At 53.0% G+C, this 57,671-nt stretch carries 56 protein-coding genes and 2 tRNA genes (2 of these 58 running past the window's edge); 43 read left to right on the top strand and 15 right to left on the bottom strand.

Annotated elements, in window-relative coordinates; all coding sequences use genetic code 11:
• The 3 genes from recG to ALIPUT_RS03575 all read left to right on the top strand — a co-directional run.
• Positions 1 to 763 carry the end of an ATP-dependent DNA helicase RecG gene (gene recG, locus ALIPUT_RS03585; RefSeq protein WP_004328342.1) on the top strand. 1,349 nt of this gene lie to the left of the window's left edge, so 763 of the gene's 2,112 nt are visible here — the last part of the coding sequence; its start codon lies beyond the left edge, outside the window; its stop codon occupies positions 761 to 763.
• A 260-nt stretch (positions 764 to 1,023) separates the two neighbouring features.
• Positions 1,024 to 1,827: a DUF3108 domain-containing protein gene (locus tag ALIPUT_RS03580; RefSeq protein ID WP_004328340.1), complete on the top strand. Its 804-nt coding sequence runs from the start codon at positions 1,024 to 1,026 to the stop codon at positions 1,825 to 1,827.
• Between the two features lie 106 nt (positions 1,828 to 1,933).
• Positions 1,934 to 2,863, top strand: a complete 930-nt coding sequence (locus ALIPUT_RS03575) for a hypothetical protein (protein ID WP_004328339.1) — start codon at positions 1,934 to 1,936, stop codon at positions 2,861 to 2,863.
• Positions 2,864 to 2,984: 121 nt separating this feature from the next.
• Here the strand turns inward: ALIPUT_RS03575 and ALIPUT_RS03570 are convergent, their stop codons facing one another.
• Positions 2,985 to 3,980, bottom strand: a complete 996-nt coding sequence (locus tag ALIPUT_RS03570) for an ROK family protein (protein WP_004328338.1) — start codon at positions 3,978 to 3,980, stop codon at positions 2,985 to 2,987.
• Between the two features lie 183 nt (positions 3,981 to 4,163).
• On the opposite strand from ALIPUT_RS03570, the gene ALIPUT_RS03565 reads away from it, so the two are divergent.
• Positions 4,164 to 5,135: a polyprenyl synthetase family protein gene (locus ALIPUT_RS03565; RefSeq protein ID WP_040293411.1), complete on the top strand. Its 972-nt coding sequence runs from the start codon at positions 4,164 to 4,166 to the stop codon at positions 5,133 to 5,135.
• A gap of 12 nt (positions 5,136 to 5,147) precedes the next feature.
• Positions 5,148 to 6,395, top strand: coding sequence for a peptidase U32 family protein (locus tag ALIPUT_RS03560; RefSeq protein WP_004328335.1), 1,248 nt, complete (start codon positions 5,148 to 5,150; stop codon positions 6,393 to 6,395).
• Between the two features lie 288 nt (positions 6,396 to 6,683).
• Here the strand turns inward: ALIPUT_RS03560 and ALIPUT_RS03555 are convergent, their stop codons facing one another.
• Complete coding sequence (locus ALIPUT_RS03555; protein ID WP_004328333.1) at positions 6,684 to 7,373, bottom strand: hypothetical protein; 690 nt, start codon at positions 7,371 to 7,373, stop codon at positions 6,684 to 6,686.
• Positions 7,374 to 7,606: 233 nt separating this feature from the next.
• On the opposite strand from ALIPUT_RS03555, the gene ALIPUT_RS03550 reads away from it, so the two are divergent.
• Both ALIPUT_RS03550 and ALIPUT_RS03545 read left to right on the top strand, forming a co-directional pair.
• Positions 7,607 to 7,678 (top strand) — tRNA-Thr (locus tag ALIPUT_RS03550).
• Positions 7,679 to 7,834: 156 nt separating this feature from the next.
• Positions 7,835 to 9,046, top strand: coding sequence for a site-specific integrase (locus ALIPUT_RS03545; RefSeq protein WP_004328332.1), 1,212 nt, complete (start codon positions 7,835 to 7,837; stop codon positions 9,044 to 9,046).
• Positions 9,047 to 9,110: 64 nt separating this feature from the next.
• Here ALIPUT_RS03545 and ALIPUT_RS03540 read toward each other — a convergent pair whose 3' ends face one another.
• Together ALIPUT_RS03540 and ALIPUT_RS03535 are read right to left on the bottom strand one after the other, a co-directional pair.
• Entirely contained in the window at positions 9,111 to 9,644 is a 534-nt protein-coding gene (locus ALIPUT_RS03540; protein WP_231290535.1) for a hypothetical protein, read from the bottom strand.
• Positions 9,645 to 9,809: 165 nt separating this feature from the next.
• Positions 9,810 to 10,649, bottom strand: a complete 840-nt coding sequence (locus ALIPUT_RS03535; protein WP_004328092.1) for a hypothetical protein — start codon at positions 10,647 to 10,649, stop codon at positions 9,810 to 9,812.
• 590 nt (positions 10,650 to 11,239) lie between these two features.
• Between ALIPUT_RS03535 and ALIPUT_RS12980 the strand changes: the two genes are divergently transcribed.
• The 12 genes from ALIPUT_RS12980 (at position 11,240) to ALIPUT_RS12970 (ending at position 20,201) form a co-directional block, all read left to right on the top strand.
• Complete coding sequence (locus ALIPUT_RS12980; protein WP_004328330.1) at positions 11,240 to 11,515, top strand: hypothetical protein; 276 nt, start codon at positions 11,240 to 11,242, stop codon at positions 11,513 to 11,515.
• 6 nt (positions 11,516 to 11,521) lie between these two features.
• Positions 11,522 to 11,770: a hypothetical protein gene (locus ALIPUT_RS12975; protein WP_004328329.1), complete on the top strand. Its 249-nt coding sequence runs from the start codon at positions 11,522 to 11,524 to the stop codon at positions 11,768 to 11,770.
• Between the two features lie 48 nt (positions 11,771 to 11,818).
• Positions 11,819 to 12,319 (top strand): hypothetical protein, encoded by a 501-nt coding sequence (locus ALIPUT_RS12050; RefSeq protein WP_147554514.1) that lies wholly within the window; start codon positions 11,819 to 11,821, stop codon positions 12,317 to 12,319.
• A gap of 69 nt (positions 12,320 to 12,388) precedes the next feature.
• The gene (locus ALIPUT_RS12045; RefSeq protein ID WP_004328327.1) at positions 12,389 to 12,925 is read left to right on the top strand and encodes a hypothetical protein; all 537 of its coding nucleotides are present in this window, start codon (positions 12,389 to 12,391) and stop codon (positions 12,923 to 12,925) included.
• A gap of 422 nt (positions 12,926 to 13,347) precedes the next feature.
• Positions 13,348 to 13,749: a DUF6908 domain-containing protein gene (locus tag ALIPUT_RS03515; RefSeq protein WP_004328326.1), complete on the top strand. Its 402-nt coding sequence runs from the start codon at positions 13,348 to 13,350 to the stop codon at positions 13,747 to 13,749.
• A complete protein-coding gene (locus ALIPUT_RS03510; RefSeq protein WP_004328325.1) occupies positions 13,731 to 14,009 on the top strand; it encodes a hypothetical protein in 279 nt (92 codons plus the stop codon). The genes ALIPUT_RS03515 and ALIPUT_RS03510 overlap by 19 nt, the downstream gene beginning before the upstream one ends.
• 426 nt (positions 14,010 to 14,435) lie before the next feature.
• Positions 14,436 to 14,852 carry a hypothetical protein gene (locus ALIPUT_RS03505; RefSeq protein ID WP_004328324.1) on the top strand — a complete coding sequence of 139 codons (417 nt, stop codon included), beginning with the start codon at positions 14,436 to 14,438 and terminating at the stop codon, positions 14,850 to 14,852.
• A gap of 13 nt (positions 14,853 to 14,865) precedes the next feature.
• Positions 14,866 to 17,559: a leucine-rich repeat protein gene (locus ALIPUT_RS12040; protein WP_004328323.1), complete on the top strand. Its 2,694-nt coding sequence runs from the start codon at positions 14,866 to 14,868 to the stop codon at positions 17,557 to 17,559.
• Positions 17,560 to 17,574: 15 nt separating this feature from the next.
• A complete protein-coding gene (locus ALIPUT_RS03495; protein ID WP_004328322.1) occupies positions 17,575 to 18,066 on the top strand; it encodes a hypothetical protein in 492 nt (163 codons plus the stop codon).
• 874 nt (positions 18,067 to 18,940) lie between these two features.
• Positions 18,941 to 19,012: transfer RNA gene (locus ALIPUT_RS03490), tRNA-Thr, on the top strand.
• Between the two features lie 462 nt (positions 19,013 to 19,474).
• The gene (locus ALIPUT_RS03485; protein WP_004328319.1) at positions 19,475 to 20,056 is read left to right on the top strand and encodes an ATPase; all 582 of its coding nucleotides are present in this window, start codon (positions 19,475 to 19,477) and stop codon (positions 20,054 to 20,056) included.
• A complete protein-coding gene (locus ALIPUT_RS12970) occupies positions 20,043 to 20,201 on the top strand; it encodes a hypothetical protein (protein ID WP_004328318.1) in 159 nt (52 codons plus the stop codon). The genes ALIPUT_RS03485 and ALIPUT_RS12970 overlap by 14 nt, the downstream gene beginning before the upstream one ends.
• A 141-nt stretch (positions 20,202 to 20,342) precedes the next feature.
• Here the strand turns inward: ALIPUT_RS12970 and ALIPUT_RS03480 are convergent, their stop codons facing one another.
• From ALIPUT_RS03480 to ALIPUT_RS03465, 4 genes are all read right to left on the bottom strand, one after another.
• Positions 20,343 to 21,392, bottom strand: coding sequence for an Omp28-related outer membrane protein (locus tag ALIPUT_RS03480; RefSeq protein WP_004328317.1), 1,050 nt, complete (start codon positions 21,390 to 21,392; stop codon positions 20,343 to 20,345).
• A gap of 210 nt (positions 21,393 to 21,602) precedes the next feature.
• On the bottom strand, positions 21,603 to 22,547 hold the full coding sequence (locus tag ALIPUT_RS03475) for an Omp28-related outer membrane protein (protein WP_231290534.1): 945 nt from the start codon (positions 22,545 to 22,547) through the stop codon (positions 21,603 to 21,605).
• 194 nt (positions 22,548 to 22,741) lie between these two features.
• Positions 22,742 to 24,514 (bottom strand): DUF6029 family protein, encoded by a 1,773-nt coding sequence (locus ALIPUT_RS03470; protein WP_004328314.1) that lies wholly within the window; start codon positions 24,512 to 24,514, stop codon positions 22,742 to 22,744.
• Positions 24,515 to 24,540: 26 nt separating this feature from the next.
• Positions 24,541 to 25,035 (bottom strand): TlpA family protein disulfide reductase, encoded by a 495-nt coding sequence (locus tag ALIPUT_RS03465; protein ID WP_004328312.1) that lies wholly within the window; start codon positions 25,033 to 25,035, stop codon positions 24,541 to 24,543.
• Positions 25,036 to 25,450: 415 nt separating this feature from the next.
• Between ALIPUT_RS03465 and ALIPUT_RS03460 the strand changes: the two genes are divergently transcribed.
• The 5 genes from ALIPUT_RS03460 (at position 25,451) to ALIPUT_RS03440 (ending at position 30,755) form a co-directional block, all read left to right on the top strand.
• Positions 25,451 to 26,845: an aminopeptidase P family protein gene (locus ALIPUT_RS03460; RefSeq protein ID WP_004328309.1), complete on the top strand. Its 1,395-nt coding sequence runs from the start codon at positions 25,451 to 25,453 to the stop codon at positions 26,843 to 26,845.
• A 13-nt stretch (positions 26,846 to 26,858) separates the two neighbouring features.
• Positions 26,859 to 27,383 carry a phosphorylase family protein gene (locus tag ALIPUT_RS03455; protein ID WP_004328308.1) on the top strand — a complete coding sequence of 175 codons (525 nt, stop codon included), beginning with the start codon at positions 26,859 to 26,861 and terminating at the stop codon, positions 27,381 to 27,383.
• Positions 27,376 to 27,576 (top strand): hypothetical protein, encoded by a 201-nt coding sequence (locus tag ALIPUT_RS03450; RefSeq protein WP_004328307.1) that lies wholly within the window; start codon positions 27,376 to 27,378, stop codon positions 27,574 to 27,576. The genes ALIPUT_RS03455 and ALIPUT_RS03450 overlap by 8 nt, the downstream gene beginning before the upstream one ends.
• A gap of 13 nt (positions 27,577 to 27,589) precedes the next feature.
• Positions 27,590 to 28,375, top strand: coding sequence for a 1,4-dihydroxy-6-naphtoate synthase (locus tag ALIPUT_RS03445; RefSeq protein WP_227088833.1), 786 nt, complete (start codon positions 27,590 to 27,592; stop codon positions 28,373 to 28,375).
• 100 nt (positions 28,376 to 28,475) lie between these two features.
• Complete coding sequence (locus ALIPUT_RS03440) at positions 28,476 to 30,755, top strand: elongation factor G (RefSeq protein ID WP_004328305.1); 2,280 nt, start codon at positions 28,476 to 28,478, stop codon at positions 30,753 to 30,755.
• 357 nt (positions 30,756 to 31,112) lie between these two features.
• Here ALIPUT_RS03440 and ALIPUT_RS03435 read toward each other — a convergent pair whose 3' ends face one another.
• Positions 31,113 to 31,307: a hypothetical protein gene (locus tag ALIPUT_RS03435; protein ID WP_004328304.1), complete on the bottom strand. Its 195-nt coding sequence runs from the start codon at positions 31,305 to 31,307 to the stop codon at positions 31,113 to 31,115.
• Positions 31,308 to 31,398: 91 nt separating this feature from the next.
• On the opposite strand from ALIPUT_RS03435, the gene ALIPUT_RS03430 reads away from it, so the two are divergent.
• From ALIPUT_RS03430 to ALIPUT_RS03410, 5 genes are all read left to right on the top strand, one after another.
• Complete coding sequence (locus ALIPUT_RS03430; RefSeq protein WP_004328303.1) at positions 31,399 to 33,633, top strand: inorganic phosphate transporter; 2,235 nt, start codon at positions 31,399 to 31,401, stop codon at positions 33,631 to 33,633.
• Positions 33,634 to 33,669: 36 nt separating this feature from the next.
• On the top strand, positions 33,670 to 34,233 hold the full coding sequence (locus ALIPUT_RS03425; RefSeq protein WP_004328302.1) for a DUF4924 family protein: 564 nt from the start codon (positions 33,670 to 33,672) through the stop codon (positions 34,231 to 34,233).
• Between the two features lie 159 nt (positions 34,234 to 34,392).
• A complete protein-coding gene (rpmH, locus tag ALIPUT_RS03420; RefSeq protein WP_040293407.1) occupies positions 34,393 to 34,554 on the top strand; it encodes a 50S ribosomal protein L34 in 162 nt (53 codons plus the stop codon).
• 794 nt (positions 34,555 to 35,348) lie between these two features.
• On the top strand, positions 35,349 to 36,659 hold the full coding sequence (murA, locus tag ALIPUT_RS03415) for a UDP-N-acetylglucosamine 1-carboxyvinyltransferase (protein WP_004328297.1): 1,311 nt from the start codon (positions 35,349 to 35,351) through the stop codon (positions 36,657 to 36,659).
• A 48-nt stretch (positions 36,660 to 36,707) separates the two neighbouring features.
• Positions 36,708 to 37,283: a thymidine kinase gene (locus ALIPUT_RS03410; protein ID WP_004328296.1), complete on the top strand. Its 576-nt coding sequence runs from the start codon at positions 36,708 to 36,710 to the stop codon at positions 37,281 to 37,283.
• Positions 37,284 to 37,772: 489 nt separating this feature from the next.
• Here the strand turns inward: ALIPUT_RS03410 and ALIPUT_RS03405 are convergent, their stop codons facing one another.
• The gene (locus ALIPUT_RS03405; RefSeq protein ID WP_004328294.1) at positions 37,773 to 40,979 is read right to left on the bottom strand and encodes a hypothetical protein; all 3,207 of its coding nucleotides are present in this window, start codon (positions 40,977 to 40,979) and stop codon (positions 37,773 to 37,775) included.
• 48 nt (positions 40,980 to 41,027) lie between these two features.
• Between ALIPUT_RS03405 and ALIPUT_RS03400 the strand changes: the two genes are divergently transcribed.
• The 5 genes from ALIPUT_RS03400 to ALIPUT_RS03380 all read left to right on the top strand — a co-directional run bounded on the left by ALIPUT_RS03400 (position 41,028) and on the right by ALIPUT_RS03380 (position 45,182).
• Positions 41,028 to 41,348 carry a helix-turn-helix domain-containing protein gene (locus ALIPUT_RS03400; RefSeq protein WP_004328293.1) on the top strand — a complete coding sequence of 107 codons (321 nt, stop codon included), beginning with the start codon at positions 41,028 to 41,030 and terminating at the stop codon, positions 41,346 to 41,348.
• Positions 41,349 to 41,877: 529 nt separating this feature from the next.
• Positions 41,878 to 42,405: a CvpA family protein gene (locus ALIPUT_RS03395; RefSeq protein ID WP_004328291.1), complete on the top strand. Its 528-nt coding sequence runs from the start codon at positions 41,878 to 41,880 to the stop codon at positions 42,403 to 42,405.
• A complete protein-coding gene (rsgA, locus tag ALIPUT_RS03390) occupies positions 42,378 to 43,307 on the top strand; it encodes a ribosome small subunit-dependent GTPase A (protein WP_004328290.1) in 930 nt (309 codons plus the stop codon). The genes ALIPUT_RS03395 and rsgA overlap by 28 nt, the downstream gene beginning before the upstream one ends.
• A complete protein-coding gene (locus tag ALIPUT_RS03385) occupies positions 43,288 to 43,974 on the top strand; it encodes a TrmH family RNA methyltransferase (protein WP_004328289.1) in 687 nt (228 codons plus the stop codon). The genes rsgA and ALIPUT_RS03385 overlap by 20 nt, the downstream gene beginning before the upstream one ends.
• A gap of 8 nt (positions 43,975 to 43,982) precedes the next feature.
• Positions 43,983 to 45,182, top strand: coding sequence for an aspartate aminotransferase family protein (locus ALIPUT_RS03380; protein WP_004328288.1), 1,200 nt, complete (start codon positions 43,983 to 43,985; stop codon positions 45,180 to 45,182).
• 115 nt (positions 45,183 to 45,297) lie between these two features.
• Here the strand turns inward: ALIPUT_RS03380 and ALIPUT_RS03375 are convergent, their stop codons facing one another.
• Positions 45,298 to 45,762 carry a hypothetical protein gene (locus ALIPUT_RS03375; protein ID WP_004328287.1) on the bottom strand — a complete coding sequence of 155 codons (465 nt, stop codon included), beginning with the start codon at positions 45,760 to 45,762 and terminating at the stop codon, positions 45,298 to 45,300.
• Positions 45,763 to 46,169: 407 nt separating this feature from the next.
• Entirely contained in the window at positions 46,170 to 47,015 is an 846-nt protein-coding gene (nfo, locus tag ALIPUT_RS03365) for a deoxyribonuclease IV (RefSeq protein ID WP_004328285.1), read from the bottom strand.
• 94 nt (positions 47,016 to 47,109) lie between these two features.
• Between nfo and ALIPUT_RS03360 the strand changes: the two genes are divergently transcribed.
• From ALIPUT_RS03360 to ALIPUT_RS03350, 3 genes are read left to right on the top strand one after another with little or no spacing between them, the layout of a single operon-like run.
• Complete coding sequence (locus ALIPUT_RS03360; protein ID WP_004328284.1) at positions 47,110 to 48,279, top strand: DUF3078 domain-containing protein; 1,170 nt, start codon at positions 47,110 to 47,112, stop codon at positions 48,277 to 48,279.
• A gap of 46 nt (positions 48,280 to 48,325) precedes the next feature.
• Entirely contained in the window at positions 48,326 to 49,963 is a 1,638-nt protein-coding gene (locus ALIPUT_RS03355; RefSeq protein ID WP_004328283.1) for a S41 family peptidase, read from the top strand.
• Positions 49,956 to 50,195 (top strand): hypothetical protein, encoded by a 240-nt coding sequence (locus ALIPUT_RS03350; protein WP_004328282.1) that lies wholly within the window; start codon positions 49,956 to 49,958, stop codon positions 50,193 to 50,195. Before ALIPUT_RS03355 ends, ALIPUT_RS03350 begins: the two co-directional genes overlap by 8 nt.
• 192 nt (positions 50,196 to 50,387) lie before the next feature.
• Here ALIPUT_RS03350 and ALIPUT_RS03345 read toward each other — a convergent pair whose 3' ends face one another.
• Both ALIPUT_RS03345 and ALIPUT_RS12700 read right to left on the bottom strand, forming a co-directional pair.
• Positions 50,388 to 50,846, bottom strand: coding sequence for a hypothetical protein (locus ALIPUT_RS03345; protein ID WP_004328281.1), 459 nt, complete (start codon positions 50,844 to 50,846; stop codon positions 50,388 to 50,390).
• 25 nt (positions 50,847 to 50,871) lie between these two features.
• A complete protein-coding gene (locus ALIPUT_RS12700) occupies positions 50,872 to 51,366 on the bottom strand; it encodes a hypothetical protein (protein ID WP_004328280.1) in 495 nt (164 codons plus the stop codon).
• A gap of 64 nt (positions 51,367 to 51,430) precedes the next feature.
• On the opposite strand from ALIPUT_RS12700, the gene lnt reads away from it, so the two are divergent.
• The gene (gene lnt / locus ALIPUT_RS03335) at positions 51,431 to 52,996 is read left to right on the top strand and encodes an apolipoprotein N-acyltransferase (protein ID WP_040293156.1); all 1,566 of its coding nucleotides are present in this window, start codon (positions 51,431 to 51,433) and stop codon (positions 52,994 to 52,996) included.
• A gap of 66 nt (positions 52,997 to 53,062) precedes the next feature.
• Positions 53,063 to 54,355 carry a bifunctional folylpolyglutamate synthase/dihydrofolate synthase gene (locus ALIPUT_RS03330; RefSeq protein WP_004328277.1) on the top strand — a complete coding sequence of 431 codons (1,293 nt, stop codon included), beginning with the start codon at positions 53,063 to 53,065 and terminating at the stop codon, positions 54,353 to 54,355.
• A 220-nt stretch (positions 54,356 to 54,575) separates the two neighbouring features.
• Here ALIPUT_RS03330 and ALIPUT_RS03325 read toward each other — a convergent pair whose 3' ends face one another.
• Positions 54,576 to 54,893, bottom strand: a complete 318-nt coding sequence (locus ALIPUT_RS03325; RefSeq protein ID WP_004328276.1) for a DUF3467 domain-containing protein — start codon at positions 54,891 to 54,893, stop codon at positions 54,576 to 54,578.
• Between the two features lie 204 nt (positions 54,894 to 55,097).
• Here ALIPUT_RS03325 and ALIPUT_RS03320 point away from each other — a divergent pair, with 204 nt between their 5' ends.
• From ALIPUT_RS03320 to ALIPUT_RS03305, 4 genes are all read left to right on the top strand, one after another.
• Positions 55,098 to 55,775 (top strand): LysE family translocator, encoded by a 678-nt coding sequence (locus tag ALIPUT_RS03320; RefSeq protein ID WP_004328274.1) that lies wholly within the window; start codon positions 55,098 to 55,100, stop codon positions 55,773 to 55,775.
• Positions 55,756 to 56,463, top strand: a complete 708-nt coding sequence (cmk, locus tag ALIPUT_RS03315) for a (d)CMP kinase (RefSeq protein ID WP_004328273.1) — start codon at positions 55,756 to 55,758, stop codon at positions 56,461 to 56,463. Before ALIPUT_RS03320 ends, cmk begins: the two co-directional genes overlap by 20 nt.
• 38 nt (positions 56,464 to 56,501) lie before the next feature.
• Positions 56,502 to 57,365 (top strand): 4-hydroxy-3-methylbut-2-enyl diphosphate reductase, encoded by an 864-nt coding sequence (locus tag ALIPUT_RS03310; protein WP_004328272.1) that lies wholly within the window; start codon positions 56,502 to 56,504, stop codon positions 57,363 to 57,365.
• Positions 57,366 to 57,459: 94 nt separating this feature from the next.
• Positions 57,460 to 57,671, top strand: partial view of a hypothetical protein gene (locus ALIPUT_RS03305; protein ID WP_040293155.1) — the 5' portion only. 265 nt of this gene lie beyond the right edge of the window; only the first 212 of its 477 coding nucleotides appear in the window; its start codon is at positions 57,460 to 57,462; its stop codon lies off the right edge, out of view.

Here is a 57,671-nt window from a genome sequence, read left to right as displayed (position 1 = left end):
GCCGCCGGGACGTCAGCCGATCCGCACGGTGCACTACACCGACGCGGCCCGCCTGCGGCTCTTCGGTTTCATGCGGCAGGAGATCAAGAAGGGAAGACAGATTTATGTCGTCTATCCGCTTATCAAGGAGTCCGAAACGATGGACTACAAAGATTTGCAGGACGGCTACGAAGCCATCTCGCGCGACTTCCCGCTGCCGGAATACGTCACAACGATCTGCCACGGCAAGATGAAACCCGAAGACAAGGAGGAGTCGATGCGTCAGTTCAAGAGCGGCGAGGCGAATATCATGGTCGCCACTTCGGTCATCGAGGTCGGCGTCGATGTTCCCAATGCTACGGTCATGGTGATCGAGTCGGCCGAACGATTCGGCCTCTCGCAGCTTCACCAGTTGCGCGGCCGCGTTGGACGGGGCAGCCAGCAGTCCTATTGTATCCTCATGTCGGGCGAGAAGCTCTCGAAGGAGGCCCGCCTGCGGCTCGAAGCGATGTGCGAAACCAACGACGGATTCCGCCTGGCGGAGCTGGACCTCAAGCTGCGGGGTGCGGGCGACGTGAACGGTACGCTCCAGAGCGGCATGGCCTTCGACCTGAAGATCGCCAACCCGACGCTCGACAGCCAGATCCTGACCGTCACCCGGGAAGCGGCCGCCGAAGTGCTGACGGCCGACCCGACACTGACCCAAAACGGCCACGAGGGGCTTCGGGAACTCCGCAAGCGCTACTCCGGCCGTGAAGAGATCGATTTTTCCCAAATATCCTGATTCATTCACCTCGGCACGATGAAACACACCGCTTTCCTGCATTTTAACGATTCCGCAGCTTTTCGCACGGCAGGGTATTTGAACCACTCCGGAAGAAGTTCCGCACAAGGCAAACCTTATCCGCCCCGGAACGACGACCCGAACCGGCGGATTGTAAAGCCCGAATCGAAAACTTTCCGCAATTCATCCGCAAACACGTCGGCAGAAACAGATAAAACAGCCGTAAAAAACAGAGTAAATTACTTTTTTGCAACTTTTCAATGAAAAAACAGATTTTTTTCACCGTCCTGTTTTTCCTGGCAGCCCTGCCTGCTGGCGCCCAGCTCTACCAGCCGGGCGAAGTACTCGATTACCGGGCCAGCTACAAGGCCAAATTCTTTCCCAATACCGAAGTGGGAAGCGTACGCGTGACCACCGTCGAAGAAGAATATGAAGGAGAGCCGATGTACCGCATCGTGGCACACGGCAAAACGCTCCCCGCCTTCCGCTGGGTAATGAACGTGGACGACAAATATACGATTCTGGTCGATCGCGAGGAGTTGAAGACACGCCGTTTCGAAAGCGATATCCGCGAAGGCAACTACCGGTTCTGGAGCAACTACGTGTACGACTGGCCCGAAATGACGGTACACACCCGGTGGCAGGGACGCCGCATGGTGCGCGATACAACCAAAACGATGTCGCTCACCCCGCGCAGCATGGACCCCGTGTCGCTCTATTTCCACCTGCGGAGCATCGACCCGGCAACGCTCCAGGAAGGAAAAACGGAGGTGCTCGAAATGCTCCTCGAAGATACGATCCGCCATCTGCGGTACCGCTTTCTGGGGCGTGAAACCAAGAAAATCCGCAGTATGGGTACGTTCCGCACCCTGAAGTTCGCCTGTCAGATCGGCACCTCCGAAGGGTACTCGTTTACGGACGGAACGGAGTTCACGGTCTGGATTTCGGACGACAAAAACCTCATTCCTCTCTACATCGAATCGCCGGTCCGCATCGGCAGCGTTCAGGCCTATATTTCGGGATATCACGGACTGAAATATCCGTTGAGCAGTAAAATCAAATAAAAATCCATTATATTTGCAGAACATGGGGTGAGGTTCTGCGATTTTCGGACACAAACCGGCAGCGATTGCCCCGTCTTTTATTATATTTGTATAAAATATTCGCACCATGGAAGAGAACTATCAAGGTTACAACCAACCCGAATACGAAAACGACGATCCCCGCAAGGGCGCGAACAAGTCGATCCTCGGCTACCGCATCGTCATCATTATCCTGGCGGTGATCCTGGCTGCCATCACGGTCCTCTATTACAACATCCATCGCCAGCAGCAGGCCGATTACGACCTGTTGGTCATCGACCGCGATTCGATCCAGAACAACCTGAGCGACCTGATGCAGGATTTCGACGACCTGCAACTATCCAACGACACCCTTTCGCTCCAGATGGGCATCGAACGCCAGCGGGCCGACTCGCTGATGCAGCGGCTCAAACAGGAGCGTTCGTGGAGTCTGGCCAAAATCAAGCAATATGAAAAAGAGGTCGGCACGCTGCGTACCATCATGCGGGGTTATCTTCACCAGATCGACTCGCTCAACACGCTCAACAAAAAGCTGATCGACGAAAACGTATCCTACCGCAAGGAGATCACCACGGCCCAGATGCGTGCCGAGATGGCCGAAGAGAAGGCCCAGGAGCTCAACAACAAAGTACGCCAGGGATCGGTTATCAACGCCCGGGGTATCCGCATGGTAGCGCTCAACGCCCGCAGCAAGGAGGTGTCGCGCATCAAGAACGCCGAGCGTCTGCGCGTGGATTTCACCCTCACGGCCAACGCCCTGGCGACTCCGGGCGAAAAGACGATCTACGTCCGCATCCTGTCGCCCGACGGATACGTGCTGTCGAGCGAAAGCGTTCCGACGTTCGAATTCGAGGGCGAACGCCTCTCTTACTCCGCATCGCGTGACGTGGATTACCAGAACGAAGACCTCAACATCGGTATCTTCTACACCGGCAGCGGCTTCACCGCCGGTACCTACCAGGTACAGATCTATTGCGACGGGTTCCTGATCGGCTCGATCGAGCTGCCGATGCGATAAATAAGGCTTCGTCCGACCCAGACAACAGAAAGCGTCCGGCCTTGCAAGGCCGGACGCTTTCTGTCACAGAGTGGTTTGCGACGATATTTACACCTGGAATCCGCAACGATCCCTGCAAGAATCATTCGTTCCAGATCAGAGCGGAAGCGCCGAGGATCGCGGCATTTTGGGCCGGAATGCCGCTGGGCAGCACCTTCACGTTGCCCCGGTAAACGGGCAGCAAATTCTCCTCCAGGTAACGGCGCGTCGGTTCCAACAGGAGCTCCCCGGCTTGGGCCAGGCCGCCGAAGAAGAACACGGCTTCGGGCGAGGTGATCGCTACGGCATTCGCAAGGGCCCTTCCCAGCCTCTCCGCCGTACAGCGAAAAACCTCGAGCGCCAGCGAATCACCCTTTTGCGCCGCTTCGGTAATTATCCGGGCGTCGAACTTGTCGTAAGGTACATCGCGTAAAACGCTCGGCACCGTTTCCCGGGCCATCAACTCGAAAACCGTCCGCTTGATACCCGTCGCGGAAACATAGGTTTCCAGACAGCCACGGCGTCCGCAGCCGCATTGCCGTCCTCCGGGTTCGACGACGACATGCCCCAGCTCTCCGGCCATGCCATCGTGCCCGTAGATCATCCGACCGCCGGCAACGAATCCCGATCCCAACCCGGTTCCAAGCGTTACCATGATGAAATCCCGCATTCCCCCGGCATTGCCGTAAGCGATCTCCCCGAGAGCGGCGGCATTGGCGTCGTTGGTAATACGGACGGGAATCCCGGGAAAAGAGTTGCCGACCTCCTTGCAAAGCGAGAAAAACCGCCGCCCTTCCTCCGGATTCGGCTCTCCGGATCGAAACTTCCAGAGATTGACCGGACGCTCGATCCGGCCCGTATGATAGTTGGCATTCGGAGCACCGATCCCGATACCCGACAGTACAGCCCCGGCAGGCATCGCCGCACAAAGCTCCCGCAGCGTCCGTACGAGCATTTCGACATAAGCCGAATAGTCGTCGAAAAAAGGGTACTCCGCTGTACGAAAAGAAGATCGCGCATAGACTTCACCCGTGCGATCGACCAAACCGAGGACCGTATTGATCCCTCCGATATCGACGCCGATGACCAATTTTTTCATAAAAAGGATAAATTTTACAGGTTAATCCGGTCAAAGTTAGAAAATAATTGCACGCTATCGACTTTTTTTCCTACTTTTGGGGGAGTATTTCCACCAGGCACAGGCAAAACGAACTTGCCCGAATTATGCCGGACAGAGAAAATGACGACGAAGTTCAACGATTCTTACCCATCGGATTTCAGCATGCAAAACAACGACCAAATTCTGGAAGCCATCGAACATTATCTGGGACAAATCGGATATCCCGAAGAACCCGGCAGGTTGTACGCACCGATCAGCTATTCCCTCACGATGAGCGGGAAACGGTTGCGTCCCATGTTGCTGATGCTTACCTGCGGAATCTTCTCCGACCAGCCCCAGGCGGCCATGCCGGCAGCGGCAGCCGTCGAGGTTTTCCATAATTTCACGTTGCTGCACGACGACATCATGGACAACGCGGCGATGCGCCGGGGTAACCCTTCCGTCTTCGCCAAATGGGGACAGAACGTCGCCATCCTGTCGGGCGATGCGATGCTCATCAGCGCCTACCGCCTGTTGAGCGAATACCCGCCCCAAGTGCTGCCGCAGATTCTCGCCCGCTTCAATACGATGGCCATCGAAGTCTGCGAAGGCCAACAGTACGATATGGATTTCGAAACCCGGGAGTCGGTTTCGGTCGAAGAGTATCTCCACATGATCGAACTCAAAACTTCGGCCCTACTGTCGGGTGCGACCGTCATCGGAGCGATCATCGGCGGGGCGGGCGAAGAAGACTGTCAACGCCTCTATCGTTTCGCCACCGAACTGGGACTGGCGTTCCAGTTGCAGGATGACCTGCTGGACAGTTACGGCGACGAACGGCTGGGCAAGGCGATCGGAGGCGACATCCTCGAAGGCAAAAAGACCTACCTGATGGTCATGGCCCTCAGCAAGGCGTCGGCCGCCGAGCATCGAATCCTCGCTTCGACCTATTCCGATCCGACTCTTTCCGATCAGCAGAAGATCGCGCGCGTGCGGGAGGTTTTCGACAAACTGGGCGTCGCCCGTCTGACCGAACAGCAGATCAACCACCGCTTCGAACGGGCGTTGAACATTCTCGATACGTTATCCGTACAATCGGAAGGCACGGCCCGCCTGCGGGAGTACGCCGGCAGCCTGATCGGACGCAACAAATAAATCCTCGGCCCAATGAAACGCAGCGACATAGAGATCATGGCTCCTGCAGGAAGTTACGAATCCCTGCATGCAGCGATCGACGCCGGAGCCAACTCCGTTTATTTCGGAGTGGGAAGGCTCAATATGCGGGCCCAATCCGCCGCCAACTTCACCCTGGAAGATATGGGGCAGATCGTTTCGATCGCCCGTGAACACGGCGTGAAAAGCTATCTGACGGTCAATACGGTGATTTACGACGAAGAGATCGAAACCCTGCACGCGACCATCGACCGTGCCTGCGAGGTGGGCGTGGACGCCATCATCGCCACCGATATGGCCGCCATCCAATATGCCCGCAGCGTCGGCATGGCCGTACATATCTCCACGCAAAGCAACATCTCCAACATCGAAGCCGTCCGGTTCTTCGCCCAATGGGCGGACGTAGTGGTCCTGGCCCGGGAACTCGACCTGGTGCAGGTCGCCCGTATCAGCCGGGAAATCGAACGGCAGCGGATCACGGGCCCCGGCGGAGAGCTGGTACGGATCGAAATGTTCGCCCACGGCGCCCTCTGCATGGCCATATCGGGCAAATGCTACCTGTCGCTCCACACCAGCGACGGATTCTCGGCCAACCGGGGAGCCTGCCGGCAGATCTGCCGTCGCAAATATCTGGTTACGGACCCCGAAACGGGCGAAACACTCGACGTCGAGGGCAACTATATCCTCTCGCCCAAAGACCTCTGCACGATCGACTTTCTCGACTACTTCATCGAATCGGGCGTGCGGGTCCTCAAGATCGAAGGGCGTGCGCGGGGTGCGGAATACGTCAAACGCGTGGTCGAATGTTACGACCGGGCGCTCCGGGCCATGGAAGACGGCGACTACACGCCGGAACTGGCCGCCGCACTGAAAGAGCGGCTGGCAACGGTATTCAATCGCGGATTCTGGGAGGGATACTACGCAGGACGCCCGATCGTGGAGCACAGCCGCCACCACGGATCGGCCGCCACCAAACGCAAAGTCTATGTGGGCAAGGTGACCAACTTCTTCAAAAAAATATCGGTGGCCGAGGTGCTCGTCGAAGCGGCTCCCCTATACGAAGGGGACGAACTGCTCTGGGTGGGCGAAACGACCGGAGTGGTCGAACAGCACGGGGACGAAATCTTCGTGGACGAGCACCCCGTGCAAACAGTACTCCAGGGAACGACCTGCTCGGTCAAAACCGTCCAACTCATCCGCCGGGGCGACAAGCTCTACAAACTGGTCGATACGATCGGATAAGAAACAAGGCACCGGACTATGAAGTCCGGTGTTTCTTTTTTACAAATACACATTTTAATTACCCCGATATTCATCGGCTTCCGATCGGGCGAAAACTTCGATTCGATCTCTTGCAAAAAGATCCGGAAGGCTCGCACACACCGGACAAAGGAGTGACGAACTACGCCGGTCGGATTCGTAAAATCGGGGAAATCCCCTCGCAAATCGCCCTCCTCTCATAACAACTCGCACGATAGACGGCATATATGCCCTTGCCGGCAACTTCGCCCCGGAGAAAATCGGGAGGGGCTACCTTCGAAGCGCCGCAATAAAATCGGGAAAAAGCGTCCAGAGATTTTCAGTGCGGAGCCACAGCTCACGAGCCTGGGCCTGCACCGAAGGGCGCTCGCTCTCGATATCCTCCAGGTACTGCCCGTCGGCAGGATGTTCGTCGGCGGTAAATTCGGCAAAATAGGGTGCGAATCGGGTCCTGAAACGGATCGCATCGCCCTCGGGAATACGGCCGCTGCGCCGAAAAGCCGCCCACATGGTCAGCACCTCCTTGCAGGCGTATTTATCGGAAATATCGTTGCTCACCTCGTCGAAAAGTTCGTACTCCTCCATTGCCAGGTAATTGAACGCCAACAGGATAATTGCCTCCAGATGGTCTTCGGGATCCAGTTCGAGAAGCAATTCGAGCATGGCGGTAGACATTTCGAAATCGTTGATCAGGAAATGGTCGATCGCCGAAGCGTGAATCACCTCGAGCGCCGCACGCGTATTGGGATCCTCCCATTCGAGAATCACCTCCTCGTCTTCGGGCAATAATTCGGAAATGCGCTGAAAGGCGTGAAAGCGTTCGTTGCAGGCCTCTTCGACCCGCCCCTGGCGCTGCAACTGTTTGGAATGGGTCAGAACCCGTACAAAATCATACGCCCCCTGACCAACGATCTCGAATGTCTGATCCGGAGTAGGATTGAGCGTAGCCTTATCTTGCATGACGGTTTTGTTTATTAGCGGATTAACTCCTCGTAATTTTTTATCTTCCCGAGGATTCGGATTCCGGTCCGTACGACCTCCGAAACCATGGCGATACGAAATTTTCGGGGCGAAGATAGCAAGAATGAGAGAAAAAATCGCACTTTTTCCAAGAAATAGTCCTTACCATTTGATTTTATTCAAAAAATTTTCCGATATTTGCATCCCGAAAGGGTTTCACAAAACTCCCTATTGCCGAAATAGCTCAGCGGTAGAGCACTTCACTCGTAATGAAGGGGTCCCGAGTTCAAATCTCGGTTTCGGCTCTAACAATCAAGAGATTACAGTTTTTGTAATCTCTTTTTTTGTGCCGTTCGGCGAGGGAAAAGAGGGTTGAAAGAGCGATTCAGACAGGCAATGTTACACATAATGTTACACATAAAATTTAGACGCCCAGCGCTGTTTGCTTAATACGCAAACAGATGAAAATCAAAGCAATCTGCCGTCATGAAATCGTTTACAAAAACGGCAAATCCCCGTTGGCAATCCGCTTTACGCACCAACGCACCCACAAGACCGTTTCGCTCGGCATTTCGGTAGAGCCGCATTATTGGGACAAAACCGCCGAAATGATAACGGCAAACTGCCCCGAACGCGCTGCCCTGCAAAGTCAGATAGACAGCACGTTGGCAGGCTATCGTAAGAAGATTCAAAGGCTGGAAGCATTGGATATTCCCGTAACATTCGACACGCTTTTCGAAACCGACAAGAGCCGCCACGCAGGAATTACAATCGAGGACGGTTTCAACGCTGAAATCGAACGGCTGGAATCGCTCGGTAAAATCAACTCAGCCACCAAGCACAAATACGCCCTGCAAGTGCTGAACGGCTACAAATCGGTCAAAACCGCATTGGAGGCTATCGACCTCGACTATCTGAAAGGGTTGGAATTGCACCTGCGCCAACGAGGGAACAAGGACAACAGCATTGCTACACGGTTCGCTATCTTCAAAGCCATCTACAACAAGGCTGTCAAGGAGGGTAAAGTAGCGGTAAAGCAAAACCCGTTCAGCATCTACCAAGTGGGCAGTTTGTGGGCCAAAACCCGCAAACGGGCAATTGACAAGGATGACATCCAACGGTTAATCGACCTTGAAATTACAGAGGGACACACGACGGAATATCGACGCCTTGCCAAAGATTTATTTCTATTCTCCTATTTCACGGCAGGGATGAATTTCGGCGATATTGCACGGTTGCGTTATAAGGACATCGTTAAAGGCCGTGTAAACTATTCCCGTCACAAAACGCAGAAATTGCTGTCCTTTCAACTCGTCCCTATGGCGTTGCAGATTCTCGAAAAGTACGGTATGGCAGGACACGGAGAAGATTATATCTTCCCTATCCTCAATCGCCATGAACACACCACCCCACAGCAGATTTTCAATCGCCTGCATAAGGTTTTGCGAAAAGTCAATCGAGAATTAAAGACGCTGGGAGAGCAAATAGGATTGGAAATGCCATTGACTACCTATGTCGCTCGGCACACGTTTGCTACGGTCTTAAAACGGTCGGGAGTGAATATTGCTATCATTTCCGAATCGTTGGGACATTCCGATTTATCCACCACTCAAATCTATTTGGATTCGTTCGAAAATAGCCAAATCGACGCGGCCATGCAGAATCTATTGTGAACAAAAAAGGGCACTCCGACGAATATACGGAGTGTCCTTTTTTTTCAACGACGGCTGGCTGAAATTAGGCGACCGTCGTTTGTTCGGGAAGACGTTTTATATCTTCCGACAGAAACTTGTCCGCATCTTCGGGCGAGAAGCGTTTCCCGTAAAGTTGCACATCAGCCCCTAATGTGCGGGATACACCGTCTTTCAGCACCTTTTTCATCGTGGCACTACCGAGGAACACAATATGTTCCGCTACATATTCAGGCTTCAAGCCCAAGATTTCGCACTCGCGGCAATACCTGCGGCTGTCAAGCAGAATATTTACCTGCTCCATGAAATCAGCCCAGAATTTGTTCGCATCCGAGTAAGCCGCATTCATAAATTTGTTGATGCAGGCCAATTTTATTTCGTTATCCTTTTTCAGTTGGACATCGAAAACGGGCCGCGCCTGCGTCATTACCCGCCACATCGGGGGCGTAGTCGAACGGCGGCGGCGCGAGGTCTGCGCAGTCTGCTGTTCTTTCTGTTCGGCAACGGGAGCAGGCGTAGCGGTTGCGGCGTTTGCCGTGGTCTGCTCGTTTACGTTGTTTTTTCCAATAATAGTGTTCATAATCTTAAATACTCCTTTTACAGAGGGGCTTAAATTATGCTGCATCCCTTGCCCAAGCGTTTGCAGGTCGTCGGGTTTATCCCTTTCGACACTACAAAGATTTGACTTTTCGCACCCCAAACACGGGGAGTGAAATAAAGGGCGTTTTTACTCTCCCTCTGCAAATTACAGATAAACAGCGGAATAAGTTGCAGGCGTACGCCTTTTGTAGGACTTAATTATTCCTTTTATTGCTTCGTCGCCATATAAATAACTGTCATTACGGGTAAATTCATAGAGGTAACAGATACGCGAAATCAGCAACAGCCGATTCAATGAAACACTTTTATCGGGTTGCTTCGGGCGGTTGTCGCCCAATAAAGCGTTCAGCATATCCCGATACATCTCCACAGTCCGATAAATCCGAAACGACGTACTCGGATAGGTTTCGTCGAAATTACCCGTGTCAATCCCGTAATACTGAATCTTCCTGCCTTTGCATTCCCGTTCATAGGTTTCCCGCAACCAGTCCAAAATCCCACGCTTTATAACGGGCAGAACCTCGACTTTCTTTCTGTTCTTTTTAAGGGTTATTTCAATATCATCGTCCGTGAAATCCTCGCCTAACTCTTTGAACAGATTTTGCACCGCCTTATTCAAAGACGCGGGTTTCACAAGGCCGCAGTTCTTAAACGAGGTTTCGACATAATCGTAAATAAAGACCAGCGCAAACCAAAATTTCTCGACATCCAGCCCCAATCCCATAACCGTAGCGATTATATCGTCGTTAGCCAGATAATCCGACTTGGCAAAGGGCATCTTAATCTTCCCCGTACAGTAGCGATATTCAAACTGCGGTGTGCGGATTCCATACGTCTGTTCATCACATCCGCAGGCAATATCGACATACTCGCGCAACTCACGGCGCATCGGGTCGAAATCCCAATGCACAATCTTATCGTTTTCATCCATCAGTAAGGATTCATACATACTCTTACGGATGGCATCGGCTTCTTTCTCATTCATAAAATAGCGTTTTACACCCAAATTTACGGCTTTTTACGTGTACATCGCACTTATTTACCATGCAAAAACCGCTATTAGCACCTAAAACACGTGTTCGAAAGGAATTTCAGAACAGCCGAACTATGTACCGAACCGCTAATAGTACTGAATTGCATGACACGAAAGGTGTTTTAGAACAACAGACTATGTAAAATACCCGCTAATACTACATTTTGCACATTAATTTCCCCGTCGAACACACTCCGCCACCCCGTAAACAGCCCTATAAGGCCATCTAAGACATAGATAAAAATGTTCGGATTAATTGCTGTTCGACCTTTGTTGTCAATAAAAAAGGCGCTATCTTTATAATACGAGAGAGGAAAATCCGACAAGTAAGGGTAAGGTCATGTAAGGGACATTTTCGGTGTCCCTTGCTTTTGTGCCCTGCTCGCATATTTTTTGTGTCGGAAATCAATTCTCCTTATAAAGATACTTTCCACACCGAAAAAATGCGGCCGCATAAAAAGTGTGTCGGAAATTAAATTTACTAATAAAGATGTTACCCGCACAAAAAATATGCGGTGTAATTTTTTCCTTACTCTTTACTTATGAATTCAATCATTACAGCACCCTTGAACGCACTCCACGTCCAGCAAATCCCCGAACTCGACAACGAATTACCTGCAAACTGCATCTTTAATAAGGGCAAGACGGGATGCGGGGCAACGACACTTGCCATCGAGAACCGAGTGCCGACCTTAATTGCTGTTCCGACGGTGAACCTTATCAAGAACAAACTGCCCGAACACGCCGACCTGCTGGGGGTTTACGGCGGTGTCACCAACCAAGAGATAGCCGACTATCTAAAAGCGCACGACCGCTGAAAAATCATGGCCACCTATGATGCGATTCCGCGTGTCGCAGAGATTGCAGGAGCGGAGATATACGCCAAAGCCCTGCTGTTGGTAGACGAATATCACCGCCTGCTGTTCGACTATTCATTTCGACACCGAGCCATTACGGGATTGCTTGCCGAAATGCTCAAATTCAGCCGTGCGACTTATATGTCCGCGACACCCATCGAGCGGGAATTTCTGCTGGATGAATTGCAGACCTTGCCGACAACGCGGATTGTCTGACCCAGCGAACCGCCGATGCAGGTGCGGTTGTGGCATGAAAACAGCCCGTTGGCATCGGTCGTAAATCTTTGCCACAATGCCGTAACGCACAATATTCCCTGCAATCTGCATTTCTTTGTAAACAGCGTCGATTTTATCGGGCGGGTGTTACATCATGCCCGACTTTCGCCCGACGAGGTGAAAATCGTCTGTTCGACAAGCGGGACATCCGAGCAGATAAACCGCGAGAAATTAGGCGGAGATTATTCGATAGGGATTCCCGACAAAGCGGTGCGCAAAATCAATTTCTACACCTCGACAGCTTTCGAGGGGTGTGACATTTACGACAAGCAGGGCAAAATATACGTCGTGAGCGACGGCACGGCACGACATCACCTGCTGGACGTTTCCACGACGATACGGCAGATTGCAGGACGCATACGAGATACGCGTTACAAAGAGATAACGCACATCTTCTCGACGGTACGATACGCCGAGGGCATCACCTATCCGCAATTCAAAGCCGCAACGGAAAAAGAATTGGATAAGGCCGAACGCTTCGTGAAATGATATGCGACGGCGGATGAAGATTTACGCAATCTGATTTACACCAATAACAAATACATCAATACCGATACAATGACCATAGACCGCAACCGAATCAAATTGGAACTGCTGAATTTCCGCAACTATGCCGAGATTTATGCCGACAGCCGTAACCTTATTACGGAATACGAGCGTAACGACAACAAGATAACAGCCGCCGAACGGCATGACATCCGACTGACCAAGTTGGAAAAGAACGCCAAAGCCAAGATACCGTTTAAGGAGTTGTTCGACCGATACGCCGAACTCAAAGCGTCCGACACGAATCCTTTTTCGACGGACGTGTTCGCATTATCGCTTATCGAGCGGCGGAACCCGTTGGTAAAACAAGCCTTTGAGATATTGGGGACAGAGCGGGTGCGGGAACTCAAATACAATCAGACGCAGATACGGCGCGAACTGATTAAATGCTCGGCGGACGAACTCGCATATAAAATCGTCAAACGGATAAATGCCGATTTGCCCCACGGAAAGGCGATACCCTCTAAAATCATTAAAGAGAGATTGCAGACCATATACGACGATTTGGGGGTTGAGCGCAGAGCAAAAGCGACGGATATTGTCCAATGATTCGATACCGCGAAAGGTTATAAGAACATCGACGGCAAGAACACCGAGTGCTACACCATCATAAGGGATAAACTCGTTGCAAGGAAAAAGATTGCTGCGGAATAATATCGCAACTCCGATTGGCTGAAAAGTCGGTCGGAGTTTTTCGGTACATATACCCCGACCGAGCGGACAATCCCTATTTTTCACCCCTCCCCCTTTTCAGATGGAAAACCGAATTTTTATCCATTACATATAATAGGATTCCACATAAAACAGACCGCTCCCTATTTATGCCCGAAACCATATAACAGCATAGAATTATTTGCATTATATAGAATCGGAAAGCTATTCTTACATGGAGATATGCCGCCTTTTTAGTTGGTTATGAATGGAGTTATCTTTTTACAAGTAATGGGGAATAACTCTAAACTTTACAGACCATGAAAACATTAAATGAAAGGGCGACAGAAATTCTGAAAGCCTTGTTAGCCGTGCGGGCTAAAAAACTGAAAATCAAAAATGCAAGCCAGACAATCCATGTGAAACTGACTGACTGCATCGGAAAGTACAACCTTATTTCGCTGACACAGCACATCGAAATAAATGGCGTTCTTTTCCGTGACCCCGAAGTGATTTTTGCTTTCAACACCATTAAACGGCAGTTTATCCCTTACCACTACATCAACGATTTTTTTGAAATCGAGAAATGTTGCGCCACACCGACGGTAGAGGGATTAATACCTCGCAACGAAATAGACCAACACAATTTAGCATGTTTCGTAAACCGTTGGCTGTTGCAACTAACCTCAAAACTGGAAATCCAATGGATGCGCAACGAATAGTACAGAATTGTGTTTTGAAGAATCAAAGCACGGTTATCGAGGAAATGATACGGGCAAACCTTATTTCCGAAGAATATCTTTATCCGTTCGTGGATGATGTCATGGAATGGTGGCTAATTGATTCTTGGCTGGCTGAACGGCTGAAAGAGCAAGGCGAGGTTATCATCGAGGAATACGGTTGCTTCTGGTGGGGCAGACAATCCAGCGGGCAGGCGATTTACATGGACGGCGTAATACAAGAAATTTGCGGGAACGATTAACCCAACTTACAACTAACAAAGTTTCGATTCCATACTCCCGACTATTGGATAGAAACTTTGTTTTCAAGAACTTTGCACAATAAAAGCACAGCAAATTTCCATAGAGTGTTCTGTCTTTTAGAAACATTTTCTATCTTTGTGTCGTTACCGAACAGGTAGCAGACATATTAGTAACGTGAAAGTGTTTCGCGTTTACTCTCAAATAGAAATCTGACAGTTTCAAAATTAGCACGAGAGTAAGCAAGACAGACACTCTTCATTTGTGTAGCTATATATCATCCCGATATATACTGCCAAGTGTGGAGATTTGCTTATTTGTGCTAAGGTTTTGTCAGAACCTCTATTTGGATAAGCGAACAACTCCACACTTTCTTTTTGCCTATAACCCACCGCAGTAGGAGTTGATACGGATGTAATACTCATTTTATGGGTAAAACAATAAATATCAACAATCTATCCAAAGAGGAAATAAATTCCTTTTATGATTTTGTTTGCGATTATGAATTGAATATCAAAAATAAATACGGGAATTATAACCTCAATGATACTAAATTAATCGCCTTTTGTGCAACGAATCATATTGCACTTAAAAATAAGAGGTCAAAACTACCTTATCTCTTTTGGTTCTCAACACATCAAGATAAAAGAACAAAAATTAATGATAAGGCCCATCATTTAATGCGACATATTAGAAATGCTTTTGCGCATGGGCTTATTAAGAAAGAGGGCAAGAATTTCACGTTCCAAGACTATTCCACAATAGGAACTCAAACAATGGGAGGGCATATTCGTTGCGACTTATTTTGGGCAATGTTGGATTTATTGAAACACACTAAATTATAAATATCATCTACTTATGAAAAAACTATTATCCTTACTCATGTGTGGCTTATTGCTATTTGGTTGTGGCGATAAGTACGACGACAGCGCATTGCGCAATGATTTGAATGACCTCGAAAATCGTGTGGCCAAACTGGAGGAACTCTGCAAACAGATGAACACCAATATTTCATCGTTGCAGAAGATTGTAGAAGCATTGCAGGATAATTTGTCGATTTCCAAAGTTGAACAAATATCCGATGGTTACATTATCCACTTTTCAGATGGTTCTACTGCTACAATTAAAAACGGGAAAAATAGCGAGGACGCTCCTATTATTGGTGTGAAGAAAGACACGGACGGCATCTATTATTGGACACTTGATGGTGAATGGCTGACCGATGAAAAGGGAAATAAGGTAAAGGCACAAGGAACAGACGGCAAGGACGGAGTTGATGGCGAGGATGGAACCAATGGCAAAGATGGCATTACACCACAACTGAAAATAGAAAATGGTCGCTGGATGCTTTCAATGGATAATGGTAAAACTTGGACGGATATAGGGCAAGCAACGGGAGCAGACGGGACGGATGGAGAAGATGGTGTCGATGGCAAGGACGGAACGAATGGCATCTTCAAAAGTGTAACGGAAGATAATGATAATGTCTATTTCACATTGGAGGACGATTCTGTTATCACGATTCCTAAAAGCGATAATTCAAAGTTTGCAATTGCATTCGATACGACGGATATAGCCATTCTCAATGGAGGCGAGAGCAAAACGATTTCCTACACAATTACGGATGCAACCAAAAATACGGTTGTCAAAGCCATTGCACAGGATGGATGGAAAGTCAAGGTAGATGCGACCTCTACGGATAAGGGAACGATTACGATTACAGCCCCTAATCCAATTGTAGAAAGTGAAATCCTTGTGTTTGCTAATGACGGTTCCTATCGTACCGTTATGGTGTCGCTGAATTGCATGCAGGGGCAAATCAATATAGCAGATAACTCTATTAATGCTACTTCTGCTGGGGGTACACAGGAAATCAAATTGACAACGAATTTGGATTACACCATAGAGATTCCTGAAGATGCCCAGTCGTGGCTATCGCTGGCTCCCGAAACACGAGCCTTACGGGAAGATACGATTGTTTTTGAGGTAACTGCTAACGAGGGGATGCAACGCTATACGACGGTAGCATTGAAAGATGAACAAGGCAAGATATTGCAAACAATAATCTTTCGACAATTGGGAACGTGTACCGAGGTTCATGTCGAAACGAAAGGTGAACTGGAAAATGAATTGGCGGGTTATGATTATGCCAATATCGAATCGTTGAAGATTACAGGCGTGCTGAACGATGTTGATTTTCTGTTTATCTATCGCATGATGCCCAATCTGAAAAACCTCGATATTGCAGAGGTAAATATTACAGCATTACCAATACAAGCATTTTATAAGTCTACAAATGTTGAGAATCTGATTCTCCCAAATACATTAATAACGATTGGGGAAGAAATGTTTTATCAAAGTAAGTTGAAAACCGTTGTAATCCCTGCAAATGCAACAACTATCGGTAATTCTGCATTTGAACAGTGTGCATCTTTGATTTCGATAGATATTCCTGCCAACGTAGAAACAATTGGAACTGCTGTGTTTTGGGGCTGTTCCTCTCTGACAACTGTAACCTTTGAAAAAGGTTCTCAACTGAAAACTATCGGTGGTGGTTCTTCTTATTATGGCGCTTTCTCGTATTGTACTGCATTGACTTCTATTGAGATTCCTGCCAGTGTAGAAACGATTGGAGCATCGGCATTCAAGGGTTGTTCCAAACTGGCAACTGTAACCTTTGAAAAAGAGTCTCAACTGAAAACTATCGGTGGTGGCTATTCTGAACCTAATTATTATGGCGTTTTCTCGGATTGTACTGCATTAACCTCCATTGAGATTCCTGCCAGCGTAGAAACGATCGAAGCGGCAGCATTCAAGGGTTGTTCCTCTTTAGCAACAGTAACTTTTGAGAACGGTTCTCAGTTGAAAACTATCGGTGGTGGTTCTTATTCTTCTGGCGCTTTCTCGGATTGTACTGCATTAACCTCCATTGAGATTCCTGCCAGCGTAGAAACGATCGAAGCGGCAGCATTCAAAGACTGTTCTTCATTGACCTCCATTGAGATTCCTGCAAGTGTAGAGACGATCAAAGCGTCAGCATTCAAAGGCTGTTCTTCATTGGCTACAGTAACTTTTGAAAACGGTTCTCAGTTGAAAACTATCGAGGGAGGTTATCCTTCTTCTGGTACTTTCGCGGACTGCACGGCATTAACCTCCATTGAGATTCCTGCCAGCGTAGAAACGATCGAAGCGGCAGCGTTCAAGGGTTGTTCCTCTTTAGCAACAGTAACTTTTGAGAAAGGTTCTCAGTTGAAAACTATCGGGGGTGGTGGTTCTTCTTATTATGGCGCCTTTGGCCAATTAAAGAATCTAATGACCGTCGATATGTCTGCCTGTACGCAGGTTAAGACAATCGGAGAGAGTGCTTTTGATGGGGATTCTGAACTGCGATTATTCAAGATCGGCACAGAGACGCCGCCGACTTGCGGAAGAGATGCTTTTAGCGGCATAAATCCTTATTCGGTACTGAAAGTACCTTCGGGTTGTGCCGATGCCTATAAAGCAAAAAGTGGCTGGAACAACTTTGCAAGCATTACAGGATTAGATGAATAAAAGCGTTTCGGCATTATGGAAAATAAAAGTAAAAATACGTCTGAAATATCACAATGGATTGACAATTATTTGCACATTTCTCTCGATACAGAAGAATATGTGGAGGTGCGGAACTTTTTAATATTATGGAATTTATTTGAAGCGAAATGGTTTAAATGTAATTTTGGAAGAAATAAGCGCAATATTCAGAACATACATTTAACTTCCGATATTTTCAATCAAACACTACAATACTTACAAAGGAGATATATAACGAACGGTTCTACAAACGAGCGATTCATGAGATTGCGATTGAGAAATAATGATGATACGACCTCTATTCAGCGTGTTTTATTAGGGCTAACCAATAATTCATGTGATATTATTAAAGCCATCATCATGATTATTTACAGATACCGTAACAATCTATTTCATGGAGAAAAAGCCATCGCATCATTGCCGATGCAAAAGGATAACTTCATAAATGCGAATAAATTTCTGATTGCTTGCCTTGAAGCAACAAAATAACAAAGGTTTCTAAAAGTGACAGACTTTGTGAAAAGGTTAATTTATAAGACCCTTTTGCAGAGTTTGTCACTTTTTCGTTTTGTTTATTTCACTAATAATCTTATCTTTATAAAGATAAACAACAATTAAATTTTAGCTAAAATGAACAGATACAAACAACCGAAAACAGAATGAATGACCAAAACATGAGAGGATAAACAAGCTATTTGCAAGTTGGTCGAATGGAGCAAGACAGAGGGAATAGGCTTAATTGTCATAAAGCCCCAAAATGAGATTTATCCCGAAATGTTTTACTTTGTTTTCTCTCCCGAAACAGCGGACATAAATAAACCCGTCGAAATCGCACTTGTAAAGAACAAACAATGAATAATCGGGTGGAAAAGCGACCTTGAAGAGATAAACGATATAATAGGAATAATAATCGCCAACGAGATGAAGATGGAGGGCATGAGCGAAACGGTAAATTTATTCGACTGCCTTGTCAGAGCGAACACTATATTATTTCATTACACCACGCCCGACGGACGGGACGAGATGGTGAAATTCCCGTTAGCGGGATTCTGCGAAAACTATTTGATGCAATTTGCAAAATAATTCGGTGGAGTTGAATTGCATCGTATCTATAAAGGTTAAGGAGAGGGGTCGAAAAAATGCGGCGTTTTTCCTTTGACAATGACAAGTGACAGACTAAAAACGAGGGGCTATATAATTACCCTTTCGACATAGTTTGTCACTTTTTCTATTTATCAAATAATCAACTAATTCAATATTGTTTAACTGCAAACAACGCAGGCCGTCATGTTACACATAATGTTACACATTGCGCCCAAATCCACATTTTCAAACTTTATAACCGACTGACTTTCAGCGAAAGGCCGAAATAGCTCAGCGGTAGAGCACTTCACTCGTAATGAAGGGGTCCCGAGTTCAAATCTCGGTTTCGGCTCAGAAAGCCAGCGACTTACAGAAATGTAACTGCTGGCTTTTTTGTTTCTGCACAGCGAAAAAAGGGGTTGAAAAGCTGTTTGTGCTGTATTGTTGTACCCCGAATCTGCTACCCTCGATTGCTTGCACAACACGCAAGTAAATGAAAATCAAAGCCATTCAAAAAAGCTGACAGGACCTACAAAAATGGCCTGGATTCACAGATGAACCATACCTCAATCTTTTCGAAGCCCATATTAAAAGCGATACAGTTATATTCGGCGATACATCGTTAGAGGACAAGCAGAAAGAGTTTCGTTTCCCACCGGATGGCTCCAACGAGCAATATCCGAAACAATTCATAGAACGACCAACGAACAAACTTTGACAGAAGGCCTAAATTGACCTTTGGGGCTGATTCGTCTTATTTTATCACAGTAAAACAGCCTGTAATCGTAAAATTAGCTATCTTTGTCCATACGATATGCCAAAACTATATATCATAGCGGGCTGCAACGGTGCAGGAAAAACGACTGCGTCCTATACCGTACTACCCGAAATGCTCGGCTGCAAGGAGTTCGTCAATGCGGATGAAATAGCGAAAGGCCTGTCGCCGTTCAACCCGGAAAGCGTGGCGATCGAAGCAGGACGATTGATGCTTCAACGGATGGACGACCTGCTGTCCGAAGGGTCGGATTTTGCTTTTGAAACGACATTGTCCACGCGTTCTTATGTAAAGTTCATAGAACGGGCACAAGCAAAAGGTTACTTCGTGACGCTGCTCTATTTTTGGTTGCCGACCCCCGAACAGGCTATCGAACGCGTCGCGACCCGTGTGCGAGAGGGAGGCCACAATATTCCTTCGGATGTGATTCGTCGCCGCTATGCCAATGGGATAAAGAATTTGACCGCTCTTTATATTCCCCTTTGCAACTATTGGGCGATCTACGACAACAGTTCGGCTGACGAGCAGATCAGAATCATCGCATTGGGAGGAAAAGACATAACAACCCATATCGAAGATACGTTATCCTATAAAACGATTGCAGATTATGAGCGAAATTGAGATCAAGCAGATGCAGGAGAAAATCAACGCCGGAATTTTGCTTGCCCGTAAGCGTTTGATTGAAAAAGTCAAAAAAGAAGATGGCGAATTGGTCGTTGTCCGGGATGGAAAAATCGTCCGCCTCAAAGCCAAGGACCTCAAATAACACCGCTTACACTAAAGCAGCGATTATATCCTCGGCCATACGGTCGAGGATTTTTTACATGTATCCGGAATGCGAAAGAGCATCGCAACAGAAAAGCCGAGAATATCCCGGCTTTTCTGTTTTCTCTATATACAACCGCAACTATTCGACGGACTCATATTTATAATCGACTTTCCCGCCGACGGGACATACGGCCCCGTTATTGACAATAAAGGCAGCGTCCTCCTCTTCCTTGAACACGTAAATAACAAATTCGCAATTCTGAGAATCCCAGCCGTTATTCAGGGAGACCTCGAAATCGAAACTGCGCTCACCGGCTTCCGCAACGGCAGGAGCGATCGGATCACCTTCCATATTCGTAAGTGCCGCCCGCAGAACATGGTTGAAAACGGGTAGCGTTTCATTGTTAGTTTTCTGAATATCATTTTCGGTAAGCACACAGGCGATCTTATAATTACCGGCCTGTTGGAACCTTACCGTCGCCCGAATCTTTGCTGTCTGCCCGTCAAGTTCCGACTCGGCCTTCACACCGCAAACGGCCGGATACTCCTCCATAGCACTCTTGATCTGGTTACGGATCGACGTCGCCGTAATACCTCCCGTACCTACACTTTCAAAGACTGTTCTAAAATCATAATTCCAAGTCGGCACATACTGATACCCCAACTTCGCACCGAGTGCGCTCCCTACCGGGACAGTCAATCGGTCCCCTTGGTGTGCGGCGACAACCAGGAAACGTTCGGATTCTTCCGGTTTCAATTGCTCGAAATACCGTTGCGCCTGCGCACAAGGCCCGCACCATGTCGCCGTGAACTTCGTCAACAACACATGTCGGTAAAAAGCATCGGATTCCGAGTCAGATTCTACCTTCACCGAAACGACGTTCGACAACATGCCATCGTATGCGGCCTGGAACTCATAGGTACCTGCCACATTCGTCGTCCAAGTGGCATTCTGAACTTCAGAGCCAGAGGTTACATTCTTAATCACGGCCTCGGCGGTTACATCCCTGTCCTCAAAAGCCACCGTAAATGTCACGCTGCCTCCCCCCGCTAACGAAGAGGTACTCGCTGACAAGACAAGTTCCGGGCCGGATTCGGAATCGTCGTCGCTACAAGCCATAAAACCGGCAAGGGCAACAAAAGCCGCACACATGACAGCAAATCTAAAGAAATTAAAATGCCATTTCATAGTTATTATTGATTAAAGGTTAAAATTGGATGAAAAAATCAAAAGTAAAAATGTATAAGTTACTCATTATCTATTGAAAGATAATATTCTCTTACAATTCAACATTTTCAAAAAAAACTTCTAACAATAATTAAAGTTTTAACACATTGCAAGATATAAAAAAAATCCTTTACTGTTGCTAGCAAAGGATTTTTTTATACAAATTATATCCTACAACTCATATCTGTAATCCACAGAACCATCAACAGTACATTCAGCACCGTTATTGACAATATACTTGCCATTGGCCTCCTCTTTGAATACATAAACCACGAAGGCGCAGTTCTCGGCATTCCAGTCCTCCCCGATCGTCGCCTCGAAATTGAACGTACGCTCCTCCGGAGCAGTTACGGCCGGCGTAACGGCATCGCCCTCCATATCGGTCTGGGCCGCACGCAAAACATGGTTGAAAGTATTGTACGTCTCCTTGTTTTCAATATTATTCTCAACCAGCACGCAAGCGATCTTGTAATTACCGGCCTGCTGGAACTGAACGGTCGCCTCGATCTTAGCCGTCGAACCTTCGAGCGTGGAGGTCGCTTTCACACCGCAAACGGCCGGATAGGTTTTCTCCGCATGACTGATCTGCTGCCGGATCGAAGTTTTGGAAATGGCACCCGCTCCGATACCGACAACCAAATCCTCGAAATTATAAGACCAAGTAGAATACACACCTACTTTCATCTTACTCTTCAAACTAATCCCCTCCGAACACCAATAAGGATCCATTGGCATTCCTTCAGGCTGGTGGGCGGCAACGACCAGAAAATGGTCACGGTCCGCTTCATCCAGCGCATCGAAATATCCTTGTGCCGTAACACAATTCCCGCACGTCATATACGTAAACTTGAGCAGCAGTACGTAGCGATAGAACTCTTTGTCTTTGTTTTTGTCTATGGCGCTTACCGTAACGGGATCCGAAGTATAGCTGTCGTAAACAGCCTGGAACTTGTACTCGCCGATCTCTGTCGTGGTCCACGCAGCGTTTTCCACCGGTTCACCGGTCGTCACATTGGTAATCGCTGCTTGCGAGGTCACATCCTCCCCGTCATACGTCACCATGAAAGTCACGTTGCCTTCACCGGCGACAAAAGAAGAAGCGCTCGCCGTCAGCACCAATTTGCCGGACGGAGTCTCCGGATCATCGTCGCTGCACGCTGCGAAAGTCGCCAGAGAGAGCGTCGCAATGCAGGCGATGAAATAGTTGAAAATTTAGTTCGTCCTTTCATAATTTCAGTAATTTTGGTTGATTTTTCTCTTTCTTAGATTTTCAAACATACGGGAATTTTCGACGATCAGAATCTTCACGATCAGAAAGTCAGCGTCATCGCCAGATTACCGCCCGTATAAGCCGGCATCTCGCGGCAAACACCGCCCGAGCAGATATACCCTGCGCGGTTACGTCCGTAACTCAATGCGATGCGAATGAACGAGTGGGTGAAGCTGGCGCCCGCCGAGTAGTAGTTGATCTCCGAACCGCCGTGGTTGTACATATCCTGTACGAAGATACTCCACTTGGGGGCGAAGCTGGCTTCCAGCAATCCGGCCACCCAGTCACCATCCACCTCTTTGGAACCCTCCGCATGAGGCGCATAGAGATATTGAAGCTCGGCCCGCAACGAGAATTTCGGCGTAAACTTATAGGTCACGTCCGCAACGAAAACATTCTGGCGGATGACGTCTTCCCCACCGTGCATCGCATTCTTCTGCAACGACACGAAAAGAACCGTGCGCAGTTTGCTGTTCCAACTCTTATCGATGTCGAACGAGAAATCCCGGTAGTAGAAATTGGTTCCGGGTTTACTCATCGTCCCGTTGATGGAATAATAGCGGGCATAATTCGCATGGATCTTCAATCCGCGCTTGCCACCGATGGCCGTACCGCGCCTGAACGTGTAAAACGCGTCGATCTGACCGCCGATCTCTCCGTTTTGCTGGGGACTGTTAGGATCCAATCCGGCCAGCATATAGGTATGTTGCGGACTCAGGGCCGGAATGTAATTGATCGTATTGCCCGGCAGGAGGCCCAAACTGCCGCTTCCGCCGTCGGGCCGGTAAAGCTGGCTCTGCATGTAGTTCAGGCGGCGGAACTGCGCCATCACAGCATAATTGCTGCCGGTGTAACCGATTTCGAACAACTGTGCGTCACCGCGCTTGAACACCTCTTCACCGGTCATATTGTCCAGATAGACATCCTTGCTTTTGCCTACATACTCGAATTTGGCCGACAGTCCCCTGTACTCGTAATTGACACGCCCCGAATAACTGATTACGTTCTTCGAAAGGTCGAAATCATAATCGTCCCGATACTCGGTGTACCACGAAGGCAGGTTCTTGAAATGCCGGTTGACGATGCTGCCCTCGAGCGAAAGCCGGTGATCCAGCAAGCCGATGGCATTCGAAAGCGAGAATGAAAGGTCGCCACCGGCAATCTGGGTCGACAGGTATCCCAGGTTGAAACGCGGGAAGGCATACAGCACCTTACCTTCCACGATGTCCTTGATATTGAACGTGACCCGTGCACCGCCCAGCGAATTGTTGAAGCCCAAAGCCCGGTCTTCCCAAGCACGGAGGATCAACCCGCTGCCGAACTGTTCGTAAAAGTCGCCGACGGTCACCGAGTAGTTGCGGTCCGTCCACGAGATATACTTCTCAGTCAGGTTATTGATCGAGAAACCTTCCATCACATATTCATAACCCTGCATCGGAGTCCCGACCAGCGGATGGGGATAATACTCGAGCTGCACGCCGGCCGAAAAACGCCCCAACTGGTAGTCGAGCTTCAGGAAGTTGTTCGAACCGTAACTGTTGTGAGGAACGACCGCACCGGTCTTGCTGTCCTCCACATAGTAGATCGTATTGGTTTCGAAACTGCCGCTCAAATGACCCAAATTCCGCTTGCGTTTGGGCTCGTCGGATTTTTTATCCGATTTCGGGTCCTTCTTATCCGCCTCCGCTTCAACAGTTGCGGAAACCGTTTCTTTCTCTGCTGCGTCCATCGCCGGAGTTGCAGCATACCCCTTTTCGCCCCACCACAACAAGGTTACGGAGAACAGGACCGTGATTCGTAAAAGTCGCTTCATTCGTCGCTCAATTTGGAATTACAGGACTACTGCAGGGTCTTGATCTTCTGAATCAGCTCCATCTCACCGCCGGGCAGATAGCTCGTGTGCGAATACACCATCTTTCCGTCCTTGTCGAAGATGAACACGTGGGGAGTTACATTCACGTTCAATGCACGCTTGAAGTCCTGGTTCTTATCGTAGGCCACCATCAAATCGGTAGTCCAACCGCGGCTGGCCGCCAGAGCCTTGGCTCGGGAAATAGACCGGGAATCATCGACAGAAACAGCCACAACCCGGAAGTCTGCTTCGTCCAGCCAGTCGATCATCTGCTCGCTGATGGCGTCTAACTCCTTGATGCAGGGCTTGCAGGTGGTGGACCAGAAAGAGATGATGACCGGGGTCTTGCCGTCGATCAGGGTTTTGGTGTCGATCGTCTTGCCATCCTGGGTTTCGATCTGCACACTGGGAAACTGCTGTGCCGATGCAACGCCGAAAGTGCACAGGACAGCCAAAATCGTCAGACAAAAGATTTTTTTCATAGTTCAATAATTTTGAAATTTACATTAAAATGCCACGAACGGGTATTTTCTTCGTGACAACAGACCAATGGGACAAATATAGTATTTTTTTTAATAGGTCATCTAAAATCCGCTCCATTTTTACTGACGATCCGGCCGCAGAACCCGTTCCCTGCGTCCCGTCGCCCATTCGGTCCGGCGGAATCGGAAGCGATTTGCGAAAACCGGCATAGACTCCCGAAGCCGTTTCGACACACTATTTTTAATAAAACGTCACAAGGAGTCGTTTTATGACACGAATTACCGATTTTTTTCACTACCTTTACCAAAATTAGGTTCGGACGGCGTGCGCTCCGGCATCGCGGATGGACAGAAGCCGGGCCCGTCCTCTCGAAGAACGAACCGTTTCGCCGGAAAATTATAAAAATATACGACTATGTTTGCAAAAGAAATCTACATCCGACGCCGCAGCGCCTTGTGCGGCAAGATGGGCAGCGGCCTGATCCTCATTCCGGGCAATATGCTCACACCCAACAACTACCTCAACAACGCCTATTATTTCCGCCAGGACTCCTCGTTCCTCTATTATTTCGGACTCAACACCCCGGCACTGGTCGGCCTGATCGATGCCGACTCCGGAGAGGTTGCGCTGTACGGCGACGACTTCACGGTCGAAGACATCATCTGGACGGGGCCGCAGCCTTCGCTGCGCGAACAAGGGGCCGAAGCAGGCGTTTCGAACACCTTCCCGCTGGCCGACCTGAAAACGCACCTGACCAAAGCCATCGTCCAGGGACGCCGCATCCACTACCTGCCCCCTTACCGAGGCGAAACCAAGCTGCTGCTCGCCGACCTGCTGGGACTCAAACCGGCCGCACTGCACGATCACAAGTCGGTCGAGTTGATGATGGCCGTAGCCGAGATGCGGGAAAAGAAAGGTCCCGAGGAGATCGAGGAGCTCGAAAAATCGTTCCACATCGGCTACGCCATGCACACTACGGCAATGAAGATGTGCCGTCCCGGCATCGTCGAGCGCGAAATCGCCGGCACGATCGAAGGCATTTCCAAAGCATTCGGACGGGGCGTGTCGTTCCCGCCGATCGTGTCGCAGCACGGCGAAACGCTGCATAACCTGCACAGCGACGGCGTACTGCAAAACGGCCGCCTGCTGCTGTGCGACGCCGGAGCCGAGGGATTGAGCTACTACTGTTCCGACCACACCCGTACTTACCCCGTAAGCGGCAAGTTCACCCAGAAACAAAAAGACATTTACAACATCGTGCTGGCGGCGCACGACCGGGTGGCCGCCATGATCGCCCCTCACATGCCGTACATGGATATCCACAACGCCTCGTACCGCATCCTGGCCGAAGGCCTCATCTCGCTGGGCCTGATGCGCGGCACGGCGGAAGATGCCGTCGCTGCCGGCGCCATGACCCTCTTCATGCCTCACGGACTGGGACACGGCATGGGCCTGGACGTGCACGACTGCGAAGCCATCGGGGAACGTAGCTTCGATTTCTCCGAAATCGCGGAGCAGGCCGCCAAGTCGGGCACCTGCATCCAGCGTTCGACCTGGCGCATCGAGCCGGGCACGGTGATGACCGACGAGCCGGGCATCTACTTCATCCCGGCGCTGATCGACAAATGCAAAGCCGAGGGCAAATACAAGGGAATCGTCGATTACGACGCCCTCGACGCCTACCGCGACTTCGGCGGCATCCGCATCGAGGACGACATCATCGTCACCGAAACGGGCAGTCGCATGATCGGAGGCGACAAGCGCATCCCCATCACGGTCGATGAGCTGGAAGCCGTCGTCGGTCGCTAATCCTCCTAATAAAATGCGAACGCTGATCCTCATCCCGACCGAAACGGAGGCGGCCCCGCTGCGGGCCGCATGTCCCGATGCGCCGGTCCGCATCGCGGGAGTCGGCATGGCGGCCGCAGCCGCAGCGACGGCCCGGATCATCGCGGAGGAACACCCCGACCGACTGATCCTGGCCGGCATCGCCGGAGCTTCCGACCGTTCGGTAGCCGTATGCGAAGTCGTCGCGGTCGCAGGGGAGCGAATCGCCGAACTGCCCGGGAAATACGCCGTCCGCTATGCGGCCGACTTCATTCCGGCAGGATTGCGGACCGTCGAAAGCAATACGACCAACCGCACGGGAGTCGCAGCGTCCGGCACGCAAATTGAAAATATGGAAGGAGCCGCTTTCCTGGCCGTCTGCCGGGCATTCGGAGTGCCCGGCGCCGAGGTGCGGGCCGTGTCGAACTATACCGACGACCCGCGTTCGGCCTGGCGCATCGAGGAAAGTGCAGAAAAATTAGCAAAAACAATCATTCGAATACTTTCGGATTATGAATAAAAAGTGGATTATTTACATCGTTCTGATCGTCGTGGCCTTCGTGCTGATCGTCGTCTTCTCGAAAAACATCTATTTCTGGCTCTCGAACCAGCTGTGGAAGATTCTGCTCCTCGCGGCCGTTTTCGGCGGCGGCTGGCTGCTGGGACGCTTCGGAGGCAAGAAAAACGGGACACAGCAAGGCAACGGCAATTAATCGATTCGATGTTTTGAAACGCACGATCCGCCTACATATTTCTCCGTGCCCGAACGATACCTTCATGTTCGACGCACTCGTGAACGGACGCATCGACTGCGGGGAGCTAACCTTCGAAGTCGCCTACTACGACATCGAAGAACTGAACCGCCGTGCCGAAGCAGGCGAAACCGACGTAAGCAAAATCAGCTACGCCCTGCTGCCGGAAATCCAGTCCCGCTACACCCTGCTGGACAGCGGTTCGGCTTTGGGACGCGGCAACGGACCGGTTTTCGTCGCACGGCAGGGAACACCTCCCGATTCGATCCGCCGGGTCGCGGTACCCGGGATGCACACCACGGCCAACGCCCTGATGAGCCGCCTCTACCCGTCGATCACGCAAAAAAAGCCGGTGCTCTTCTCGGAAATCGCACCCGCCGTGGCACGCGGGGAGTACGACGCCGGGGTGTTGATCCACGAAGGCCGTTTCGTCTATCGGAAACTGGGCCTGGAGCTGGTCGCCGACTTGGGAGAGTTGTGGGAATCCCGCACCGGATTGCCGCTTCCGCTGGGAGCCATCGTCGCCCGACGGACACTGCCGGAAGAGCTTCGCTGCGAAATAGAACGGTTGCTCCGCACGAGCATCGAATATGCTTTCGCACACCGGGAGGAATCCCGCACCTATATTAAGGAGCACGCCCGGGAGCTCGACGACCGGGTGATCGACCACCACATCGACTTCTTCGTCAATTCGTATTCGCTCTCCCTGGGCGACGAGGGGCGCCGGGCCGTCCGCGAACTGACCGGCGTCGAAGTATGATCCGCCGCCGACCGGAACACCCGGACAAACGCCCGCCGGGGGATTCAGGTTCGACATTTTTGAAAAATTAAAAAAATCGCCCCTCTTCGGGCGATTTTTTATGCCCGGAAATTTGGCCGATCGATTTTTTTCGTATATTTATAAGGCGAAGTTTGAAAATCACCGGCGGATTTTCCGCCAGGACGAATCGGTATCGCAAAAACCTTATAAAAAGATAACGAATATGAAAAACTATTCAGCGAAAGAAATCAAGAACATCGTTCTTATCGGCGCTCCCGGCACGGGAAAAACTACCCTTGCCGAAGCGATGGCTTTTGAGGGTAAGGTCATCGACCGCAGGGGTAGCATAGAGGCGAACAACACGCTCTCGGACAACACGGATATCGAGCACGAGTACAAGCGCTCGATCTATTCGACCATCCTCTTCACCGAATTCATGGAGCGCAAGCTCAACATCATAGACTGTCCGGGATCGGACGATTTCTGCGGAAGCCTCTTCTCGGCCTTCAAGGTGGCGGACGTGGGCGTCATGGTCTTCAACGCCCAGAACGGCTGGGAAGTAGGCAGCGAGATCCAGGCCCGTTACGCCCGTGTGCTGAACAAGCCGCTCATCGCTTTCGTCAATCAGCTCGATTCGGACAAGGCGTCGTTCGACGCTACGCTCGAATCCATCCGTGCGGCCTCGCGCGTGAAGCCCGTCGTAGTCCAGTATCCGGTCAATCCGGGCCCGGGATTCGATGCTTTCATCGACGTGCTGCTGATGAAAATGTACCGCTTCAAGGATGAGAACGGCACCCGCGAAGAGCTCGACATCCCGGCCGAAGAAGCGGAGAAGGCCCAGGCTCTGAACAAGGAGCTGGTCGAGGCAGCCGCCGAATACGACGACGCCCTGATGGAACTCTATTTCGAGAAGGGCACACTGACGCAGGACGACATCCGTTCGGGCCTGAAAATCGGCGTATCCCGTCGGGCGGTCATGCCCGTATTCTGCGGCAGTGCCAAGCGCGACATCGGCACCAAGCGCCTGATGGAGTTCATCATCAACGTAGCGCCCGGCCCGCTGAAGGCCCCCGCCTTCCTCTCGACCGAAGGAGAGGAGATCCGGGCCGACGAAGCGGCTCCGGCCGTAGCGTTCATCTTCAAAAGCCAGATCGAACAGCACATCGGCGAAATATCCTACCTGCGCGTCATCCGGGGCAAAATCACCGAAGGCATGGAACTCCTGAATACCCGCACGGGCAACAAGGAGAAGCTCTCGCAGCTCTTCGCCGTCGCGGGCAAGAATCGCATCAAGGTCACCGAACTGGCCGCCGGCGACATCGGCTGCACGGTGAAGCTCAAGGGCACGCGCACCAACGACACGCTCTCGGCGCCCGGAACGCCCGTCACGATCGACCCGATCGTCTTCCCCGAACCCCGCTACCGTGCGGCGATCAAGACCAAGGACCAGGCCGACGACGAAAAACTGGGCAAGCTCCTGAACGACGCCAAATACGAAGATCCGACTATCCTGGTGGACTACTCCAAGGAGCTCAAACAGACCATCATCCAGGGCCAGGGCGAACATCACCTGAACATCCTGCGCTCGCGCATCGCCTCGGAGAACAAGCTCCAGTACGATTACATCGCACCGAAGATCCCCTACCGCGAAACCATCACCAAGGTAGCCCAGGCGGACTACCGCCACAAGAAACAGTCGGGAGGCGCGGGTCAGTTCGGCGAGGTGCACCTGTTGATCGAGCCTTACACCGAAGGCATGCCCGAACCCAAGAGCTACAAGATCCCCGGCAAGGGAGAACTGGCGGTAAACATCAAGGGCAAGGAAGAGTACGACCTGCCCTGGGGCGGCAAGCTGCAGTTCTATACGGCGATCGTCGGAGGCGCGATCGACGCCCGCTTCATGCCGGCCATCCTGAAAGGCATCATGGAGAAGATGGACGAAGGTCCGCTGACGGGTTCCTACGCCCGCGACATCCGCGTCATCGTCTATGACGGCAAGATGCACCCGGTCGATTCGAACGAGATCTCGTTCAAGCTGGCGGCCCGCAACGCTTTCAAAGAGGCGTTCCGCAACGCGGGACCGAAGATCATGGAGCCGATCTACGACGTCGAAGTCCTCACGCCGAGCGACTACATGGGCGCCGTCATGAGCGACCTGCAAAACCGCCGGGCGATGATTATGGGCATGGAGTCCGACAAGGGCTTCGACCGCCTGAACGCCCGCGTACCGCTGGCCGAACTGTACCGTTACTCGACGACGCTCTCTTCGCTCAGTTCGGGTGCCGCGACCTACACGATGAAATTCGCCTCCTACGAACAGGTTCCGGCGGACGTGCAGGACAAGCTGCTGAAGGCCTATACCGACACCGACGAGGAGTAAATCGGCGGATTTTTACAAAAAAGGGTTGTCTATGTGCATTAGACAACCCTTTTTTATGTCGCTGTGTACGCCGAAATTGCCAAGAATCATAGTTTCGAAAGGTAATCATATGTCCCAAGATACCATTATCCGACGGTCGCCTATTCGCGGCTCATGGGCGCATTTGTAAATTCTACCCTTTCCCTGGCTCCCCTCCACGAAGGGAGCTTCGGGCCGCTACGCACCCAAAGAGGGCTACTAAAACCGCATTTCGGAAATGCAAAAGACGGATCGAACGGCACTTTTGGGATACCTTACCGCTCCGATTTCCGGTTCGGCCGCCGACGGCCCCTCTTTTTCATCTTCATCGCATGCGAATCACTTTTCGGCTGCCGGGTCGTATTCGCCCGTACGGACCATCTCCAGTGCTTTTTCCAGAATTTCATCGCATCCGGTATGCAGACCTTCGACCGTGGCATGTACCGGTATGTCGATCCGCACACCCGCATGCCGGGTGTGCGGATCGTCCGGATAATAAACTCCGAAACCGAAAGCACGTAAAAAAGACTCCATGTTAATTTAATGTTAACAATGACCGCCGCAACCGGTCCATCCGGATTTTTAATGTAAATTTGTCTGAAATTTTGTGTAAAAAATCCCGAACATGAGCGAAATCTACACCGTTATCGTCGTTATTCTGGGAATCCTGGCCGTTTCGGGCCTTTTCGTGGGCGTTTCCAACGACGCCGTCAATTTCCTCAACTCGGCCATCGGTTCGAAAGCCGCCCCCATGAAGACCATTCTGCTGGTCGCCTCGATCGGCATCCTGTTGGGTACGGTCACCTCAAGCGGCATGATGGAAGTGGCCCGCAACGGTATGTTCAACCCGGGGCTTTTCTCCTTCCACGAAGTAATGATGCTCTATATGGGCGTGATGTTCGCCAACGTCATCCTGCTGGACCTCTACAACTCGATGGGACTCCCGACTTCGACGACCGTATCGCTGATCTTCTGCCTGTTGGGTGCCGCCGTCGCCGTTTCGATCTACAAGATCTCCAACGACGAGGCCCTCGGCATGGGCGACCTGAACCATTTCATCAACACGGGCCGCGCGATGGGTATCGTTTCGGCGATTCTGCTCTCCGTAGTGATCGCTTTCACGTTCGGCACCCTAATCATGTATATCTCCCGTCTGATCTTCTCGTTCCGCTATACGGCGATGTTCCGCCGTTTCGGTGCCTTCTGGTGCGGAGCCTCCTTCACGGCGATCCTCTACTTCGCCGTCTTCAAAGGACTCAAAACCCCGCTCGCCGGAAGCGCCGCGATCGAATGGATCGACCAGCATATCCTGCTCTCCCTCTTTTTGTGCTGGGCCGTCGGCAGCCTGCTGCTCTTCTTCCTGCAACGGCTGAAAATCAACATTCTGCGACTTACGATCCTCTCGGGCACCTTCGCCCTGGCTCTGGCATTCGCAGGCAACGACCTGGTGAACTTCATCGGCGTCCCGGTAGCCGGATTCGACGCATACAGCATCGCCCGTCATGCCGGCGACAGCACGATTCTGATGGAAGGGCTGAACGCCAGCGTTCCGGCCAATTTCCTGGTGCTGATGACGGCAGGCGTCATCATGATCGTCACGCTCTGGACCTCGAAAAAGGCGATGCACGTCACCGAAACCGAAATTTCGCTTTCGACGCAGGGCGAGAGCGAGACGCAGTACGGCTCGTCGCTCTTCTCGCGCACCATCGTACGGGCCGCCCTGAATGCAAGCAACGCGATCGACCGCACGATCCCCAAAAGAATCCGGGACAAGATCAGCAGCCGCTTCCAGTACGAAGACATCGAGCACAGCGGCGCCCCCTACGACATGATCCGCGCCACGGTGAACCTCACGACCTCCGCCATGCTTATTTCGGTGGCCACGTCGCTCAAACTGCCGCTTTCGACCACCTACGTCTGCTTCATGGTAGCGATGGGATCGTCGCTCGCAGACAAGGCCTGGGGACGCGAAAGCGCCGTGTATCGCATCTCGGGCGTCATGACCGTCGTGGCCGGGTGGTTCATCACGGCCGTCGGCGGCTTCCTGATCGCCCTGGCGATGGGGCTCATACTGATCTACGGCGGCATCGCCGCTTTCGTCGTCACCACGCTGCTGTGCGGCTACATGCTCGTCAAGAGCAACTTCTTCAAGAAGAACAAAGCTGCCGAAACCGCCGCCGTGAAAGCTGCCGAAACCGGCTCCGACATCATCTATAACATCACGCAGGAGGTGTGCGCCACGATGGAGCGCACGACCCGCATCTACGACCGCACGCTGATCGCCGTCTTCAAAGAGAACCGCAAGGTGCTGCGCGAAATGGTGCGCGAATCCAACGAACTCTTCTACCAGTCGCGCGAACGCAAGTACTCCCTGCTGCCCACCCTGCGCAAACTGCAGAAAGGCGACATCGATACGGCCCATTACTACGTACAGGTGGTGGACTATCTGAACGAAATGACCAAGGCGCTGGCGCACATCACCCGTCCGGCGTTCGAACACATCGACAACAACCACGAGGGACTCTCGAAAGAGCAGACCGAGGACCTGATGCACATCAACGACGAAGTGGAGTCGATCTACCGCCACATCAACAACATGCTGCGTACGGGCGACTTCTCCGACCTGGACATGGTGCTCGAAATGCGCGACCGGCTTTTCGAGGCGATCGCCGACGCCATCAAGTCGGAGGTGACGCGTATCAACGAGAACCGCTCCAACACCAAGGCCAGCATCCTCTACCTGACGATCCTGAACGAAACCAAGAGCATGGTGCTTCAGTCGCGCAACCTGCTCAAATCGCAGCGCTACTTCCTCGAACACAAGGACGGGCCGCTGCAGTGGCTCAACAAAATCAAGTAACTCCGCCTCCCGCCGGGAAGCAAAACGAAATTCACCATGGACATCGCACTGGCCAAACGGCGGGAAAACATCGCCGAATACATTCTCTACCTCTGGCAGATCGAGGACCTGCTCCGGGCGCTCCAGTTCAGCCCCGAGGCCATCTACTCGCAGCTCATCGCTCCGCGCGGAATCGAAGAGGGACAACGCCACAACTACCTGCTCTGGTACATGGACATCGCCAACCTGCTGCGCGAAGAGGGCAAAGAGGAAAAGGGACACCTGGAGCATACGCTGCATCTGATAGGGGACCTGAACGACCTGCACCTGCAACTGATGAAGCTGCCGATCGGGGAGCACTACCGTCAGACTTTCGCCAAGCTCGAACCCGAACTGCCGCGTCTGCGGGCCGTGCTGGGGCGCGAAATGAGCGACATCGAACTCTGCTTCCGGGCGCTTTACGCCGCGATGCTCTACCGCATCAAGGGCGAAGGAGGCAAGAGCGCCGTGAGCGACACCATCGAATACGTTTCTCCCGTCATCGCCGAACTGGCCGACATGTACGGCAAGGTCGAACGGGGCGAGGCGGACCTCTTCAAAGACACGGCACCGGAACGGTAACCGATCGTAAGACACGGGACGAAAGCGGATTGTGCGGAGTCGCACCCGGAACGAAGAAGAAGAAAAATTTACGATATTTTTGGCAGATCAAGAAAAAGATTATACATTTGCACTCCGCATTGTACGCTAAAACAATAAAAACACGATAGATCTATGGCAATGAAAAGAACATTCCAGCCTTCGCGCCGGAAGAGAATCAACAAGCACGGATTCCGTCAGAGAATGGCTACGGCCAACGGACGCAAGGTTTTGGCTGCGCGCCGTGCGAAGGGTCGTAAGAAGCTGACCGTATCGGACGAATCGACGTTCAAGTACGCTTAATTCCTTCGGGATTCAAGCCATAGCAAGGGCGGTGCATTGATGCACCGCCCTTGCTGTTCAGTCGGTAGAAACGCTTCTTTCCGACCCAATCTTTTAAGCGGTGCGTCCCTACTTTTTTCCGGCGACAAAGTGAAAGTGCCCACAGCCTTTTTTCAAGAAGGCCGTAAAAGCTGCAAGGCAAAAATTACCGGTTCCCAGCATAGTTCACACGCCTTTTCTTTCGCAGAAAAGGGCAAAAGAGCCGCATCCGATCCTGGTTTACCGCCTCGCCGGGCGAACGCAACGCACTCGAAGACTTTGCGTCCTTCCGCTCCGAGTACCCCGGAGGTAAGTACGCCACCGATTTTCCGCAAACACACAATCCGCACTGCCTGTGACAACGAATCACCCGCCTCGAATCCCGTTACGGGACACATCTCCTGTACCTGTGGCAGCGGTTAATCCGGCAGCGAAAGAGGGCATATGACAGACTAAAAACACGGGCAATGAATCCGGCCGATGATATTTATCAATCCGATTCTAATTTTCAGTTTTCCCCTTTTCGATTTCCGACCTATTCCGTATATTTGTAGGAAAAGACAGAATGCGATTCGGGCAAGTTCGCATAAATGCGACTGCCGCTTCCTTTTACGCCCCTCGTTATGGAATAGAAAATACACCCCGACGGCCCGGACAAATTTGGCCCGCCGCACGGTTTTCACTATATTTGTAAAATAATGGGAGATATTCCGGGAAATCCGGAGCGGCGTTTGCCGCAAGGTTCGCCTCCCCCATTCGCTCAAAACAGATCGAACATGGCAATATTCAAAGTCGAAGGCGGCCGCCGGCTGCGCGGTGAAATCACGCCCCAGGGCGCCAAAAACGAGGCGCTTCAGATCCTCTGCGCCACGCTGCTCACGCAGGAAAAGGTAATCGTACACAACGTCCCGCAGATCCTGGACGTGATACAACTCATCGAATTACTGCAGGCGATGGGCGTCGAAGTGGAGCGCCTGTCCGAAGAGAGCTATTCGTTCCGAGCTGCCGACATCGACCCGGACTACCTACGCTCGGACGACTACTGCCGCCGGGCCAGCCGCCTCAGGGGTTCGGTGATGCTGCTGGGTCCGATGCTGGCGCGTTTCGGCGTGGGCTACATGCCCAAGCCGGGCGGCGACAAGATCGGCCGCCGCAGGCTCGACACCCACTTCATCGGCTTTCAGAAGCTGGGCGCCACGCTCGATTTCGACACTGCGGCCGCCTGCTCCGAAGTCCGCTGCAAGGAACTCAAGGGGTGCTACATGCTGCTCGACGAGGCTTCGGTGACCGGCACGGCCAATATCATCATGGCGGCTGTGATGGCCAAGGGTTTCACGACCATCTACAACGCCGCGTGCGAACCTTACATCCAGCAACTGTGCCTGATGCTCAACCGCATGGGCGCACGCATCTCGGGCATCGCCTCGAACCTGCTCACCATCGAGGGTGTCCGGGAGCTGCACGGCACCGAACACACGCTGCTGCCCGACATGATCGAGGTCGGCAGCTTCATCGGCCTGGCAGCCATGACCCGTTCGGAGCTGACGATCCGCAACGTTTCGTTCGAGAACCTGGGCATCATCCCCGCCCAGTTCGCCCGCCTGGGCATCCGCTTCGAACAGCACGGCGACGACATCTACATTCCCCAACAGGAGCACTACCGCATCGAGAACTTCATGGACGGCTCGATCATGACCATCGCCGACGCACCCTGGCCGGGCCTCACGCCCGACCTGCTGTCGGTATTCCTCGTGGTGGCCACCCAAGCCAAAGGCTCGGTGCTGATTCACCAGAAGATGTTCGAAAGCCGCCTGTTTTTCGTCGATAAGCTGATCGACATGGGGGCCCAAATCATCCTCTGCGACCCCCATCGCGCGACGGTGATCGGACATGACCACCAGATGCGGCTGCGGGCTACGCGCATGACTTCGCCCGACATCCGTGCGGGTGTGGCGCTGCTGATCGCGGCGATGAGCGCCGAAGGTACGAGCACGATCCAGAACATCGAACAGATCGACCGCGGTTACAAGGACATCGACGGACGCCTCAACGCCCTCGGAGCCCGGATCACCCGGGTCGAAGAGTAACGACCGGCCGGTGTCCGGAATAAGGAAACGAAGCAAAGTTGTAATAATATGTTTTTGGAAAATGCCAGCCAGAAAGGTTGGATCGAAGTGATATGCGGCTCGATGTTCTCGGGCAAAACCGAGGAGCTGATCCGCCGCCTGAAGCGGGCCGAATTCGCCCGCCTGCGGGTCGAAATCTTCAAACCCCGCATCGACGTGCGATACTCCGAAGAGGAGGTCGTTTCGCACGATGCCAGCGCGATCCGCTCCACGCCGGTAGATTCGGCACAGAATATCCTGCTGATGACCTCGGACGTCGATGTCGTGGGCATCGACGAGGCGCAGTTCTTCGACCAGGGACTGGTGGAGGTCTGCCGGCAACTGGCCGACAGCGGGGTGCGGGTAATCGTGGCGGGCCTCGACATGGACTTCACGGGCAAGCCCTTCGGACCGATGCCGGCGCTGATGGCTACGGCGGAGTACGTAACCAAAGTACACGCCATCTGCGTACGGTGCGGCAACCTGGCGCACCATTCGCACCGCCTGACCAACGACGAAAAACAGGTGATGCTCGGTGCGCAGGACTCCTACGAACCGATCTGCCGCCACTGTTTCGCCGAACTGCGGAAAAAAGAGCGGGAATAAAAGGCATCTGCCCGTTAAAAATCCGGACCTTTTCCGGACCGTACGCTTCCGAAGCATACAACTCGATACGTCAATCCCCTCCGCAAGAGGGGATTGTTCTTCGGATAAACGCAACCGAAAAATCAATATCCGGAATTTCCAAGCGACAGAAAAAACAGAGAATACTTCGCACGAGGCGCAGAATATACTCAACATCAGCCGACAGTGCATAACCCGATCGGCAGGTTATACGCCCGAATATACCGGAAAATTCACGATTTTCGCATCCGACCGCCGCATACCCACAGCCTTCGCCGCAGTGTCGCCTACACTCGTATTGCCGTCATATCCTCCGCAAAAACATATCAAAAAGGGACCGGCTCTGAATAGAGCCGGTCCCGCCATTCAATAAAGATTCGGAGCCTTTTCACCCGGCGATTTTCCGGTTATCTTCTTCCGCTCCTTCCCCCGCAGGAAGAAAACCTGAAACAATCGCCGTCCACGATGCGGTTATTTCGTCACATTCACAACGATCTGCGCCGTACGTTCGCCGAACGTATAGACATATTTCACCGGAATCGTTACGGTAATCTCCTTCATCAGTTCCAAATCACCGCCTTCGACTACCGTAAGAACATGACTCTCCGCATCGAACTTCACACGGCCGTCGGGGATGGAAACCACCGCCTCGCCATATTCGATGGTTGCGGCTACCGCCGTATTGGTATTCTGCGCATTTGTCGAACCATCGAATACATTCACGTCATTGACCGCCTTCAATGTAAGCAACGTAGCGACATCCAGCGTTACATCTTCATCGACTTTGGCGACGAGTTTTCCGGTTTCGACCGCAATCGTCGCGTCAGCGATCGGATCAGCGATCGATACGGTAAAGGTCTTCGGCTCGCCCAACGCCTTGCCACCATACATCACCTGGGCGGTAACCACGATCGACAATTCGTCGCAGGTACCCCAATCGAGTGTCGCATCCGTGATGACAGCCCCTTCTGCCTGGGTCGCATAAACGACCTTTGCTTCTGCCGGAGCATCTTTTGCGATGTACCAGGTTTTCGACAGGTCGAATGCATCGATCTGCAGCGTGCTGCCTTCGATCTTCATTACGGCCTGGGCACGATCGTCGTCCGAAAGCGACGATCCGCGCAGCAACTCGATTTCGGGAGCCGTAACAGTCACGTGCAGGACAGCTTCGAACGTAAGTACGGGATCGGCAGTCGTAAAGAGGTTCTTCACGGTGTAGGAAACATTCAGAGCCGCAGCTTTGCCGAAGACAAAGTTGATGTTCTTACCGCTCGCTCCGACCGTCGCATAGTTGCCGGCTTCATCCTTCACCATGTCGCTCGTCCAGGAGAGCTGCATGAACGTTTCCTCTCCGAATTGCGCCCGGGCCGTCTGATCCAGACTCTCCCAAAGGAGCGCACGGAATTCTTCGACGGCGATGTGATGGCCCGTCGAGGATGCCGCATTATACGGCAATTCGAGCGTTTGCTCCAGCATTGGAATTTCAGGAATACCCGTTACGGATACGGGGATCGTAATCGTTACGACGGTCTTATCGTCGTTGGTATAAACGGCTTTTACGACATATTCAGCACTCTGTGCCAGATCGCCGACCAATTTCAAATCGACCGTTTGCACATCCGTATCATAGGTCGGAGTAGCCGGCAATTCGATCGACGGGACGATCTCCGATACAAGCTCCGTACCCCGGTAAAGTTCGACAACCAGATTCTCATTATCCTTGAGCGCATTATACTGAACGGCAGAAAGCATACCCTTATCCGGAGTCAGCACAAGTCCTTTCGCCTCATACGTATCGTCGGAGGTAGCGGCAGCATACGTCCACATCACTTCGGATTTCGGCGTGGAAAGTTCGACACCGTCGGGTGCGATGGAGAATTTATTCACGGCACCGGCTTTCACTTCGAGCGAAAATCCCTCTTCGTCGAGCAATGCATAAGTCGCAGCAGCGGTTACTGTCTGTCCGATCAACGCAGTTTCCGACTCGGCAACAGCGAATGTAAGCGCCTTTCCATCGACGGCATACAACTCCTCGCTACCCGGATCACTGAAGGTAAATTCCGCCGACGCCGATACCAGCGCCGCCAGATCCACGGTCCAATTATTAGCTTCGGCAGCCTCTGCGAGCGGCAGGATCGTTTCACCGTCCTTATACATGACCGTATATCCGGCCAACACGCCATGAACCTCTTTGTCCGTATATTTTACTTCGGTAGTCACCTCGTCGGTATATTCGACGTATTCGCCCTCATTCTCGGCATCGGCCCGGGCCAACACGAAATTCGTCACAGGGATCTGAATACCCGCTTTGGCATAGGCGGTTCCGATAAAAGCCGACGTAAAGTCCGTTTCGAAATCGTTCGATTCGCCTTCGCTCAACGCCGAACCATCGACATGGAGAGCGACCATTTGCGTCTTGCCGGCCTTTTCTGCGGAAACATAATCGTAATCCGTCGTAGCGACAATGGTAAATTCGCCGGTCGTTTCATCGATGTCCTTGATCTCTTCGATCGTAAAACCGGCCGCCGCACGCGTTCCGACCTCTTCGGTTATGAGCGACATGGCCTCCGTATTGGCATATTTTTTCACAGCACGGGCCGGCGTCATACGGAATCGCAGAGTCGCGATCTGCTCGCCTTCCTCACTGGGACGCAAATAAAGATTCCGGTACTCGGTTTCGTGCGTAACTTCGTTCTCACGGGACAACACGATATACTGCTCCCCGTTGCCGAAATAGATCAGACCGTCCACATAATCCGGCAGGTAAACGATCGACTGGATACGACTACCGAGCAAACCGACATTGGCCTCCAACGTCGCCAGGTAATTCTGAAATTCCTGGTCGAGCTGGTCTTTGGAAATCACGAGCGAACCGTTGTTTTCCCGGATCAGTCCCTGGATCTTTTCAGTCAGCGCACTGGCCTCCTTGTCCAGTTCCTCCATAACCGATGCGATCGCCTGCGTGGAAACCTGCCCCAACAGGTTGTCGCCCAATGTCATCTGGTCCATATAAACTGCCAGTTCATCGCCCAGCCATTTATTGATCGAGCTGCCGGCCGTCTCGAGTTCGGCCTTGATAGCATCGGCGATCCACTGCGAGGCGGCGGTTTCGATCTGGCTCACCTGACTGTCGGTCAGCTCTCCACCGGCAGCCTCGAAACCATTGTCCGACAGGTAAGATTCGATGAGCTGCGTCACTTCGAGCGAAAAACCTGCGGCATCCTTTTTGAGTTCAATCATATTTTCCAGCGTTTCCTGAACGCTCTCCAGTGTTTCCTGGGTAGCGTAAATACCCGCTATTTCTTCCAGAATACCCGATTTCAGACTGTTCAGGTTCTCCTGCAAGGCCCCGTCGGCGAGTGAAGATTCGATCGCTGCGACGATCTTCGCAGCCAGATCGCTGTCTTTGACACATCCTTCGATCTGGGTTTGCAACGAAGAAATATCGCTCTTTTTCGCAAACCCGGAAAAATCGATCGCTTCGAAAGCGGCCTGGGTCCGTTCCAACGCCGCAATACGATTCTCGAAACCGTTGAGCTCGACAACCGCCCCCTTCAGATCTTCGACATCATTACGCAAGGCGTCGATGTCGTCATCGTAATCCTTACAACCTGCGGTAGTCAGCACGCTCCCGCACAGAAGTAAGAACAGAAACTTCACAAATAGTGTTTTTTTCATAATTGATAAGTGTTTTGAAATGAGTTCATATACTATATATATTTTATTATGAGCGTATTAACTCTCCGAAAGCGTATCATATATGATACGCACGGTGCAAATATATATATAAATATTTGTACGACAAAAATTTTCATTGAAAAAGTTAAAATGACAATCAGCTACCAGGAAGAGATAAAATTTATCTCGAATAAAATCAGAGAGTTAAGGAAAGAAAAACAAATGACTGTACAAGAACTCGCATACCGCTGCGACATGGAAAGATCCAATATGAGCCGCATCGAATCCGGACGCACCAACCTCACGGTAAAGACCATGTGTATCATATGCAATGCACTGAACGTCAATCTTCGTGACATTATCCGTTAAAGCGAATAAATACCTATATTTATTATATTTAGAACCGATCCAACACAGCCAACCACCAGAGGAGAACCGAGCGGCGCTGTTTCTTAAAATCTTTCACCAAATACATATCTTTACAAGTCCGACGCTCTATCAAAAAAATCGGTATTTTCGATTATACGCATTTTGTCCGTATCTTTACGGAAAATACCGTTCGAACAAGGACCGAAAACCGACGGTTGGAGCGGATAACGGGAACACTTGCAATCCCGGTCCCGCAGAAACAGAAAAACCGGAAATTAAGTTTTGGCGCTGCTCTCACCTTTCGCTATCTTTGCAGAAAATAGGATGCGCCTCGGAAAACCGGGAACAAGTTCCCGTTTTCTCCCGGCTTTCACTATCTTTGTAGAAGAAAAACGCGGCTCGGACCGACTTGCGAAAGTTGTCTGAAAACGGATCAAAGTACTTCCGAAAAGAATACCGGACCCTTCACCGGACAAAGGTAATATCGGCGAAGGCATGCGACCGGCATAAACGAAACGACACAAGCCAAATGAGCGTAATAGACCTGATCGTCGGACTCCTGATGCTGTGGGCCGTATTCAACGGCTGGCGGCAGGGGCTCATTCTGCAACTCTGCTCGCTCGCAGGCATCGTCCTGGGGGCATGGCTCGGCATCCGCTTCGGTACCGAAGCGGGCGCATTGCTGCATCTGGACGAAGAGTTCGCGACGGCAGGCGGTTTCCTGGCGGTCTTCGTGGTCGTACTGATCGCGGTGGCGATCGTGGGACGGCTGTTGCGCAAGGTGTTTCATTTCGCAGGCTTCGGCATCCCGGACCATCTGCTGGGTGTCGCGGTATCCGCAGCCAAGACGCTGCTGATCCTGGGGCTGCTCTTCTCGGCGTTCGAATCTCTGAACAAGGACCATACGCTGGCCGAGGAAAAGACGCTCGACCGGTCGGTATGCTACCGTCCGATGATCCGTCTGGCGGATTCGCTCTTCCCGCTGCTCGAATGGGCCAAAGAGCAGGTATCAATCGATGAACAAGAATTATGGAGCGACAATTCACCGGAACGGTAATCCGCACGACGGGCAGCTGGTACGACGTCCGCACGAACGCCGGGGAAACGGTTAAGTGCCGTATCCGGGGACGCCTGCGTCTGAAAGGCGTACGTTCGACCAACCCCGTAGTCGTGGGCGACCGGGTCGTCTGCGAACGGGACGAAGAGGACGCCGGAGTCATCTGCGAAGTAGTGCCGCGCCGCAACTACATCATTCGCAGGGCCTCGAACCTCTCCAAAGAGTCGCACATCATCGCCGCCAACCTCGACCGAGCGCTGCTGGTCGTGACGCTGTTCTCTCCCGTGACGGCTCCGGAGTTCATCGACCGCTTCCTGGTAACCTGCGAGGCCTACCGCGTACCCGTCACGATTCTGCTGGCCAAAGCCGACCTGGCGGCACAGGATCCCGAAGCCGTAGCCGCATTCAAAGCCACCTATGAAAGCGCCGGGTACTCCGTACTCGAAGTCTCGGCGCTCGACGGCACGGGTATCGAAGCCGTGCGGGAATTACTGAAGGGACACACCACGCTGCTGGCCGGCAACTCCGGAGTGGGAAAATCGACCCTGGCCGGAACCGTCGAGCCGGGGCTGGACATCCGCACGGGCGACATCTCCGAAAGCCATCACAAAGGGCGCCACACCACGACCTTCTCGACGATGTACCCCCTTTCGTCGGGCGGCTACCTGATCGACACGCCCGGCATCAAGGGCTTCGGACTGATCGACATCGCCGATGCCGAGCTGTGGCACTACTTCCCCGAGATGATGCGCCTGGCCCCCCAATGCCGCTTCTACAATTGCACCCATGTCCACGAACCGGGCTGCGCCGTGCGCGAAGCCGTAGAACGGGGCGAAATATCTTGGCAGCGCTACGAAAGTTACCTGAAAATGCTCGACGACGATGACAAATACCGCAAATAAACCCCTCGACTGGTACGCGGAACGTACGGCTTACCTCTCGGAATTCATGTCCGAAGAGCGGCGGCAGGTGTTGCAACGCACCCTCGACAGCCGCACGCGCTACATGACGATCCTCACCGAGAACACCTACCATGCCCAGAACGCCAGTGCGCTGGTGCGCCACTGCGAAGCCTTCGGCGTGCAGGATATACATACGATCGAAACCCGCTGCAAGTTCAACCCCAACGTCAATATCGTGCGGGGCACGGACAAATGGATCGACCTGCACCGCCACCGCACTACGGCCGAGGCGATCGCCGACCTGAAAGGGCGGGGTTATCGCATCGTGGCGACCACGCCTCACCGCGAAGACAAGACTCCCGAAACGTTCGATGTCGCGGCTTCCCCCTTCGTGCTGGTCTTCGGCACCGAGCACGCCGGCATCTCGGACGAGATCGTCGCTGCGGCCGACGAATTTCTCCGTATCCCGATGTGCGGCATGGTCGAGAGCCTCAATGTATCGGCTTCGGCGGCCATTCTGATCTACATGCTCTCGTCCCGGATGCGGGAAACGGTTCCCGACTGGCGTCTGACTGCCGGAAAACGGGCCGAAATCCTCTATCGCTGGACCTTCGCCTCGGTGCGGGACGCCGAAGCGATTCTCCGACGCAAATATCCCGAAGAATAAGGAAAACGATGAATACGATACTACGCAAACAGTTCCTGGCCCACGTCGGCCAAACCTCGCCCGAACCCATGATGATCGAGGTGGCGCGGGCAGAAGGCGTTTTTTTCTATACACCCGAAGGCAAACGCTACTACGATCTGGTGGCGGGGGTTTCGGTCAGCAACGTCGGCCATGCCAATCCCCGCGTGGTGGAAGCCGTGCAGCGGCAGGCGGCCGACTACATGCACATCATGGTCTATGGCGAGATGATCGAGCGGCCGCAGGTGCGGTACGCCGCACGCATCGCCGAGCTGCTGCCGGGAGAACTTTCGAGCGTCTATTTCGTCAATTCGGGCGCCGAAGCGATCGAAGGGGCCCTGAAGCTCGCCAAGCGATACACCCACCGCACGGAGCTGGTCTCGATGCGCCGGGCCTATCACGGTTCGACGCAGGGAGCCATGAGCCTGATGGGTGAGCCCGAAGGCGAGGAGTGGAAGGGCGCGTTCCGGCCTCTGCTGCCCGATGTGCGGGCGATCGACTTCAACGATTTCGACCAATTGCGACTCATCACCCGCCGCACGGCCTGCGTCGTGGTCGAACCCGTGCAGGGCGAAGCGGGCGTACGGCCCCCGGTTCCCGGATGGCTCGAAGCCCTGCGGCGACGTTGCGACGAGGTGGGTGCGCTGCTCGTCTTCGACGAAATTCAAACCGGGATGGGACGCACGGGCGAAATGTTCGCCATGTGCAAGTACGGCGTCACACCCGACATCGTCTGCCTGGCCAAAGCCTTCGGCGGCGGGATGCCTCTCGGAGCCTTCGTATCGCGCAAAGAGATCATGGACACGCTGCAAACCGCCCCTACCCTGGGGCACATCACCACCTTCGGCGGACATCCGGTCTGCTGCGCAACGGGACTGGCGGCCCTCGAATATCTGTTGGAAACCGGCACGGTGGAACACGTCGAAGGCAGAGGCGTCCTCTACGAATCGCTGCTGGCGGATCATCCGCAGGTCGTGGAAATCCGGCGCAGCGGCCTGCTGCTGGCCGTCGAACTGGGCTCGTCGGCCAAGATGTTCCGTATGATGGAGCTCTTCAAGGAGGCGGGCATCCTGAGCGACTGGTTCCTCTACTGCGATACGGCGTTCCGCATCTCGCCGCCGCTCACGATCACCGAGGAGGAAGTGCGCGACAGCGCCCGCCTGATCCGCGAATGCCTCGACCGAATCTGACGGCGAATTATCGGCAGCGCTCCAACGAAACAAGCAATATTCAACAGAAATCCCCGGCGCAGCGAATCTGCGCCGGGGATTTCGACTCGAAGGATTTCGCTGTTTCAGCAAAACGCTACTGCTCCGTCATCGGCCCGCGAGCTACGGCCGCATCGTAGTCGGCATTGGTGAAAGTGTAGGTCCAAACCCAATGGGACAAATCGTTTTCCACCGGCATATCCTCCCATACATACTCCTTCTCATTACACGGATTGTAAGGAGCCGCCGGATACTCCTTCGGTCTTGTGAAAACACCGCCGTAAGGCCCGTCGTCAAATACAATTTCAATCCCATGCATTACATACAAATCAGGTGATGGTGGAAGAGCAATAAATCCGATCATCGTTTTCGAAATACGCTCTCCGGGCAACATGATCTCATCTTCGAACTGACCGTTCACAGTCATCGTAATCCGATGATCGCTGGCATTCACCCAGACAAAGTGGCCGATTCCGGGCGGATCCACATCCTCTCCGTTGTCCTTATCACAACCACACAACCCGAAAAACAGGATCGCAAATAATAACAGTCGCTTTTTCATAATATGGCCTCGTTTTTAATAAGTATCTTCGTTATCGATCATAGTGTATATATTCCAAAAACGATTGATCGTTTCTGCGTTGTAACCGTGACGCCCCGCATATTGAATGATCCAGCCACCCGCTTCCCGGCTGTTTTTCGACCCGAAAGCTATTTCCTGAATCTCCCGCACAGACGGAATACAACTCCGGAACGCCTCCCCCTCTTCGAATGCCGGGAAATACCGTAAAAAGACCGCTAAAATATTTATGGCAGGCGGATTTATAAGTTCGAAGGAACGGGAAACACTCACACTCCTATCCAAAGATACTGAATACGCTTCTGATTTACAAACTTACGGATGGAAATTCGCACAAAAATTTCCGCCGAAACAGCCGTTTCGGCGGAAAGCGAATCGCAACCGTTCGACTATTCTTCCGAAAACCGTTTTAATTCCGCGATCTCCTCCGCCCAACGCGATTCGTCGGGGGTTTCGAGAATCAGCGGCATGTCGTCGAAGCGGGAGTCGCGGGCGATGTACCGGAAACACTCGATCCCCAACACACCCTCGCCCAGCGGAGCATGACGATCGACATGGCTGCCGAGCGTCTTCAACGTATCGTTCAGGTGCATCCCCCGCAGGTATTTCAGTCCGACGATCCGATCCAGCTCGGAGAATGTCGCATCGCAAGCCGCAGCGGTACGCAGGTCGTATCCGGCCGTAAACGCATGACAGGTATCAATGCAGATACCCACGCGCGACTTGTCCTCGACCTTGTCGATGATATACGCCAGGTGTTCGAACCTGAATCCCAGGTTGGAACCTTGTCCGGCCGTGTTCTCGATGACGGCCGTGACGCCCTGCGTGCGGTCGAGGGCGATATTGATCGACTCGGCGATGCGGTCCAGGCACTCCTCCGTCGAAATTCGGTTCAGGTGGCTGCCCGGATGGAAATTAAGACGATCGAGGCCGAGGGCCTGGCAGCGGCTCATTTCGTCGATGAAGGCCGTCCGGGACTTCTCGAGCCCTTCGCGCTCGGGATGTCCCAGGTTGATCAGGTAACTGTCGTGCGGCAGGATGCTCCGGGGCGCGTAACCCCCGGCCCGGCAATTCTCTCCGAAAGCCGCGATCTGGGCCGGCGTCAGGGGCGGTGCGCTCCACTGACGCTGGTTTTTGGTAAAAAGGGCGAAGCCCGTAGCTCCTATTTTATGTGCATTCAAAGGGGCGTTTTCAGGACCGCCCGCAGCACTTACGTGTGCTCCGAAATATTTCATACTGTTCGCTTTATCTTATTATTTATCGTTTTGCTAACAAATGTAGCGATTTTTGTAGAGAAATCCCTAAATTTGTTGTATCAATTAGTTGCTTATGAAACAATTTTACCTGCTTTCAACCCTCCTCTGCGCCCTGGCGATAAGCAATCCCGTGTCTGCACAGATCACGATCGACGAAGTCAAGACCGACCCCTCGGAAAGAATCCTCAAAAACGAAGTCCGCCCCACGACGGTCGATGCACAGAGTTATTTCAGCCGCGCCCGCTACCGTGCCGAGCGTGCCGCGATCCGCAAGGAGCGCAATACCCTCGAATTCGGCGGCGGCATACTCGGATCGGTAGCCTCGTACAGCGATTCGTGGATCGAAACTTCGGGCGGCGATAACTCGATCGGTCTGGCCGCCACGCTTTTCCTGCATCACACCTTTACCAAACAGCGCTTTACCATCGAAACCAAGTTCGATGCCAAGTTCGGCTACAACCGGATGAATATCGAAGTCGCCGGCGACGGAGGCTCTACGACCAGCGAGGCCACCTGGTACAAGAACCAGGACGAATTTCAGATTTCGACCAATCCCGCCTACATCATCAACAAGAGTTGGCAGGTCGGCTCGATCATCAAATTCCGCAGCCAGTTCGCCAACGGTTACGTGTCGCGCTCGCAGCAGACGGCCGACGATCGGAAAAGTACCTTTATGTCGCCGGGTTACCTCGACATATCGGGCGGTTTCACCTACACCTGTCCCCTCGAGCGTTTTCCGATCAAGATCAACCTCTCGCCGATCGCCCTGAGCGCCGTATTCGTCGAAAGCGCCAAGGTCCGCAGCAACAGATGGGACGACAAACCGGGCTGGCAGGCTTACGGCCTTTCGAATGCGAACAAAACCTCGAAATACGAGGGCGGTTCCTCAATCCAGATCGACTTCGACCGGACGTTCGGCAAAAAGGGCATTTTCCGCTACCGCACCACGCTCTTCTCCTTCATGGGCTGGATGTCGAATTTGAACATGAAAAACAGATATACCAGCGTCAGCGCCTACGAAAAAGCTCTCCAGGCCTGGGATGATGCACAGGGAATCGGCGATAAACCGATGCTGCAAATCCATCCGACGGTACGCTGGGAAAATACCATCGACATCAAGGCAACAAAATACCTTTCCACGACGTTCAATTTCCAGCTCTACTACAACCGGGCGCAAAACTACGACATCCAGACCCAGTTGCTGTTGAGCGTAGGACTGACCTATACGTTCAAGAACAAATAAGCGGCGGCGATCGTCACGAACGCCCCATAAAACCGACGAAAACACGATGTACCGAAACTCCCGTCTTGCGATCCTGCTCCCGATCCTGCTCGCCGCAGCCGTTGTGCTGGGGCTGCTGTTAGGACGCTATCTGGGTCGCAACACTCCCGAAGCCCAACTGCGGAACCTGGTCGAACAACTGACCCATCCGACCAACAAACTGGCCTATACGCTCTCGCTGATCGAAACGGAATACGTCGATTCGGTGTCGATGGATTCGCTCTCCGAGCAAGTGATTCCCCTGCTGATGGAGGAACTCGACCCCCACTCGGTCTATATCCCCAAATCGGAAATGGAGGCGGTGAACGAGCCGTTGCAGGGTGAGTTCGACGGCATCGGCGTGGTCTTCAACATGGCGCCCGACACGGTCATCGTACTCAATGTCATCCCTTCGGGGCCGAGCGACAAGGCCGGAGTGAAGGCCGGCGACCGCATTATCCGGATCAACGATTCGCTGGTGGCAGGACAGAAGATACCCAACAACGAAATTGTCAAACGGCTACGGGGCAAACGCGGCACACAGGTCAAGTTATCGCTCGAACGGCAGGGAATCGCAGAACCAGTCGAGGTCGAAGTGACGCGCGGCGCCATTCCGATCAAAAGCCTCGAAGCGGCCTTCATGCTGCCCGACAGCATCGGCTACATCAAACTCTCCCAGTTCGCCATCACCTCGCACAACGAGCTCATCACCGCCTTGAACAACCTCAAGGCACAAGGTATGAAGCGATTGATCTTCGACCTGCGGGGCAATCCCGGCGGTTTCCTCGACCAGGCAATCCGCATCGCCAACGAATTCCTGCCGGCCGACAAGCTGATCGTCTATACCGAAGACCGAAACCACAACCGCACGGATGAAATGAGCGACGGAAACGGCACGATCCAAGAGCTGCCCCTGGCGGTGCTGATCGACGAATTCAGCGCCTCCTCCAGCGAAATTCTGGCCGGAGCGCTGCAAGACAACGACCGGGGTACGATCATCGGACGCCGCTCGTTCGGCAAAGGACTCGTACAACGGCAGATACCCTATCCCGACGGTTCGGCCCTGCGGCTCACCGTCGCACGCTACTATACTCCCACAGGTCGCTCGATCCAAAAACCCTACACCAACGGCGATGCGCTGGGGTATGAAGAAGATCTTTGGAACCGTTACCGGCACAACGAGTTTTTCTCGGCAGACAGCATTCACTTCAACGATTCTCTGCGCAAGGTAACGCCCGGCGGCAAAGTGGTTTACGGCGGAGGAGGCATCATGCCCGACCTGTTCGTGCCGGTCGATACGACCGACGTAACCCGCTATTTCCTCGAGGTGTCGGGACGCAACATCCTCTTCCGCTATACGCTCGAATACGCCGACCGTCACCGCGACGCCCTGAACGCCGTGAAGACCATTCCGGAACTCCAGGCCCTGCTCGATGCCGACAAGGAGCTGATGAACGACTTCATCCGATACGCAGCCCGCAACGGCGTACAGCCCGACTACAAGGACATCGCCCGCTCGCGCAAGCTGATCGAAGCCCAGTTACGGGCCTACATCGGACGGAACACCCCCCTGAACGAAGCGGGATTTTACGTGAATATCTACCCGATCGACCCCGTCATGCTGCGGGCGGTCGAAGTGCTTAAAACCCAAAACGACCATGACTAAACGAATCATCGGACTGATCCTGGCCATCGCCGCTATCGCGGTAATCGTCATCGCCGCCATCCGCCACAACACCTATACTTCGATGATCGGACCGGCTGCAACCGAAATGCCCGCACCCGAAAAAACGGGGCAAAAAAAACCGGCGCCGGAAACTCTGCGGCCCGATTCGCTCACTGCGGCCAAACCCGACACGGTACGGCAAACGGGCGGCCATGCAGGGCCGGAACAGTAATCGAAAACAATCTTACGATCGGAATATTCCCGTTCGGCGGCAACGGCCGAACGCACGGGTTCGGACATGCAATCCGACTTCTGCACATTCCACGCGAAAAAGCTTCGGTCAAATTCCCGGATAGAAATCCCCGGCACAGCGAATCTGTGCCGGGGATTTCGACTCGAAGGATTTCGCTGTTTCAGCAAAACGCTACTGCTCCGTCATCGGCCCGCGAGCTACGGCCGCATCGTAGTCGGCGTTAGTAAACGTATAAGTCCATTGTCGCTGAAGCATTCCGCTCTCCTTATATTCCTCTCCCATCTCATAATTATACTCGTCACACGGATTGTACGGCGCAGTCGGATACTCCGTCGGGATGGAGAAAACACCGCCATAAGACCCGTCATCGAAAGAAATTTTCATCCCCTCTATTGTATAAGAACGTGGTGATGGCGGAAAAATAAATCCGATCATCGTTTTCGAAATACGCTCTTTCGGGAGCAAAACTTCATTTTCAAATCTGCCTATTACGGTCAATGTTATGCGGTGATCGCTTTCGTTTTGCCAAACATAATGTCCGACACTCGCCATATCAACATTTTCATCATCCTTGTCACTGCAACCAGCCATCAAAAAAGCTATCGCTATCAGAAAAAACAATCGTTTCATTATCGGAACTTTTTTAATTATTAGTTTAGTAAGAATCCTCGTTAGCAACCATACTGTACACCCTCCAAAAACGATCGATCGTTTCTGCGTCGTAACCGTGACGCCCCGCATATTGAATGATCCAGCCACCCGCTTCCCGGCTGTTTTTCGACCCGAAAGCTATTTCCTGAATCTCCCGCGCAGACGGAATACTGTTCCGGAACGCCTCCCCCTCTTCGAATGCCGGAAAATACCGTAAAAAGACCGCTAAAATATTTATGGCAGGCGGATTTATAAGTTCGAAGGAACGGGAAACACTCACACTCCTATCCAAAGATACTGAATACGCTTCCGATTTACAAACTTGCGAATGGAAATCCGCACAAAAATTCCCGCCGAAACGGTTGTTTCGGCGGGAAGCGAATCGCAACCGTTCGACTATTCTTCCGAAAACCGTTTTAATTCCGCGATCTCCTCCGCCCAACGCGATTCGTCGGGGGTTTCGAGAATCAGCGGCATATTCCGCAAAGAAGGAATTCATATTCTATATTTTTTGAAATATGCAGGGCTTTCGTTACTTTTGTCGCCAGAAATTAATGACTTCTATGGGGCGCAAATTCGCTGCGGTACTTTGCTCGACCCTCCTGCTCTCGCCGGGATGGCTCGGAGGAACGGGATTCACCCTCCTGTTCGGATTGGTGCCGCTGCTCTGGATCAGCGATTCGTACGACGCTTCCCGCCGCTCGTGGTGGAAAGTTTTCGGCTGGGCGCTCCTCACCTTCGTACTCTGGAATGTTTCTACGATCTGGTGGATCTGGCTGGCCACTCCCGTAGGCCCTTTCGCCGCGACGATCGCCTCGTCTTTCCTGAACATGGTCGCCTTCATGCTCTTCCATACGGTTTCGAAAAAGGGACCGAAGGCATTGGCCTACACGCTGCTCGTTTCAGGCTGGATCGCCACGGAGTACTGGTACACGACCGGCGACTTCTCCTGGCCCTGGCTGCTGCTGGGCAACGGATTCTCGCACGAAGTGTGGGCCGTGCAATGGTACGAATACACGGGCATCTTCGGCGGTACGCTCTGGGTGCTTCTCTCGAATATCCTGCTTTACGAGGCCTGGCGCCGTCGGCGCGACGCAAAAGCCTGGACCTGGGCCGGAGCGGTCGTACTCCTTCCGATTCTCGTTTCGCTGGGCATTTTCTGGAGTTACGAAGCACCTGACGAAGGCTCGGTCACGGTATCCGTAGTGCAGCCCAACATCGACTGTTACGACAAATTCGCTGCGGGAACGGAGCAGATGCAGGAAAGGCTGCTGCTCTCGATGATCGAAGAGGCTCCCGCAGGCTCCGACTTCATCGTACTGCCCGAAACGGTCTGGCCCTACGCCTACGACGAGCGCTATCTGCCGCAGGCTCCGGTCGTTACGAAAATAAGAGAGATCCTGCGCGAAAAATCTTCCGGTGCGATGATCGTCACAGGAGCCGAAACCATCGTCTATTATCCGCCGGAGGAACAGACGGAAACCGCCCGTCAAAACGAACGGGGAGCTTTTTACGACAAATTCAACTCGACGCTCGGCATCGACACGACCGCCTGCCTCCCGATCCACCACAAGGGCCGGCTGGTAATCGGCGTCGAAAGCACTCCGACCTGGATCTTCAAGGCCCTCAAATTCCTGGTGATCGACCTGGGCGGCACGGTGGGGCAACTCGGCGTGGGGGAACCGGGTCCGGCATTCGTTCATAACGGCGTGAGCGTGGGAACCCCGATCTGCTACGAAGGGCTCTACGGCAACTTCTACGGCGGATTCGTACGCGAGGGAGCCAGAGCCCTGCTGATCTCGTCGAACGACGGCTGGTGGGGCGACACACCCGGTCACAAACACCTCTTCTCGATCGCCCGCCTGCGGGCCGTCGAACACCGCCGGGCCATCGCCCGCAGCGCCAACACCGGCACTTCGGGATTCATCGACACGCGCGGGGACGTGCAGCAAAAGCTGGGCTGGGACCGTCGCGGCATCCTCACCGGAGAGGTCGAACTCAACAGCGAACTGACTTTTTACACCCGATACGGCGACTACCTGGGACGAATTTCGGAGCTCCTCATGGGACTCTGCATCCTCTATTACATCGCCTATCGAATCAAGAAGAAAAACCATCTGGTGAAGTAACCGGAACAGACATACGACCGCTAACAAGACCCGCATAAATCCGAAGGGGGCCGGAACTTTTGCATTATGAATTACAACCAAACGCTCGAATTCCTATTTTCATCGCTCGTTTCGTACCAGGAGAAGGGGCCCGAAGCCTATAAACCCGGACTGGAACGCATCACCGCATTCTGCAAGCACCTGGGCAATCCCCAGCGCAACTATTTCACGATCCACGTGGCCGGCACCAACGGCAAAGGCTCCGTGTCGCACATGCTCGCCTCGGTACTCCAGCAGGCGGGCTACCGCACGGGGCTCTACACCTCGCCTCACCTGCGCGATTTCCGCGAACGGATCCTCGTGGACGGAGAGATGATCCCCAAGCAGAAAGTCGTGAACTTCGTGGACAAACACTACGACTGCATGAAGGAGCTCGGACTCTCGTTCTTCGAGATGTCCACGGCCCTCGCCTTCGACTACTTCGACCAGAGCGACGTCGAGGTCGCCGTCATCGAAACGGGACTGGGCGGACGGTTGGACGCCACCAACCTCATCATCCCGATCGTGAGCGTCATCACCAACATCGGACTCGACCACATGGCCCTGCTGGGCGACACGCTTCCCAAAATCGCAGCCGAGAAAGCGGGAATCATCAAAAAAAGCATCCCGGTCGTGATCGGCGAGAAGAGCGACGAATACAACCACGTCTTCGACCAGGCGGCAACGGCCATGATGTCCAAAATCGTCTATGCCGAAAACGATTTCGCGTGCATCAACCATTCGACGGAAGGGGATTTCCAGAAATTCAGCATCCAGCGCCACCGCGACAACAAAGTTTTCAACCTGGAACTGGACCTTACGGGCAATTACCAGGTACACAACATACTGACGGCAATCGCCGTCATCGACCTGCTGCACCAGGAAACCCCGCTGACGATCAGCCTGCGCGCGCTCACGGAAGGCATGCGCACCGTCGCTTCGGGCACGGCCCTGCAAGGCCGGTGGCAGAAGCTCGGCGACAAACCTCTCACGATCTGCGATACGGGACACAACGCCCACGGCATCCGCTACGTTGCGGAACAGTTGGCCGCAACCCCCCACCGCGACCTCTACTGCGTACTGGGATTCGTCAATGACAAAGACCTATCGAGCGTACTGCCTCTGTTTCCCAAAGAGGCCCGTTATATCTTCACGCAGCCCGGCAACGAACGGGCGCTTCCGGCCGGCAAGCTGGCTGAAAAAGCGGCTGCATACGGTCTTCGGGGCGAAGTGGCCGACACGGTGAGCGGGGCATTGGCCCGGGCGCGGGAGATGGCCTCGGAGGAGGACATGATCTTCATCGGAGGCAGCAATTTCGTCGTCGCCGAAGTGCTCGAATAAACCCTAAGTCACCTTTGGCGAAAGCCATTACCTAAAAGCCGGAAGGAAACATTTCCTTCCGGCTTTTCAATCGTGGCCGGCACTGCCGACCCGGCTGCAAAAACTCTTGCGGCATAGCTGTCGCGCCTTCGTCCGCCTCTTCCCGGCCGGCCTTCTCTTGTTTCACGGCTTCGGCAAAACAACCGCCCGTCCCGCACCAGCCGACCGGAAATACCGGACTTTAAGCCTCACCGATCTTGGGACCTCCGCCCAGCGGAAAATCGCCGGGAGAATGGCGCTGCGGAGCCGGTATTTCGATTTTTCCCACATTGCTTTCATAGCGGGTAATGTTCTCCTGCAGGGAGAGCAGCAGGCGCTTGGCATGTTCCGGGGTCAGGATCACACGACTCTTGACTTTGGCCTTCGGCACACCGGGAAGGACCGTCGCAAAGTCGATGATAAATTCCGAAACCGAATGCGCGATGATCGCCAGATTGATGTAATTACCCTGAGCTACGTCCTCGCCCAGATCTATCTCCATTTTTTGATTCTCTGCCATAGTATTGAATTTTTAACGTGTATGGACAAAATTATCCATTTTTCGATCCCTCTCCCGACCCGAGAAGGCAAAGTTATGGAGAACTTATCAACATTATAGAACAACGATTCTCCTTTCGACCCTCTTTTCCGCCCTTTTTCCGAAACCGGGCCGAATTTTAAGTTAGTTTTCGTATCTTTGCGAAGAAAACCTGCAAGAAAGAGCATGTATCTGGAAATCATCGAGATTTTGCTGCGCGGATTCTGCGTCGGCGTCGCCGCGTCGATCACGGTAGGACCGGTGGCCGTTCTGTGCATCCAGCGGACCCTCAGCAAAAGCCGCCGCTCGGGGATCGTGTCGGGGCTCGGTGTAGCCGCTGCCGATACGCTGATGGCGATGATCGCTTACTTCTGCTACTCGATGCTCCAGGCTCAAATCGACCAGTACAACCAGTTGCTGCGTGTGGTCGCCGGCATCTTCGTAGTCATCGTAGGCGTCTATATCTTCTTTCAGAACCCGGTACCGCAGATCCGCCGCAACCGGGCCGGCAAGACCAGCCTTACACAGGACTTCGCTTCGATTTTTGGCCTTACGATCGCCAATTTCGTGCTGGTCATTCCCTATATCCTGACTTTCTTCGCGGTTTTCAAAATTTCGACGATCGAAACCTTCGACGTCGCCGGCCTGGGACGGGGATTTCTCGTCATCGTAGGATTCTTCGGAGGCGCTATCCTCTGGTGGACCTCCCTGGCTTTCCTGATCAACCTTTTCCGGCGCCGCTTCCGTCCCCGCCACATGCTCACGATCAACCATGTGGCCGGCATTATTATCGGAGTACTCGGCGTCTATACGATTTTATCCACCTTCTTCAACCTCATCCCCCATGGAATGCTCCAAGCCTAAAAAGATCATCATAGCCATCGACGGATTCTCCTCGTGCGGCAAAAGCACCTTCGCCAAAACCATCGCAGCCAAGCTGGGATATATCTTCATCGACACGGGGGCCATGTACCGCGCCGTAACGCTCTATGCGCTCGAACACGGCGCCATCGTTTCGGGCATCGTGGACGAAGAGAAGGTGATCGCCCTGCTCGACGACATCTCGATCGACTTCCGCTTCAACCCCGAACGGGGCGCGAGCGACATCTACGTCAATGGCGACCGGGCGGAGGGACGCATCCGCACGATCGAAGTGAGCAACTGCGTGAGCCGCGTCAGCTCGATCCGCCAGGTACGCGAAAAACTCGTGGCTATGCAGCAGGCGATGGGTCGCCAGCGGGGCGTGGTCATGGACGGACGCGACATCGGCACGGTGGTATTCCCCAATGCCGAAATGAAAATCTTCATGACGGCCGATCCCGAAGTCAGGGCCCGGCGCCGCTACGACGAACTGCTGGCCAAAGGCGACTCCGTATCGCTCGAGGAGATCCGGGCCAACATCGTCGCACGCGACAAGGCCGACATGACACGCGCGATCTCGCCGCTGCGCCAGGCCGACGACGCCGTAGTGCTGGACAACAGCCACATGACCGTCGAAGAGCAAATGACCTGGTTCATGGAGCGTTTCGATAGGATAGCTTGCGGCCGATAACCGCATCGCATAAAATACAATAACGAACAACCTCGGCTATGAGAGTCGAAATCGACAGCCATTCCGGTTTTTGCTTCGGAGTCGTGAGAGCGATCTCCCGCGCGGAAGAGGCTCTGCAGGAGCAGGGCGAGGTCTTCTCGCTGGGGGACATCGTACACAACCGCGTCGAAGTGCAGCGGCTCGAACGGCTCGGCATGCACACGGTGACCCACGATCAGATGCCGGAACTGGGAGGACGGAGCCTCTTCATCCGGGCGCACGGCGAACCTCCTTCGACCTACCGGCTGGCGGAAGAGCTGGGCATCGAGCTGATCGACGCGACCTGCCCGGTCGTGGCCAAACTCCAACGGCGCGTCGTCGAAGCACACGAAAAGATGCGGCAGGTCGGAGGGCAGGTCGTGATACTCGGCAAGCGGGGACATGCCGAAGTGATCGGACTCACCGGGCAGGTCGAAGCTCCCACGCTGGTCGTCGAAACAGAGGAAGACCTCGACCAGATCGACTTCACACGTCCGATCTATTTCCTTTCGCAGACCACGCAAAGCATCTCCCTGTTCCAGCACCTGTGCGACCGGATGCGCAGCCGGGCCACCGACCCTGCGCAGGTCTTCGCCCACGACACGATCTGCCGCCAGGTATCCAATCGCGAAAGTCACCTCGAGGAGTTCGCAGGGCGATTCGACGTAATTATCTTCGTCTGCGGCCGCAAGTCGAGCAACGGCAGGGTCCTTTTCGAAGTGTGTCGCCGGGCCAATCCCCGCAGCTATAACGTCGAAGAGGCTTCGGAGCTGCGTCCCGAATGGTTCGAAGGAGCCGAATCCGTCGGTATCTGCGGTGCTACGTCCACCCCCAAGTGGCTGATGCAGGAGGTGGCCGATGCGGTCGCCGGGCAGAAGCCGTGAAACAAAAAATCCGAAATACGGACGCAAAGCGCCGGCACGTGCCTCCGTATCGGAAACAGACAAGAAATTCAACCTTATAAAAACGATAACGACCATGAAGTACCTGATCCGTTCCGTAAAATATTTTATCGCGCTCTGCGTTCTATATCTGATTATCATGGCGCTGATGCTGCTCACGAATACCTCGGTGCTGACCCCTTCGGAAACCTTCTCGGCTCTCGTCCGCTCCACACGCGGGCAGGTGCTGATCGTCGCGGTGGTGCTCCTCTCGGCCCTGTACCCCAAGTTCGGCTTCATCCGCCGGCA

The organism is Alistipes putredinis DSM 17216 (assembly GCF_000154465.1).
Classification (GTDB): Bacteria; Bacteroidota; Bacteroidia; order Bacteroidales; family Rikenellaceae; genus Alistipes; species Alistipes putredinis.
This window is presented reverse-complemented; position numbering and strand designations above follow the sequence as displayed.

Coding starts and splice junctions, on each gene's coding strand:
- ALIPUT_RS03575 (WP_004328339.1), top strand. CDS start 1,934: ATGGAAGAGAACTATCAAGGTTACAACCAACCCGAATACGAAAACGAC.
- ALIPUT_RS12975 (WP_004328329.1), top strand. CDS start 11,522: ATGGCCACCTATGATGCGATTCCGCGTGTCGCAGAGATTGCAGGAGCG.
- ALIPUT_RS03535 (WP_004328092.1), bottom strand. CDS start 10,649: ATGAATGAGAAAGAAGCCGATGCCATCCGTAAGAGTATGTATGAATCC.
- ALIPUT_RS03565 (WP_040293411.1), top strand. CDS start 4,164: ATGCAAAACAACGACCAAATTCTGGAAGCCATCGAACATTATCTGGGA.
- ALIPUT_RS03485 (WP_004328319.1), top strand. CDS start 19,475: ATGCCAAAACTATATATCATAGCGGGCTGCAACGGTGCAGGAAAAACG.
- ALIPUT_RS03325 (WP_004328276.1), bottom strand. CDS start 54,893: ATGGCAGAGAATCAAAAAATGGAGATAGATCTGGGCGAGGACGTAGCT.
- ALIPUT_RS03510 (WP_004328325.1), top strand. CDS start 13,731: ATGGATGCGCAACGAATAGTACAGAATTGTGTTTTGAAGAATCAAAGC.
- ALIPUT_RS03560 (WP_004328335.1), top strand. CDS start 5,148: ATGAAACGCAGCGACATAGAGATCATGGCTCCTGCAGGAAGTTACGAA.
- ALIPUT_RS03545 (WP_004328332.1), top strand. CDS start 7,835: ATGAAAATCAAAGCAATCTGCCGTCATGAAATCGTTTACAAAAACGGC.
- ALIPUT_RS03465 (WP_004328312.1), bottom strand. CDS start 25,035: ATGAAAAAAATCTTTTGTCTGACGATTTTGGCTGTCCTGTGCACTTTC.
- nfo (WP_004328285.1), bottom strand. CDS start 47,015: ATGAAATATTTCGGAGCACACGTAAGTGCTGCGGGCGGTCCTGAAAAC.
- ALIPUT_RS03570 (WP_004328338.1), bottom strand. CDS start 3,980: ATGAAAAAATTGGTCATCGGCGTCGATATCGGAGGGATCAATACGGTC.
- ALIPUT_RS03360 (WP_004328284.1), top strand. CDS start 47,110: ATGAAACAATTTTACCTGCTTTCAACCCTCCTCTGCGCCCTGGCGATA.
- ALIPUT_RS03480 (WP_004328317.1), bottom strand. CDS start 21,392: ATGAAATGGCATTTTAATTTCTTTAGATTTGCTGTCATGTGTGCGGCT.
- ALIPUT_RS12700 (WP_004328280.1), bottom strand. CDS start 51,366: ATGAATTCCTTCTTTGCGGAATATGCCGCTGATTCTCGAAACCCCCGA.
- ALIPUT_RS12040 (WP_004328323.1), top strand. CDS start 14,866: ATGAAAAAACTATTATCCTTACTCATGTGTGGCTTATTGCTATTTGGT.
- ALIPUT_RS03330 (WP_004328277.1), top strand. CDS start 53,063: ATGAATTACAACCAAACGCTCGAATTCCTATTTTCATCGCTCGTTTCG.
- ALIPUT_RS03375 (WP_004328287.1), bottom strand. CDS start 45,762: ATGAAAAAGCGACTGTTATTATTTGCGATCCTGTTTTTCGGGTTGTGT.
- ALIPUT_RS03430 (WP_004328303.1), top strand. CDS start 31,399: ATGAGCGAAATCTACACCGTTATCGTCGTTATTCTGGGAATCCTGGCC.
- cmk (WP_004328273.1), top strand. CDS start 55,756: ATGGAATGCTCCAAGCCTAAAAAGATCATCATAGCCATCGACGGATTC.
- ALIPUT_RS03400 (WP_004328293.1), top strand. CDS start 41,028: ATGAGCGTATTAACTCTCCGAAAGCGTATCATATATGATACGCACGGT.
- ALIPUT_RS03435 (WP_004328304.1), bottom strand. CDS start 31,307: ATGGAGTCTTTTTTACGTGCTTTCGGTTTCGGAGTTTATTATCCGGAC.
- ALIPUT_RS03380 (WP_004328288.1), top strand. CDS start 43,983: ATGAATACGATACTACGCAAACAGTTCCTGGCCCACGTCGGCCAAACC.
- ALIPUT_RS03455 (WP_004328308.1), top strand. CDS start 26,859: ATGCGAACGCTGATCCTCATCCCGACCGAAACGGAGGCGGCCCCGCTG.
- ALIPUT_RS12970 (WP_004328318.1), top strand. CDS start 20,043: ATGAGCGAAATTGAGATCAAGCAGATGCAGGAGAAAATCAACGCCGGA.
- ALIPUT_RS03505 (WP_004328324.1), top strand. CDS start 14,436: ATGGGTAAAACAATAAATATCAACAATCTATCCAAAGAGGAAATAAAT.
- ALIPUT_RS03345 (WP_004328281.1), bottom strand. CDS start 50,846: ATGAAACGATTGTTTTTTCTGATAGCGATAGCTTTTTTGATGGCTGGT.
- ALIPUT_RS03470 (WP_004328314.1), bottom strand. CDS start 24,514: ATGAAGCGACTTTTACGAATCACGGTCCTGTTCTCCGTAACCTTGTTG.
- ALIPUT_RS03440 (WP_004328305.1), top strand. CDS start 28,476: ATGCCCGGAAATTTGGCCGATCGATTTTTTTCGTATATTTATAAGGCG.
- ALIPUT_RS03460 (WP_004328309.1), top strand. CDS start 25,451: ATGTTTGCAAAAGAAATCTACATCCGACGCCGCAGCGCCTTGTGCGGC.
- rsgA (WP_004328290.1), top strand. CDS start 42,378: ATGGAGCGACAATTCACCGGAACGGTAATCCGCACGACGGGCAGCTGG.
- ALIPUT_RS12045 (WP_004328327.1), top strand. CDS start 12,389: ATGACCATAGACCGCAACCGAATCAAATTGGAACTGCTGAATTTCCGC.
- ALIPUT_RS03410 (WP_004328296.1), top strand. CDS start 36,708: ATGTTTTTGGAAAATGCCAGCCAGAAAGGTTGGATCGAAGTGATATGC.
- ALIPUT_RS03395 (WP_004328291.1), top strand. CDS start 41,878: ATGAGCGTAATAGACCTGATCGTCGGACTCCTGATGCTGTGGGCCGTA.
- rpmH (WP_040293407.1), top strand. CDS start 34,393: ATGAAAAGAACATTCCAGCCTTCGCGCCGGAAGAGAATCAACAAGCAC.
- ALIPUT_RS03540 (WP_231290535.1), bottom strand. CDS start 9,644: ATGAACACTATTATTGGAAAAAACAACGTAAACGAGCAGACCACGGCA.
- ALIPUT_RS03350 (WP_004328282.1), top strand. CDS start 49,956: ATGACTAAACGAATCATCGGACTGATCCTGGCCATCGCCGCTATCGCG.
- ALIPUT_RS03495 (WP_004328322.1), top strand. CDS start 17,575: ATGGAAAATAAAAGTAAAAATACGTCTGAAATATCACAATGGATTGAC.
- ALIPUT_RS12980 (WP_004328330.1), top strand. CDS start 11,240: ATGAATTCAATCATTACAGCACCCTTGAACGCACTCCACGTCCAGCAA.
- ALIPUT_RS03310 (WP_004328272.1), top strand. CDS start 56,502: ATGAGAGTCGAAATCGACAGCCATTCCGGTTTTTGCTTCGGAGTCGTG.
- ALIPUT_RS03355 (WP_004328283.1), top strand. CDS start 48,326: ATGTACCGAAACTCCCGTCTTGCGATCCTGCTCCCGATCCTGCTCGCC.
- ALIPUT_RS03555 (WP_004328333.1), bottom strand. CDS start 7,373: ATGCAAGATAAGGCTACGCTCAATCCTACTCCGGATCAGACATTCGAG.
- ALIPUT_RS03405 (WP_004328294.1), bottom strand. CDS start 40,979: ATGAAAAAAACACTATTTGTGAAGTTTCTGTTCTTACTTCTGTGCGGG.
- ALIPUT_RS03450 (WP_004328307.1), top strand. CDS start 27,376: ATGAATAAAAAGTGGATTATTTACATCGTTCTGATCGTCGTGGCCTTC.
- ALIPUT_RS03385 (WP_004328289.1), top strand. CDS start 43,288: ATGACAAATACCGCAAATAAACCCCTCGACTGGTACGCGGAACGTACG.
- murA (WP_004328297.1), top strand. CDS start 35,349: ATGGCAATATTCAAAGTCGAAGGCGGCCGCCGGCTGCGCGGTGAAATC.
- lnt (WP_040293156.1), top strand. CDS start 51,431: ATGGGGCGCAAATTCGCTGCGGTACTTTGCTCGACCCTCCTGCTCTCG.
- ALIPUT_RS03515 (WP_004328326.1), top strand. CDS start 13,348: ATGAAAACATTAAATGAAAGGGCGACAGAAATTCTGAAAGCCTTGTTA.
- ALIPUT_RS03320 (WP_004328274.1), top strand. CDS start 55,098: ATGTATCTGGAAATCATCGAGATTTTGCTGCGCGGATTCTGCGTCGGC.
- ALIPUT_RS03425 (WP_004328302.1), top strand. CDS start 33,670: ATGGACATCGCACTGGCCAAACGGCGGGAAAACATCGCCGAATACATT.
- ALIPUT_RS03580 (WP_004328340.1), top strand. CDS start 1,024: ATGAAAAAACAGATTTTTTTCACCGTCCTGTTTTTCCTGGCAGCCCTG.